Genomic DNA, 40,916 nt, shown 5'->3' on the forward strand with positions numbered 1-40,916 from the left:
CAAGCTCGATGCAATCCGGGCATTGAAACGTTACATCGCTCGGGAAGTCTTCGGCATCATCATGCGTCGCCAGAAGCAGATCAATCAAACCAGGATCGTCGCTTGACAAACAGAAGGGCGTCCAGGGCAGCCAGTTCACATCCTTCGCCTGGACCGACCGGCTAAAGCGTATCGGCACCCGGATCTCGATGGACGGCAAGGGGCGCTGTCTGGACAATATCTTCATCGAGCGCCTCTGGCGGTCCCTGAAGTATGAATGCGTCTACCTGCACGCCTGGGAAACAGGATCGCAGGCCAAGGCTGGCATCGGGCGCTGGATCACCTTCTACAACCATCATCGCCCACACTCTGCCCATGGCGGTCAACCGCCCGCCGTGGTCTACTTCACCGCAACCCAAACCGATCAGCAGGTGCAGGCTGTAGCTTAAAAAAACCGAAAAACTGTCCAAGAGTTGGGGAGTAGCTCACGTGTCATGGCTGAGGATGATGAATTGAAGCCCGCCCGGCAGGCCATTCGGCGCACCGTAGCGCAGCTTGGTCCGGATCGTGTCCATCAGGCTGAACTGATGTCCGGCGTCAAAACTTGAGGTCACATCATCCAGCACCATGAAGCGCGGTACGCCTTGGTGGCGTGTGGCCGCCGCCATGAATTCGTTCAAGGCCGCCGCGCCCCGGTCGGTGGTGAACTCATAGGCGCGAAGCCAGTTCTGGCGGACGATGATGGCGTCGGCCGGAATCGACCGGACCTGCTCGATGAAGCGGCCGAGATGCCATGCGATCTGCGGATCGGTGGGGCGGTAGTCGGCGACGGCCGGTGCGACGGTCTGCGCCTGCCCGAGATTATCGACCTGCACCACCCAGGGCACCACGGTCCCGCGTGCGGACTGCCACACCAGCGCCGAGGCGAAACCCGCCGAAAGAATCAGGGAGCCGAAGGCCATGAGCCTCCAGTTCCTCGCCTGCACGCGGGCCGAGCCGATGCGCTCGTCCCAGACTTGAGCGGCCTTCTGATAGGGCGTCTCGGGTTCCGGCGATTTGCCGTAGTGGGTTGCTGGTCGTTTGAAGATGTTCATGAGCGGTCGCTTTCGGAAAGGTTGATGGAGGAACCGCCGCCATGGCTGTCGCCGGAGCGCACTGCATGGGCGGCCATGGTGGCGCCGTGGTTGAGGGCCTGCCGGCGCTGCATCCGCTGCGCCCAGGCGGGAGGACCGCCGGCCGGGCCGGACGGCGCGGCGGGGAGATCGGCGCTTACGCCGCCCACCGTTCCCATGGACGATGTGCCGCCACCGGCGGCAAAGCCCGCGCGTGCGCCAGCGGTGAAGCTGGATTTGATGCTTTCGCTGGCGCGCGCGGCGGCGCGTTTCAGGGGCGAGATGGCCGCCGATCCTGCGGCGCGCGCAACGCCGCCGAGGCCGGAGGCGGCGCCTGCCGCGCCGGACTGGCCGAGCGAGCCGACGCTGTAGGCTGCGCTCGCCGCGCCTGCGGCGGTCGCGCCGCCCCGAACGGCGGCGGCTCCACCGGACATGGCGGCAGCGCCACTCTTGATGGCGAGACCGGCCGCACCGCCTGCGGCAAGGGCGGCCCCCCCTACGGCAAGCCCGGTACCGACGGCTGATCCCGCGCCGAGTTGCGGACCGCCGCTCACGAGACCGGAGGCGATACCGGGACCGAAGATGCCGAGGCCGAGCAGCGAGAGGGCGGCGAGCACGATCGCCATGGCATCGTCGATGGTTGGGGTCTGCCCGCCGAAGCCGGCCGTGAATTGCGAAAACAGCGTCGAGCCGATGCCGATGATGACGGCAAGGACCATCACCTTGATGCCGGACGAGACGACATTGCCAAGCACGCGCTCGGCTATGAAGGCGGTCTTACCGAACAGGCCGAAGGGGATGAGGACAAAGCCTGCGAGCGTGGTCAGCTTGAACTCGATGAGCGTCACAAAAAGCTGGACCGCGAGGATGAAGAAGGCAAGCAGCACCAGCGCCCAGGCGAACATCAGACAGGCGATCTGGATGAAGTTCTCGAAGAACGACCAGTAGCCCATGAGGTCGGAAATCGACTCGAGCAGCGGCCTGCCGGCGTCGAGGCCGGTCTGCGCGACGCGACCGGGGCGCATGAGATCTGCGGCCGAGAGGCCGGTTCCCGAGGCTTGCAGCCCGAGACCGGCGAAGCTCTCGAAGACGATCCGCGCCAGACTGTTCCAGTTGCCGATGAGATAGGCGAAGACGCCGACGAACAGGGTCTTCTTCACCAGCCGGGCGATGATGTCGTCATCCGCGCCCCATGCCCAAAAGAGCGCGGCAAGCGTCACGTCGATGACGATGAGGGTCGAGGCGATGAACGCCACCTCGCTGCCGAGCAGGCCGAAGCCGGAATCTATGTAGCTGGTGAAGACCCCTAGAAAGGAGTCTATGACGCCGGTTCCGCCCATGGGCTATGGCCCTTCGTCTTGCCGGGAAGCGTCTGGTTCGGGTGTGCGGCCCAGGAAGCGGTCGCGGCTTTCGGCCCATGTTGAAAGGCACGCGGGATCGCTCACGGCCGCCTCGCCGAGTTGCTGGCACCGGCGCAGGCTCTGGCGCAGCGGATCAGCCGGGGGCTGGAGCGCCGGAGCCGGCCGGAATGGCGCGGGATCGTCCCTGCGCGACATCTCGACCACCGTGGTGGTGATTGCGATGGCGACGAATATGACCGCGCCGAGCCGGGCGAGCATCCCGGTGTCCATGAGCGCTCCTCCCGTCGCTCAGTTGTTGCCGTTGTTGAACATCTGCGCGTTGCCGGGCTGGTAGCCGCTGCCCGGCGTCAGGAAGCGCTCGCGCTGGATGCGGCCCTGTTCGGCGGCGGTGGCGCGCTCGGCCTCGATCAGCGCTTCGGCCCTGCCGTTGGCCGACATCAGCGCGATCAGGTCGGAAAGCTGCTGCGACTGGAGAGCGAGAAGCTGGTTGCCGGCCTGCGTGGCTTGCAGCGCGCCGGCAGCATTCTGGCTCTGGCCGATGAGTGCAGCCAGTTCGGCGCGGTTGGTGTCGATGTTGCCGACGACGCCGGCCTGCACGCGCAGGGCGTCCTGCAAGCCGCCCACGGTGTTTTCCCAGCGGGCGCGCGCATCGGCGACGAGTTGCTGGTCGGTGGTCGACAGTGAAACGCTGCCATATTGGCTCTGGAACGCCTGGTCGATGCTCTGCACCTCGAAAGCGATGTTCTGCGCCTGATTGAGAAGCTGCTGCGTACGGCTGACGTTCTGCTGAATCTGCTGAAGAGCGCTGTAGGGCAGGCTCGCCAGGTTCCGGGCCTGATTGATGAGCATCTGCGCCTCGTTCTGAAGGCTGCGGATCTGATTGTTGATCTGCTCCAGAGTCCGTGCGGCTGTGAGAACGTTCTGCGCATAGTTGGACGGGTCATAGACGATGCGGCCGAAGCCAAAGAGCGCCAGCGCTGGACTTGCCAGCATGGGCGACAGGGCTACCGGCATGGCGAGCGCCAGCGCGACCATGGATACGCCGGCGATACGGGGGACGGGAACACGGATCATCGAAGAGGCTCCTTTCCTGCGGTGGTCTCTGGCGCCGCCGGCGCGGCGGTTTCCGGCCGGCCGCCAAGGTTGGTGAGGCTGGGAATGAGGTCGGCCGCCCAGTCGACGCCGCGATGGCGCAGCCAGGCGGCGAGAAAGCCGTCGCGGCCATGCTCGGCGACGATCCGCTCGATGGCGGTCTGATCGGATTTGGAGGACGCGGCGCAGAGCGCGAGGCCGACTTCGCTCAGGCCCAGCTCGAACAGCCGGTTGCCGCGGCGGCTCTGGCAGTAGTAGTCCCGCTTCGGGATTGCCCGCGCCAGAATCTCGATCTGGCGGTCATTGAGGCCGAACCGCCTGTAGATGGCCGTGATCTGCGGCTCGATGGCCCGCTCGTTGGGCAGCATGATCCGCGTTGGGCAGCTCTCGATGATGGCGGGGGCAATGGTGCTCTTTTCGAGCTGGGCGAGCGATTGGGTGGCGAAGATGACGCTGGCGTTCTTCTTTCTGAGCGTAACCAGCCATTCGCCCAATTGCCTTGAGAAGGCCGGATCGCCGAGCGCCAGCCAGCCCTCGTCCACCACGATCATCGTGGGGCGTCCGTCGAGGCGGTCGGCGATCCTGTGGAACAGGTAGGCGAGCACGGCGGGCGCCGCGCCAGTCTCAAGCAAACCTTCGGTCTCGAAGGCGGCAACCGGAGCATCGCCGAGATTTTCGGTCTCCGCGTCGAGCAGCCGCCCGTAGGGGCCGCCGACGCAATAGGGTTGCAGGGTGAGCTTGAGTTCACTGGACTGGAGCAAGACGGACAGGCCGGTCAGGGTGCGTTCCTCGACCGGCGCAGACGCCAGTGACGAAAGCGCGGTCCAGACATGCTCCTTGGCCTCGGGCGTGACCGTCAGCCCCTCGCGCGTGAGGATCGCCGCGATCCAGTCGGCGGCCCAGGCGCGATCCTGCGCGTGCCCGATACGGGCGAGCGGCTGGAGCAGGACCGGAGCGTCCGCGCCTTCGGTCAGGCGTCCGCCGAGGTCGTGCCAGTCGCCGCCCATCGCCAGCGTGGCGGCGCGGATCGAGCCGCCGAAGTCGAAGGCGAAGACCTGCGCTCCGGCATAGCGCCGGAACTGCAGGGCCATGAGGGCGAGCAGCACGGACTTGCCCGCGCCGGTTGGGCCGACGACAAGCGTGTGGCCCACATCCCCGACATAAAGGGAAAACCGGAACGGGGTCGAGCCTTCGGTCTTGGCGTAGAGCAAAGGGGGCGCACCGAAATGCTCGTCCCGTTCCGGCCCTGCCCATACGGCGTTCAGCGGAATCATGTGGGCAAGGTTGAGCGTCGAGACCGGCGGCTGGCGGACATTGGCATAGGCGTGTCCAGGCAGGCTGCCAAGCCATGCGTCAACCGCGTTGACGGTCTCGGCCATGGCGGTGAAGTCACGGCCCTGAACGATCTTCTCGACCAGGCGCAGCTTCTCTTGCGCCACGCGCGGGTCGGCATCCCAAACGGTGACGGTGGCCGTAACATAGGCCATGCCTGCCACATCCGCCCCAAGCTCCTGCAACGCCATGTCGGCGTCGAGCGCCTTGTTGGCGGCGTCGGTGTCAACGAGAGCCGATGCCTCGTTGGTCATGACTTCCTTGAGGATCGCGGCGATGGACTTCCGCTTGGCGAACCATTGCCGCCTGATTTTCGTCAGCAGCCGGGCTGCCTCCGTCTTGTCCATGAGGATGGCGCGGGTGGACCAGCGATAGGGAAAGGCAAGCCGGTTCAGTTCATCCAGAACCCCCGGCGTCGTCGCGGTTGGGAATCCCACGATGGTCAGGATACGCAGATGTGCGTCTCCAAGGCGCGGCTCCAGCCCGCCGGTGAGGGGCTGATCGGCCAGAAGCGCGTCGAGGTACATCGGCACTTCCGGCACGCGGATGCGATGCCGGTTGGTCGATATGGTGGAATGGAGATAGGTCAGCGTGCCGGCATCATCGAGCCAGCGGCACTCCGGCATGAAGCCGTCGAGCAAGGCCAGCACGCGGTCGGTGCGGTCGATGAAGCTGCGCAGCAGCTCCCCTGGATCCACGCCCGCTTTGTCCCTGCCCTCATAGAGCCAGGCCTCCGTTCGGGCCGCTTCCTCGGCAGGCGGCAGCCAGAGAAAGGTCAGGAAATATTCCGACACGAAATGCGCCCCGGCTTCCTCGAACGCTGCCTTCCGTTCGGCATCGACCAGGGCGGACGCTGGATCGGGAAAGACGCTGTCGGGATAGGTCTCAGCTTCATTGCGCTGCGCCTCGACGAAAATCGCCCAGCCGGAGCCGAGACGGCGCAGGGCGTTGTTGATGCGCCCGACTACGGCGACCAGTTCGGCCGCAACGGCTGAATCCAGATCGGGGCCGCGGAATCTCGCGGTACGCTGGAAGCTCCCGTCCTTGTTGAGCACAATGCCCGGAGCAACAAGCGCGGCCCATGGCAGATAATCTGCGAGCCGTGTGGCGGTGCGGCGGTATTCGGCAAGGTTCATCATGACCGCGTCCTCACGCCGCCAAATGACCGGGGATGCGCAGGTGCCTGCGCCCAACCTCGACGAACTGCGGATCGCGCTTCGCCGCCCAAACGGCCGCGAAATGGCCGATGGCCCAGATGGCAAGGCCGACCAGCCAGAGGCGCAGGCCGAGTCCGACTGCCCCGGCCAGCGTCCCGTTCATGATGGCGATCGAGCGCGGTGCGCCGCCGAGCAGGATATGCTCGGTCAGTGCACGGTGGACCGGGATCGAAAAACCCGGCACCGCGTCGAGCTGTTCGAGACCGCCCGCCATCAAACGAGCGCCCCGCCGCCGAAAGAGAAGAACGACAGGAAGAAGCTCGACGCCGCGAATGCGATGCTGAGGCCGAACACGATCTGAATTAGGCGCCTGAACCCTCCGCTCGTATCGCCGAAGGCCAGCGTCAGTCCGGTCACGATGATGATGATAACGGCGATGATCTTGGCGACCGGCCCCTCGATGGACTGAAGGATTTGCTGAAGTGGTTGCTCCCACGGCATCGAGGAGCCGGAGGCATGGGCCGCCGGAGCCATGAACATGGCGAGCGCGGCGATGGTGGCGGCCGTGGTGAGCTGGCGGTGCAGACGGGAGGCGTGATGGATCATTCGGGGTCTCCTTTTGGGCTGGTCGCGGGGGTGATGCGGTAGTCGCCATCCGGCCCCAGCCCGTCGACGCGGGCGAGTTCGGCCAGCCGGCGCGCGGAACCGCGCCCGGAAAGGACGGCAACAAGGTCGATGGTCTCGGCGATCAGCGCGCGCGGGACGGTGACGACAGCTTCCTGGATGAGCTGCTCAAGGCGGCGTAGCGCACCGATGCCGGAACCGGCATGGATGGTGCCGATGCCGCCGGGGTGTCCCGTGCCCCACGCCTTGAGCAGGTCCAGGGCTTCCGATCCGCGCACCTCGCCGATGGGGATGCGGTCGGGGCGCAGGCGCAGCGAGGATCGGACCAGATCGGAAAGCGTCGCCACGCCATCCTTGGTGCGCATGGCCACGAGATTGGGCGCAGCGCATTGCAGCTCGCGCGTGTCCTCGATGATGACGACGCGATCGGCCGTCTTCGCCACCTCGGCGAGCAGCGCATTGGTCAGCGTCGTCTTGCCGGTGCTGGTGCCGCCCGCCACGAGGATGTTGGCGCGGGAAGAAACGGCTGCCCGTAGGGTCGCGGCCTGATCGGCGGTCATGATGCCGGTGGCCACATAATCGTCGAGGCTGAACACCGCGACGGCGGGCTTGCGGATGGCGAAGGCCGGCGCGACGACTACGGGCGGCAACAGCCCCTCGAACCGCTCGCCGGTCTCGGGAAGCTCGGCCGAGACACGCGGGCTGCGGGCATGAACCTCCGCACCGACATGATGGGCGACCAGACGCACGATGCGTTCGCCATCGACAGCCGATAGTAGTTCCCCGGTATCGGCCAGCCCTTCCGACAGCCGGTCCACCCAGATGCGGCCATCCGGGTTCAGCATCACCTCGATGATTGCAGGGTCTTCGAGAAACCGGGCAATGGACGGCCCGAGCGCGGTGCGCAACATGCGCGCGCCGCGCTGGATGGCTTCCGGTCTGTGGTGGTTGGCGGTCATGTCGGCCCCGGTGTCTGGGCGGGGACGCGACAGGCGATCCCCGGATCGGGGTCGATTAAAAGAACCTGATTTTTGTCTGCCTCAACAAGTATTTACGCGCGTGCGGCGGGATACGGTGATCGACGGCAAAAAGGACAGGTTCGGCCCGGAACTATTGAGCGGGTCAAACTGCATAGATATGAGGACAGGAAACGATGACGGGATCGCACCGAATGAACATCAGCCCGAAAATATACATAATGGGGGCGTCCTGTTCGGGCGTCTCGACACTCGGTGCGGTATTGTCAGAGTGGACTGGCACACTGCATATAGATGTCGACGATTTCTACTGGATGCCGACCGATCCGCCGTTCAGTATCAAGCGCCCACCCGGGGAGCGCGTGCGGCTGATCGCCGAACGGCAAAAAGCGTCTGACGGATGGATTTTGACCGGCTCCTTTATGGGATGGGGAGACGCCCTGATCCATGACATCGACCTGATCGTCTTCCTTTACACTCCTGCAGCCATCAGGTTGCAACGGCTCGACCAGCGCGAGGCGGCGCGCCACGGGAATCGCATCCTGCCTGGCGGCGATATGCATGAAGCGCATTTGGCCTTCCGGGAATGGGCATCGGGCTATGATGATCCGCAGTTCTCCGGACGGAACCTTGCCCAGCATGAACGCTGGCTCGGTCAGCAATCGGTTCCGGTTCTCAGGCTGAAAGGCGAGAGGCCGACGGATGAGCTGGCGGCTGCGGTAGTCCGCGAGATCCAGCTCATTGCCAAGAGGGCTGGACGTTAGCCGGGTTCAATTGCGGTTCTGACGCCGGGGCTTTGGGTTCTTCGCCGGGGACATCCCGAGACAATTCCCTGAGGAACCTGTCGCCCGCCGCCAGCCGTCGGCCGAGCGTCTGCATGAAGCCCTCGAACCGCTCGGTACCCTTGGCACGCGCTGACTGTCGCGCGCTTTCCGGCAAAGGCGGTGTAACCGTCATCCAGTAATGGATAAAGAGCGCCAGGGTCTCGCCGAGGATGGCGACATCGATATCGAGCGCGTCGATCTGGCGGCTGATCCTGTCCAGGCGGCGGGACATGGCCGCTTCCAGATGCTCGGCGGTATCACCAGAGAGAAAAGAGGCAACAGCAGCCTCAATGACGGCGGATTGCGACACCCTGCGGCGCAGAGACAGCGCCTTGACCCGCCCGAGCAGTTCCGGGTCGAAATAGACATTCATGCGAGTGCGTTTCGCCATGGCGCTGCCTCAAAGTTCAATTCCGTCATCTGGGTTCATGGCAACCTGCCGCGCCACCATCCGCATGCGCTGGCGCATTGCCCGGGCTTTCGCCGTATCAATATCCGGTTCGTCGTCGAGCAGTTCGAATGCCTGTGCGGGTGCTGCCTGTGGAGGAAGTATTTCCTCATGGTCCGGCAATTCCGGCTCGCGGCGGATGCCCGCATTGGTGGGATCGCCGCCTGCGCTATCCGCGAGTTTCGCGGCGGACTGGTGCACTGGCGCGACAATGCGGCTCGTCCAGTCATCTGTTGGAGTGGAGAGTGCGTCTCTCGACGCCATGGCCATATCAGGCGGCGGCAGGATGCGCTCCATGAACCGCGCATCCTCGAAATACCGCGCCTTCTTCGCGCGGATCGGCGGTGTTCCTGCGACCATGACGATTTCGTCGGTGGGTGGAAGCTGCATGATCTCGCCCGGCGTGAGCAGCGGCCGGGCCGTCTCCTGCCGCGACACCATCAAATGCCCGAGCCATGGGGCCAGTCTGTGCCCGGCATAGTTGGTTGAATCCCGCAGTTCGGTCGCGGTGCCGAGCGCGTCGCTCACCCGCCTGGCGGTACGCTCGTCGTTGGTCGCAAAGCTGACACGGACATGACAATTGTCGAGGATCGCGTTGTTCGGCCCGTAGGCGCGCTCGATCTGGTTGAGGCTCTGGGCGATCAGGAAGGATTTGAGGCCGTAGCCCGCCATGAAGGCGAGCGCCGATTCAAAAAAGTCGAGCCGGCCAAGTGCTGGAAACTCGTCCAGCATCAGCAGCAACCGGTGACGCTTGGCCGAAGTGTTCAAATCCTCGGTCAACCGCCTGCCGATCTGATTGAGGATCAGACGGATAAGCGGCTTGGTGCGGTTGATGTCGGACGGCGGCACGACGAGATAGAGCGTTACAGGCTCCCTGTTCCCGACCAGATCGGCAATGCGCCAGTCGCAGCGCGAGGTGACACGCGCCACAACCGGATCGCGGTAAAGACCCAGGAACGACATGGCTGTGGACAGCACGCCGCTGCGCTCGTTCTCGCTTTTGTTCAGCAACTCGCGGGCCGACGACGCGATGACGGGATGGACGCCAGCCTCGCCGAGATGCGGCGTGTCCATCATCGCGCGAAGCGTCGCTTCGACGGGGCGGCGGGGATCGGACAGGAAGTTGGCGACGCCCGCCAGCGTCTTGTCCTTCTCCGCATAAAGGACATGCAGGATCGCGCCGACCAGCAGGCTGTGGCTGGTCTTTTCCCAGTGATTGCGCTTGTCGAGACTGCCTTCGGGATCGACCAGAATATCCGCGATATTCTGCACGTCCCGAACCTCCCATTCCCCTTGACGGACCTCCAGCAACGGGTTGTAGGCGGACGATCTGGCATTGGTCGGATCGAACAGCAGCACGCGGCCGTGCCTTGCCCGGAAGCCCGCCGTCAGCGTCCAGTTCTCACCCTTTATGTCATGGACGATGCAGCTTTCCGGCCAGGTCAGCAGCGTCGGGACTACCAGTCCGACACCCTTGCCGCTGCGGGTCGGGGCGAAGCAAAGGACGTGCTCCGGGCCGTCATGGCGCAGATAGTCGCGTTCGTGCTTGCCAAGCACCACCCCATCGGGGCCGAGTAGGCCGGCTGCGCGGATTTCCCTGTCCTCCGCCCATCGTGCCGAGCCGTAGGTCGCGACGTTGCGCGCCTCCCGCGCCCGGATGATCGACATGAGGATGGCGGCGGCGATGGCGAGGAAACCGCCCGATACGGCGATGATGCCGCCCTCGACGAAGATCGCAGGCGCATAGGCTTCGAACGAAAACCACCACCAGAAGAAGGCCGGCGGATAATAGACCGGCCAGCCCACCAGCTCGAACCACGGATTACCAAGCTGCGGCTGGAAGCCGAGGCGGAAGGCGACCCATTGCGTCGCTGCCCAGGTCGTCACCAGAACGATGGTGAAGACGACAGCGATCTGACCCCAAAGGATTCGCCCTCCACGCATACAAGCTCCAGTCGGCAAGAGAAATGGAGCCAATCAAAGAATTGCCTTCCCTGCGGAAGGCAACCGCCAATAATTATGCGAGTGGCTACCGGATGCTATGGGCGGCAAAAAGGACGGGTTGCGGTGTCGTCACAGAAAGCAACAGGCTGCAACGCAGCGAATCGGTGGTCTGTGTGAGACCGCCCCAATCTCCTGGCCAGACCGAGCAGTTTCCGAAGCGCCGGATTGCGGTTGTGCGGAGACCAGACCGCAGAGAAGGCTATCGTTCCAGGCTCGTCCAGAATGGAACGAAAGACAACACCTGGCGGTGCAGCTAACTCATTCTCTCTGGCCAGGAGAGAAATGCCAAACCCGTGGGCAATCATCGACAGCAAGGCGTCGCGCCCCACATTGAACTGGCGAATGATCGGAATTTGCCATTCGCCAGCAAAGCGTACCAAGATCAGGTCGCGCACCTGAGGACCGGTGCCTCCATCGCGGACGATGAAGGTTTCGCCTGACAGGTCGCTCCATTCGACGTGCGTCTTTGCAGCCAGGGGATGGGTGTCCGAGAAGACCGCCATAAGCGCATCACGCCAGATCACACCGGAATGGAGATCAGGAGCTCGGCACTCCCCAGCCATGAAGGCCAGGTCAAGTCCTGCTTCGCGTACCATGACCTGCGTGTCGCGTGCGGTGCCCTCGGTTATGTGCAGGCACACGCCCGAATTCCTCTGATGGAACAGTTCCAGCAGTCGGTCGAGGAATCCGCCTGATATGAGGGCATGTACACCAATACGGAGTTCCCCCTCTTCGCCCCGCGCCAGCATCCCGGCCGTCTTTACAGCACGATCAAGGATCTGCAGAGCCTGCTCAACCTCCTCCACAAAGCGACGACCGGCCTCCGTCAGCCGGACCCCACGGGTGTTCCGCTCGAACAGGAGAACACCGAGGGCTTCCTCAAGCGCCTTGATACGGGCGCTGACACTCGATTGCGTTACGCCGAGCGCACTGGCGGCGTGACGGAAACTAAGATACTCGGCGACCACAAGCGCCTGGCGCAGGGAAACGAGAGGAATTTTGGTGTTGATAGTATACTTGGTTTCGCCACTCTGAGACCTCAGATTGGATATCCGCTTCATCGGCTGTACCCGCACTTATAAGACCGTGCAAAACCTGTGAAAGAAGATCAAGCATGGCTTCAGGAAAACAAACGGTGTGGCTCGTTCCGCCATACTGCTATCCTCCTTAGGCTGGTGTTTGGTATAGAGATCCACCATCTACGCAAGTACGGAGATAAAATCTTTTGGATGCAGCGCAATTAAGCGCAATGCCATGGCCGTAAGCTGAGAATGGTGGGGAATAACTTGTTTCATTCATTATCAATACGGGAACGATCAGAAATGACTGATAGCGCCCCTGATTTTCAGCGTAGAAATACCCAGATTTGCTTGCATTCCCTGTTTTCTGCCACCTCTTTTGGAATCATTTTCGCATTGGCTCAGCACCAGCAAAAATAATGGACTGATGAGCGCTCCCAGCTGCTGTGACGCCTGCGGCCGCTGCGAGTGCGGCCTGCGGCATGGCGCTGGCCGCGTCTCCAGCTGCGAAAACACCGGGTACGGACGTCTGACGGCGCTCGTCCGTACTGATGAACGGTCCGGTCGGCCCGTCTTCAAAGATGCATCCCAGCCTCTCTGCCAGATCGCTGGCCGGGACTGTTCGCGGAAGGGTGAAAAGTGCGGACAATTCTATTGTTCTGCCGTCAGCGAGGCGAACCCCGTCAAGCGTTGGTGCATTGCCGACGAGCCCTACAATCGGGGTATGCTCGACCTTCACGCCACGACTGGACAGCGCTACCACTTGCTCTGACGTCGGGCTAAACAGACCCTGAGTGAAAAGGGTCGTTGTTCCCCAATCCTGCACAAGCATTGCCTGATGAAACGCCATTTGATCCCGGGCCAGCACCCCCAAAGGCCGTTGGTTCAACTCATAGCCGTGACAATAGGGGCAGTGGAGAACACTGACGCCCCAACGCTCTTCGACACCCGCCAGATCAGGAAGAATGTCGCGGACACCGATTGCGAGGATTAGACGCTTCGCCCTCTCTTCCCTCCCATCAGCCAACGACACACGAAAGCCCATTTCGGTAATGGCTGCGTCCACAACCTCTCCCTCACGGACTTCCACTGTCGCGTAGGTTGCCAGTTGACGGCGCGCAGTCGAGATGATGACCGATGGCGGCACGCCATCCTGCCCAAGAAAGCCATGGGAAGTGCGTGCGAAACGGTTGCGGGGACTGCCGGCGTCAACGAGCAAGGTACGCAGTCTGGCGCGCCCCAGTTGCAGCGCAGCTGCCTGCCCTGCGAAGCTGCCGCCGACTACGATGACATCAAACTCCATAAGCGCCTCCTTTATGTATCTTTTAGAGATACATGACTTGCCTGTGTTCGTCAACTCTGAAAGATGTTCGCATCCCCTCGGACCGACCGTAGTGAATTCAATGCAGGGCGACAGAGAAGGCCCCAGCAGGTATGGTCAAGTAGGAGATTCTGAAAGGAGATGGAGCACCGTTGAGAACAGACAGTCGATTGTCAAGAATGCTGCATGTGCTCTTGCACATGGCACGGCACGACGCCCCGCTTACCTCTGAGCAGATCGCTAAAATGCTCGATACTAACTCTGTGTTGGTTCGACGGACGATGAGCGGCTTGCGGCGTGCGGGTTATGTGCGTTCGGAAAAAGGGCATGGTGGCGGTTGGTCGCTTGCGCGAGACCTGACTGAAATCACCTTGCTCGACATACACAACGCTATCGGCCGCCCAAAGATCTTCGCCATAGGAAACATGGGCGACAACCCGCACTGTGCGGTCGAAAGGGTCGTCAACGCCGCGATTGATGATGCCCTTCAGAGCGCGGAAGCCCTCCTGCTTAAGCGCTTCGGTTCCGTGCGGCTATCCGACCTCGCAAATGAATTTGAACGCACTTGCTCGGATACCGGATGGGACGAGGACCATTTGCCAACAGGTCTCTAACTGACAAAAGGCGTTGCCCGGCAGCCCTAGTGCATGGAGAATGATCGAGTGCAGCACACACCATGCGAACCAATAAACCCACGCTCATGTAAAGCCGGCAATGTAGCCGTCCGGTCGAACGAGCATGCTTGTCGCATCGCGTACCAGATCGTCGGAAGACTGACAGCGAACCCGCCGCACCGCCGCTTCTGGCAACCACGCCGGCGCCCTGGCCGATTTGCCCTCCGCGAAACTTAACGAGAGCCATTTGCCCTCCTTGAGAAGGGCGTGAACAGTCGTCTCAGTGCCGTCTTCCAGCACAAGGCGGCTGTCGGGCGACCGGCAGCCCGCTGCGGGATCGTCGCTGCCGGGCAGTGCATCGTGCGCATATGTGATGTCGAATCCCGACAACTCGCCAGCGAGGCGCCGGTTAAGCTCGCCGACCTTGAGCAGATCCGACATCAATGCGCGCAGCGCGAGGTGGGCTGGATCGAAGCTGGTCATCATTGCGATCTGCGCCAGCGTGTTGCGGGCGAGCTGAGCGCCAACTGGCCGTCTTTCCGTCTCGTAACTGTCGAGCAGCGCGTCAGGCGCCTCGCCCTTGATGACTGCCGCCAGCTTCCAACCGAGGTTCATTGCATCCTGCAGCCCGACATTCATGCCCTGGCCACCAGCTGGCGCGTGGATATGCGCAGCGTCCCCCGCGACGAAGAGATTGCCGCGGCGGTAGGCGGCAGCCAGCCGTGTTTCATCACCGAAGCGCGTGAGCCAGGAAGGATCGCGCATGCCGAGATCCTCACCAAGAACACGGCGGGCTGACGCGGAGAGTTCCTCCAGCGATAGAGGTTCGCGCGTGTCGACGTGAGAGCGCTCCGGGTCGATGAGGATGATCCTTACCCGCCCGGTGGCGTCGATGGGCGCGAGCATGCCGCCGCCGCGTGCATTGCAGAAGGCACGCACGGGTGGCCCCTCCCTTGCATCGATGCGGACGTCGCCCATCATTACGCTGTGGGAGGTATCACTGCCTTCAAACGCGATGTTGGCCGCCGCACGCACGACGCTCCGACGCCCATCAGCGCCGACAACGGCGCGGCAGTCGAAGCGGAATGCGCCATGGGCGGCCGTGCCTTTTACCGTATAGCCGCGCTCGCTGTCCCCAGCGATGCTTTCCACATGATGGCCGCGATGGATCTCCACGCCGAGATCTGCAGCATGTGCTTCGAGAAGCGCCTCCGTCCGGTTCTGTGGAAGAAACAAGGTGAAGGGGAATCGCGTCTCGAATCCGGAGAAGTCCAAGCGCGTGTCCAGACTCGCGAAATGACCCGTCGCGATGGGCTTGCCTTCGGTCAGAAAGCGCTCCGCTACCCCTCGCATCGCGAACAGTTCGATGGTTCGACTGTGGATAGTAAGGGCGCGGGACTGCTCCATGCGGGCGGTACGGCGCTCGAGAAGAGCGACGTCCACCCCGGCGAGCCTCAACTCACACGCTGTCCACAAGCCTACAGGACCAGCACCGACAACGACTACATCTACCATATTGCTTCCCATCTCTAACGATGTTAGATTAGCCTAACGATGTTAGGGGAGTCAACCATGGCGCTGCAAAAAGAAACGGTCGTTGCGACCGCACTGACACTGCTGGACGAAGTAGGTGTCGAAGGCCTGACGATGCGAGCGCTTGCCAAAGCGCTCAACGTGCAGGCCCCTACGCTCTATTGGCACTTTCCGTCGAAGCAGGATCTGCTGGACCAGATTGCAGACGCGATTATCGCTCCCGCTGTCGCTGCAACGGATACCAGTCAGGATCCTGACGCGGTGTTATCGTCGCTGGCGCGGGCCATGCGGAACGCGTTGCTCGCCCACCGGGACGGTGCCAAGCTCTATGCTGGCACCTATGCCGTCGGCGCGAATGTGCTCAAGCTCGCCGACATCGCGTTGGATGCGCTACTGAAAAAGCAACTCGGCGAGCAAGCGGCGACGGATGCGATGTTCAATCTCGTTTATTTCGTCCTTGGATCCACGATCGAAGAACAGGCGTTTCGTGAACGTTGGAGGTCGGACGAAGATCACGATGGCGGCGAGAAGCAGCTCATGGCGGCCATAGACATCCGCTTTCCTGCGCTGCGGCGGTGCGCAGGAACCATTATCGAAAGCGACTTTGAGACGCGATTCAAAGAGGGAGTGGCCGCGTTCCTTCGCGGCTTGGAGGGAGCGGACGCCCGTGGTGGCTCTCGATCATGAAACGAGTAAAAACTCCGGAGCCCAGTCGCGCTGCGGTCTCCGCCGCGCAAGCGCAGGACCGCCGCTATTCTATCGTCCCATCGGGCCTACCCAATGCTGATCTGCGTTTAGGCCTGCCTGGTAATGGCCCACAGCAGTTCACGAAGCCAGCGATTGCCGGCATCGTTGGCGCGCGGGTGCCATGCAACAGATAGCGATATCTCCGGAAGCGTGATCGGCGGATCGAAGATCGCCAGGTCCGCACTTCGGCGTAATGTCAGGGAATGCGGCATTGTCGCCAGAAGCTCGGTTTCCCGCACCGTTTCAATGGCAGCGAGGTAGCTTTGCGCCGAGACGGCGACGCGCCGGGTTCGTCCGATCTTCGAAAGTTCTTTATCGACAATGCCCTCAAAGCCTCCACCGTCTCCGGACACAATCACATGCGCACTGGAACAGAAGCGATTCAGATCCATCGGCCCCTGCTGGCTCGACGCCTTTCCAATCGTTACCATGCGATCTCGTACCACCTTTCTGCTCATCAGGGTTCCGTGCTTTGCAAACTGGGACGGGGCGCCGACCGCCAGGTCCAGCTTTCCTGTTTCGAGGTCCTCCAGTTTGTGGGGATCAAACTGATGAAACGCTACCCGCATGCAGGCAGCCTCGGCTCGCTGGATAGCCTCGATCAACGGCACGCCGATTATCGTCGTCGCATTGTCGTTGGCCATGATGTGAAACGTGCGCGCGGCCGTTTTCGGATCGAACGTTTCGTCCGCAAGGCGGCTCTCCAGATCCGCCAGGAACCCCGACGCATAGCTAGCAATTCGTGTTCCATGATCGGTGGGGATGAGGCCCCGCCCTTTGCCTGAAGGCACGAGTAGAGGATCACCGAAGAGCGTCCGCAACTCGGCAAGGCGCGCCGACATGCGGGGCTGACTGATCGCCATCCGCCGGGCAGCGCCAGATACGCTGCTCTCTTCGATAATCGCGACGAGCGATGGCAAGAGCCGAAGGAGCGTTTCATCAATCATTCGAATTCCAGATATCAGCTATCCTCTTCATTCGTATATCGGAATTTTATCTGCGGCGGTAGATTGTCTCGCATCATTCTCCATCAGAGGATCCAACAATGAACACCATGACAGCCGAAGAGCTCGCACGCGCATTCCACCGCGCCCTTGTCTCGCGTGATTGGGGGGCCATGCGTCAGCTTTTCCATGAAGATGCAATTTGGACGCTGCCGGGAGACAACGAAATCTCCGGCGTGGCGGTCGGTGTCGACGCTGTGGTTGCCCGCGCTCGGCAGATCGCGGGCTATGGCCTGAGCTTTGAGCTCAAGCACGTGTTGTTGAGCCGCGATAATATGGCGCTTAGCCTCCATAACACGGCCGAGCGCAAAGGGATCGTGCTGGACGAGCATCTTGCGACAGTATGCCGGCTCCGCGAAGGCCGCATCGCCGAGGTCGAGACGTTCCTCTCCGACGTTCCCGGCATGAACCGGTTCTTTTCCAGCCCGGCATAGGCGGATCCGAGCGGTGGCCGCGCTCCAACATGCGCTTGGCGCGTTGGCCGCCGTGTGCACAATTGGAAACTTGATTTTCGGTGGTGCTTATCCCTAAGGTTTCAGCGCAATGTCCCAAGGCGGGGTGCCACCGAGTTGCACACCCAGATGCTCAATAAAGCGTCGGAGCTTCAGAGAGGCGTGCCGCTTCGTAGGATAGACCGCGTTGATTGCCAGATCTGACGTCTTGTGATCCTCTAACAGCGGGAGAAGCGCGCCGCTCGCAATGGACGGTCCGAACACGAAGCTCGGGCCGTAAGCGACCCCGGTGCCTGCCAAGGCTGCGGACAGCAACATCTGCATATTGTTGGATGCAAGCCGGACGGGCCCATCGACTATATGCGTTTGTCCGTCTGGATCGGTCAAAGTCCAGTCTCCGGGAGAGACCGCGTCCGTAAAGGCCAGTCTTGGCGCTCGGCGCAGATCCTCCACCGTCTTCGGCTCGCCCTGTCGGTTCAGGAACGAAGGCGCCGCACAATACACCATCAGGCACGGAGCGAGACGCTTGGCGACGAGATCGGAATCCTGCAGTCGACCGATGCGGATCGCCATATCAACGCCCTCTGCCAGGGGATCAATATAGTGATCGCTCAGCAAGGTCTCGATCGACACCTCAGGATACGCTTCAAGAAACCCTGCTATGACGGGACCGAGATGCATGGTGCCGAATGTCGTTGGAGCGGTAATCCGCAAAAGACCCCGCACATTCGCCTGTGCCTCCCGCACCTGGGCATTTGCTTCTTCCACAGCTTCGAGGATCTGCTTGCAGCGTGTGTAGTAGGTATTTCCCACCTCGGTCAGCTTCAACATTCGGGTGCTTCGCTGGAGCAGCCGCGCCTGCAACTCTTCCTCGAGAGCCGAAACGTGTTTCCCCGCCATTGACGATGACAGTCCGAAGCGCCGCGCGGCGCCCACTAGACTGCCTTCCTCTACTGCCGCGACAAACACTGCCATACTGGTCAACCGATCCAACCGTCACCCCATTCGATAATCCAGGTATCAGGTGATAATAAAATAATGGAAATTATATATCAATGCGATCAGATATAGACCTGCCGGCACCTGCCGCAAATGCTCTGGTGAAGGGAGAATTAAACGTGAACATCACCTCGAACGGAATTTCGTTGTTCGTCGATCAGAAAGGAAAAGGTGAATTAGCTCTAGTCTTCTTGCATTACTGGGGCGGCTCGTCACGAACTTGGAAGTATGTTACGGGGGAGCTTGCAACGAGCTACCAAACCATCGCAATTGATTTTCGTGGCTGGGGTCAATCCGAAGCGCCTAACGTGGGCTATACGTTGGCGAATATGTCCTCAGACATCGAGGGAGTCATTAAGACACTTAATCCGCGCCGCTACGTGTTGGTCGGCCATTCCATGGGAGGGAAGATCGCCCAGTTAATGGCATCACTCCGACCCGCCGGCTTGGCGGGTCTCGTACTGGTGGCACCATCCCCGCCCACGCCGATGAATCTTCCCGCGGCGGTACGAGAGTCGATGGCCAGCGCTTATAGCAGCCGGGAAGCGGTTGAGGCGACTATCGACAATGTGCTTACCGCCAAGCCCCTTTCTGCCGAAATTCGCGAGCAAGTCATAAAGGATAGCCTAAAAGGAGCACCGACCGCAAAATTTGCCTGGCCGCAACACATGAGCCAAGAGGATATTTCCGGGCATATCGCGCGGATTGCTGTCCCCACTGTTGTGATCGCAGGTGAACAGGATAAAGTTGATACACTGGACGTGTTAAGAACCGAACTAATGGTTCGCATGCCAAGGGCCGAGATGCATGTATTGGCCGGCACTGGGCATCTCTTGATGCTGGAATCGCCCCGGGAAGTAGCGGCGCTCATTCGAGACTTCTGTGAAAATCTCACGCGCCGAAATGTGTAATCTGCCTGCATTCTGCAATGGGGCGTTGCCCCCCCCGAATAATTATCTCGCCGCCGGGATATGCTCCTGGCGGTGTTCAGTACGGAGACTGCTACCCGATGCTATCAGACTGCCCCTGCCGGCCGTTCGGAATAGCGAACGAATAGACACGTATTGCACGCCGCGGTCGGAGGGATGAATGAGCCCGCCGCGATGGACCGGCGCCGGTTGTGAAGTGCCTGATCGAGGACATTGAAGATGGTACCGGACCGGCATGGGCGGTCCGGCTCGGCCGCCAGCCGACGATGCGGCGAGCGAAGGCATCGATCACAAAGGCCACGTAGACGAGCCCCCGCCAGGTCGCACATAGGTGAAATCGGATAACCACAGCATGTTCGACGCGGGCGCACGGAACTGCCGGTTGACGCGATCGAGCGGGCATGGCGAGACCTTGTCCGACATCATGGTTTTGACGGACCTGTTTCGAATGACGCCTTGAAGGCCAATCGCCCTCATGAGCCGGGCGACATCAAAGCCTTCCCGCTGCAACTGGCGCCAGAACATGCGCACGCCGTAGACTTGGAAGTTCAGGTTGAACACCTGCGTATCTTGGTCTTCATCGCGATATCGCTTGGCAGACCTGTCCGCTTGCCGGCATCGATCTCGACCTTCTTTACCCAATCCAACAGCGTATGTGCCGAGCTGCCGATCTTGGCCGAGATCGAGTGGCAGGCAGTCCAGTGGGAAGAATGATCCCCCTCGTTGTCAAACACCAATCGAACCGAACGTTCTCGCAGCTCGAGGGAAATTTATTCGTCGTCTTGCTCGTCATGGCTCCATCCTAATTGGAAGTCGGAGTCTTCGGCAAAACCGGCGCGGTTCAGATCACAGAACTATATGGCCTAAAGTTGGGTTGCTCTTTTTGCACTCGCAGGTGTTGCGGGCGCGGTCGCGGCGCCCATTGCCGGTCGGATCGCTGATCGTGGCTGGACACATCTCGCCACCGTTTTTGCGATGCTGTCGGTAGCAGGCTCATTCTTGCTTACCCATATCGCGCCAGTTTGTTCAATACTTTCGCTCGGATTGTTCATCATAGCGGCGATTCTTCTGGACTTCGGCATCTCGGCAAACATGACACTGGGCCAACGGGCCATCTTCGCCCTTGGCGCAGAGTTCCGCAGCCGCCTTAACGGACTTTACATGGCGACTTTCTTTGTTGGCGGTGCTGTTGGCTCGGCAGTTGGAGGGTGGACTTATGCCCAAGGTGGCTGGACATTCACTTCATGGATCGGATTCGCTCTGCCCGTTGTCGCACTACTCTATTCACTATCCGAACGCGCGGCTATCGAGCCCATACAGAAGCAATGAATCGCGCTGACGTTCGCTCGCTCCGAAGAGCGCCAGCAAACGACAACTGTTCCTCCAAAGCTGCGATGAAGGTCATCGCCATCTTCCCGAATCCGCGCGACCTTGGATCTCAGTCGAGGAAACGTCATTGGCCGTAACCATATCGAAGGATGCAACACGGGTCCACCAACTGCGGACCTTATGCGGGAACAGCCGACGGCGCAGGACCACAAACGAAACGAGGCACCATTCCCACCCCGTCGGCCGAGTTAGTAATAAATTTGGTCCCTACCATCTGCAATTGGCGTTCTTGCGGGGCAGAATGACAGCGCGCACCACTATCCACGATGGTATCGTAGCACTAGCGGGCATCGCAAGCACTCGCGGTCACTGAGCCGGAACCCGGTCACACGACGTTCAAATTATAATCTGCCCAAGTCAGTGCGGGCAAGCCCTGCGTCGCGGCCCGAAGATCGGCCGGAAATGGCACGCTCGTCGCGCTCGGACGGGCTGCGAACTGATGGAACCAATCCATGAGACGCGGCGCATCTTCGGGATAGGGTACATCATACAGGTCGTGAGCGAACTGAACCGTCGAGTAGGTGATGCAATCTGCGATAGTAGGAGAATTTCCAACGAGGAATTCACCATCCTTCTCAGACATCAGCATATCGATTTCGCGGAGCCGGCGATAATACCATTCTGCGCCAAGCCGAGCCGCATCGCGATTGAGCTCCTCCCGGCCAGTGAAGAGCGGGCTGGCCTTGCGAACCCAGAAGCTGAACATGGTGGTCGCCTCGTCTGCGAGGGCGACGAATTCCCGCGTGCGTGCCTTTTCGGCCAACGTGCTCCCGATCATGGGAGGCGTCGGATAGCGTTCCTCGAGATACTCGAGGATCGCAATTGATGATCGGATGATGATGTCCTGATCGACCTGCAGGATCGGAACAGTGCCCAGCGGCGACAGTTTCGGCATGTCTTTCGGCGGCCAGCCCTGGCTCAGGTCGAAGGGCGAACGTTCGACATCTGTTATGCCTTTCTCGGCAAGGTAAATGCTGACACGACGTGGATAGACTCCGAATTCCATCTCGTAGAGTTTCATAGAAGCATTCTCCAAGTATCGCGCCTCTTGACAGAGTATCGCGTTTCTCGACAGGTCGCCATCATGTAACTTTATAAGTTTCGAATTTCAAGCCCCAGGCGATCGTTGTTGTTTGAATCAGCCTCAGGGCTGAATGACCCCGTCCCATGATCCTTTAGGTATCATCTTCAAGATCGGTCCTACCGGGGTCGGAGAGCCCTGTGGTTTACCGCAGCGCCATCCCGAACAGCACTTTCATCGTCAGGCAGGTCTGAATGGCCGCGCCGTCGTAGTCCCGCGGCGGCCCGCGCTTGCCGGTAGGTGCGGCTTCCCAGGTCATGACGGGATCGAACCAGATAGTCAGCGAGCCTCGGCGCTTCAGTGCTTCCTTATAGGCTCGCAAGTTCCTGGCCCTGAAGGTGGCGGTATCGCTCTGCTCATGCCACCCAGCTATCACGCTGGATTCACGAGAGGAATTCATCACCTGATTTGTGCAACACAGCCTTGAGGGCTGATCATCAGGCCTGGACCTCACCTCGATGCGATAACGTGACCCCTCCTGCCTGAGCACTCATTGTCGCTGCTCAGAGGTGGCGAAGGATGCGCCCAACAAGAGGAAATTCCACCCATTGCGTAAATTTTTTCTTTCGTGTAAGTTTTTATTGACCCAAAGGAGATCGGCTTGACCGGCAACGAGACCACATTGCTCACACGACTCCAGGCTTTGGCACATCCAGTCCGACTTTGGATTATTTCCAACCTCGCGGACGGTCGTCGCGCCTTCGTCAGCCAGTTGGCAAAAGAAGCAGGCATCAGTCGCCCGCTGATGAAGATGCATCTCCTGAAGCTTGAACGGGCAGGATTGGTACGCAGCGCTTTTGAGGCGGCAGAAAGCGGCAAGCTCGCCAATTTTTATGAGATCAGCCCGTTTTCACTGGCAATCAGTCCTCAGAGCATTGCCGAGGCAGGACCGCACCCAAGGCCGAGCGATTACCACAACTCAGGAGCCAACAATGACTAACGCGCCCGCATTCATCATTCTGTCTGTTCTGACGCTCTTGGTGATCGTCATCGTGTTTGCCATGAAGTATCTGACTGCCGCTCGCCGAGGCCGCGCGCTGGAAATGAAGGAAAAAGAAACAGTAGCGGCCATCGAAGGCTTGCGACAGGAGATCGCGCAACTGACGAACCGGCTTAATGTGGTGGAAAAACTTCTGAAAGACGTCGAATGACCACGGGTAGTTGTCATGGATATCCGACGCTGAAGAGGCTCTGCCACCCCCGGCGCGACTTCCCGTTGCTGGTAGCCTCCAGAGCGGGCCTGTCACAGTCATAATCGTGCGGAATGGCGGTCTGATGCTCTATGAACTGATAAAGTCTGTCCATATCATAGCGATGGTGATCTGGTTCGGTGGGACCATGACGCCAGCGCTCGCCCTTCTATACGCAATGCCTGAGACCATCGCCCGATTCGTGCGGTTCGATCGCAGCGTAACAACGCCTGCCATGGTCGTGATGTGGGCGGCCGGGCTGACGATGGCATTCTGGCACGGATGGTTTGCGAGCATATGGCTCGCAGTCAAGCTCGTAATTGTCATCGCCCTGTCTGGGGTCCACGGCATGGTCTCTAGCAGTTTACGGCGGGTGCAATGTGGGCCACCGAAACAGCCCGACATTATGCGCCTCGTGCTTCCGGTGATGTTTATCTGCATCAGCGCAATCGTGTTGCTGGTGATCATCAAACCATTCTGAGATCAGAGCACCCAGCAACAGAAAGCAACATCCGCAAAAACCACGGTGAAGTCCGGAGTAGCAGCTTCGGCGATGGGGAACTGCTGCCTCGGCGGATGTCAGCCTGAGGCCTGCGCGTCGAGAACATGCGCTTAGCAGCACTAAACGATGACGTTCCCAAAACCATGCGTGGAACAGCAAACAAAGAGAGGTTCTCGCGATGAACAGTATCACAAACGGAGCAGCTTGGATCAGCTATCCCGTACTTTTCCTCCACGTTGCTTCTGGCTTCATCGGCATGTATGGCGGCTTCGTCCCTCTCTTTACCCGGAAAGGTGGGATTTCGCACCGTAGATGGGGCCTCGTATTCGTCTGGGGTATGGCTATTGCCGCAGTTACGGCCTTTCCCTTAGCTTTCTGGAGCCGTGACATTTTTCAGGCCACGATCGGCCTGCTGAGCGGGTATCTCGTACTCATGTCGGTGCGCAGTTTGCATATTAACAAGGCTCCGCGCCCCTCGCTGGACTGGAGCGTCGCATTTGCGGGAACGTTCGCCTTCATGGCCATGATCGGCGCAGGTATTGTGCAATTTAATACTGCACCGTCCCCGCAGGCGCGCGCCTCCATCGTTTTCGGGGCACTCGGTCTTATTGTATGCGCGCGCCAATTCATGGCGCTGACCACCGCCGTCACCACGTTTCGGCAACGGGTGCTTGATCACATGCTTGCAAGCTGTTTGGCTCTGACTTGTGGCGTTGCCTCATTCCTCAACACTCAACTCGGCAACCTCACCGGCCTCGACTGGCCATTGGACTGGCGGATGCTGTTTCCGGTCATCTGCGCTATCCCGATCTTAACCTATTTCCTTATCCGTTGGTCACGAAAGCTACGGGGCGTTGAATCGGTCGCAGGGATCGTTCAGGCGCCGGAAAGCTCTGAAACAACACGGTTTCGCTTCTTTGCGCGAGCCGAAGGCATATCGTTGCTTGTGCTAATGGGGATCGCAGTTCCTCTTAAACATTTTGGAGGGCACCCTGAACTCGTTCGGCTGATGGGTCCGGTCCACGGCGCGCTGTTTGTCTTGTATGTCATAGCTGTAATGCTGGCGCGGCGCCCAAACAGATGGACCACATCAGTTGTGATATGGGCAATTCTCGCGAGTATCGTACCCGGTGGCACGTTTATTTTCGACGCATTGCTTCGTCGGAGAGACAATCGGGAGATCAACCCCGCGTCAGTAGGCCAAACCTTGAGTTAGAGCAGATTCGACTTAATCCGGGTCATATCCTGCGGCTTGGAAGTAGTTCCGACATTCCTCGGCGGTGAAAGTCGACAGGCAATCGGCGACGATCGACCAGAGTTCGTCGACGGTTCTGGCTGCAGCCTTTCTGAGCAGGGCCTTGAGCTTTGAGAAGGCCATCTCGATCGGGTTGAAATCTGGCGAGTATGGCGGCAGGAACAGGAGCCTCGCCCCGACCCTCTCGATGGCCTCGCGCACGCCACTGATCTTGTGAGCCGGCAGATGGTCCATGACCACAACGTCGCCGGGGCGCAGCTCGGGCGCGAGAACCTGTTCGGCATAGGCGAGGAAGGCTGATCCGTTCATCGGACCATCGAGCACCATTGGCGCGGCCATGCCGGAAAGCCGCAGGCCAGCGGTGAAGGTAGTCGTCTTCCAATGGCCGTGAGGTACAGCCGCCCGGCATCGCTCGCCACAAGGCGCACGCCCCCGCAACCGGGCCATCTTCGTGGAGGCTGCGGTCTCGTCGATAAATATCAACCTCTCGGGATCGAGCTCTGGCTGGGCATCGAACCAGGCTATGCGACGGCGCAGGACATCGGGGCGCTGCTGCTCTGAGGCGTGCGCCGTCTTTTTTTGAACGTGATGCCGCGCCGGTCGAGGAACAGCCAGATCGTCGAGGGCGCGGCCCGAACGCCGTGCTCGGCGGCAAGGCGCTCCCCGATCTCGGCGAGCGTGATATCCGGCGCATCCTCGATCAAGCCGAGAATGAAGGCCTCGTGTGCGTCCAGCTTCGAGCGCGACGGTTGGCCCTGCTTGCGCGCCTCCGTCTCGCCGGTCGCGCGATAACGGCGATACCATGCTGCGGCCGTCGAAATCCCGATCCGGAAGCGCCGGGCCGCCTCACGTGTTGTCGAGACCCCGTCCTCAATCGCCGCAATCACCCGGCCGCGAAGGTCTGCGCTCAGGCTCCTCGTCATCATCACCTCCTGGCAAATCACCCGAGGCAGTGAATCAGACAACGTCCATCGCGTGAATCCTCAAAGCGACTCCGCGTTCATCGAAGATGCTCTAGGGCATCACGATCTCCCCTCTCGGCATTCCATTGCGGTAGAGCAGAAAGCGAGGATTTCGCAGTAGCTATCCGTTTCTGAAAGCTAGTGGCCCCATAAATTTGCGATTGGGCAGAAGGCGTGTTTCAAGCTCCCGATTTGGGGAGAAGAGAATGCGCCGGCATGAGTTGACCGACGAGGAATGGGCGATCATCGCGCCGTTGCTGCCGACCAAGGTGCGGGGCGTTGCGCGGGTGGATGATCGTCGTGTGATCAACGGTATTCTGTGGCAGTTTCGCACCGGGGCACCCTGGCGGGATGTGCCGGAGCGCTATGGTCCACGGACAACCCTTTACAACCGTTTCGTGCGCTGGCAGGCCGCCGGGGTTTGGGACCGGCTACTGGAAGCGGTCTCGACGGCCTATGACGGCGACATCGTCATGATCGACAGTTCCTGCGTGCGGGTGCACCAGCATGGTGCCGCGATTAAAAAGGGGGCCAAAGCGGCGACGATGATCGTTGCATGGGACGCTCCCGGGGCGGGCTGACCACCAAGATCCATGCCCTGGTCGACGCCGAAGGTCGGCCGATCCACCTCACGCTGACCGCCGGACAAGCCGGCGATGCTCCCGTGGGGCGCGAGCTTTTGGCCCACGTCCCACCGGGCGGCATCCTTCTCGCCGACAAGGCCTATGACAACGACGTTATCCGCGCCGAGACGGCACAGCGCGGCGCCTTTGCCAATGTGCCGCCGCGCGTCATCCGCAAACGCACCTTCGCCTTCAGCCCCTGGCTCTACCGCCAGAGGAACCAAGTCGAGCGTTTCTTAAATCGCATCAAACAGATGCGCGGCCTCGCCACGCGTTACGACCGACGCCCCGACAACTTCCTGGCAGCCCTCAAGCTCGCAGCCGCTCGCATCTGGATCAATGCCTTATGAGTCCGCTCCCTAGGCGGAGTTGCCTGGCTGCAGTAACCATGTTGACAAGCGCAGGGCGCACTTCTTCCCACATCCGGGTCTTCAGGCCGCAATCCGGATTGACCCAGAGCTGCCCGTCGGCGATGCGCTCCCGCGCAAGAGTAAGCAGGTGTGTTATCTCGACGGTTTCCGGCACGCGCGGCGAGTGGATATCGTAAACGCCAGGGCCAATCTCGTTCGGATATTTGAAAGTCCGGAAGGCATCGAGCAGCTCCATTTTCGAGCGCGAAGTCTCGATCGAGATGACGTCTGCATCCATCGCGGCGATGGCGTCGATGATGTCGTTGAACTCCGAATAGCACATGTGCGTGTGGATCTGCGTCTCGTCCGAAACGCCAGAAGAGGCCAGCCGAAAGCTATCGACCGCCCAATCGAGATAGCCCTTCCAGTCGGCCTTTCGGAGCGGCAGACCCTCGCGCAACGCAGCTTCGTCGATCTGGATAATCCTTGCCCCAGCCGCCTCGAGGTCCTGGACCTCGTCACGGATCGCAAGCGCGATCTGCCGGCAGGCGGCGCTACGTGGAATATCATCGCGCACGAACGACCAGTTGAGGATCGTGACCGGCCCGGTGAGCATGCCCTTCATGGGCTTGTTCGTGAGGGACTGGGCGTAGCGCCACCACTCCACCGTCATCGGCTGCGGCCGCGACACGTCACCGAACAGGATGGGCGGCCGGACATAGCGCGAGCCGTAGCTCTGCACCCAACCGTGTTTTGTGAAGGCGAAACCAGCGAGCTGCTCCCCGAAATACTGCACCATGTCGTTGCGCTCGAATTCGCCATGGACCAGCACATCGAGGCCGATCTCCTCCTGCCAGTGCACAGCCGCCTCGATCTCCTTGCGCAGAAAGGCCTCGTAATCAGCGTCAGTGATTGCGCCCTTTGCATGTGCCGCGCGGGCTTTGCGAACGCCTTCGGTTTGCGGAAAGGAGCCGATCGTCGTCGTCGGGAACGGCGGCAGGTTCAACGCTGCACGCTGTAGGCGGACGCGCTCAATGAAGGAGGTTGCTCGTCTGGCCATTTCCGGCGTGACCGAGGCAATACGGGCCGCGACGGCCGCGTTATGCACCTTCTCCGACGCCTCGCGCCGGCCGGCCGCAACGGCAGAGTCGGTGAGTTGCTGCATCACGGCCTCTTGGCCCTCGACCAGCGCCTTCCCCAGGACGGCGAGCTCACCCATCTTCTGAACAGAGAAGGCGAGCCACTCCTTCAGGTCGGGATCGAGGCCTGTTTCCAGTTCGAGGTCGATCGGAACGTGCAGCAGCGAGCAGGATGGTGCGATCTCGACATGGCCGGAGCCGCGTCTGCCCACGACCGGCTCCAGGCGCTCGAGAATGGCGGGCAGGTTGGCACGCCAGACGTTGCGTCCGTCGATAACACCGAGCGATAGCACGAGCCCTTGGGGCGCTCTCGCGAGCACAGTGTCGAGCTGCTCCGGAGCGCGCACGAGGTCAAGGTGGAGACCAGCGATCGGCAGGCCAAGCGCCAGATCGAGATTGTCACCGAGCCCACCGAAATAGGTCGTCAGCATGATCTTCAGTTTCGGCAGCGCGTGCGCGAAGAGGCTATAGGTTTGGCGGAATGCGTCGCGCGTCGCTTCATCGACGTCGAGTACGAGGCAAGGTTCGTCGATCTGTACCCAATCGGCGCCGTTCGCCGTTAAACGTCGAAGCACCTCAATATAGACTGGAAGCAGGTTGCCGATGAGCGATACGGGGTCGAGCGTTGGATCCTTGCTCTTGCCGAGCTTCAGATAGGTGACGGGACCGAGCAGGACGGGACGTGTCTCGTAGCCGAGCGCCTTTGCCTCGCGATACTCATCCACTGGCTTGTTCGAAGCCAGCGTGAATTGCTGCCCTTTCGTGAACTCCGGCACCATGTAGTGGTAGTTGGTGTCGAACCACTTGGTCATTTCGAGTGCCGGAACGCCGCGAGGCTCGCCGTGACCGCCGTGGGAGCACGCCCCGTCATGGTCATTGCCCTGGCTGCCGCGCGCCATCGCAAAATAGGTGTCGAGCGGAACGGGGCCGCCCGTCCAGCCGTAGATTTCGGGAATGGCGCCAACCATGACGCTCGTATCGAGCACATGGTCGTAGAGCGAGAAGTCATTCGACGGGATGTTGGTCACACCGAGCGCCTTCTGGCGCGCCCAGTGCGCGGCGCGCAATCCGGCAGCGGCGTCTAAGAGCGCAGCGGCATCGGACTTGCCGGACCAGTAGGATTCGAGTGCGAATTTGAGCTCACGGCGCGGACCTATCCGCGGCACGCCGAGAGTGCTTACAGGAAGTGAAAGTAGAGACATCGGCTCAACCCCATGATGTTGGGGGCAAAGGCCGAGCGGACGCGCGTACGTACTCCGGCGAGAATGCCGGTAAGACGTGCGGCCACCGGGACACCCCGCCCGAGGACGTATCATTCTGTCGCGGCAGGTCTCCTGGCTTGCGGGTCACGGCCTTCATCCTGCCTTCCCGAAGCCCGAGGGCTTCAGTGGCGCAATTGGGATGAAGGCTCGCCGCTTACAGTTGCGGGGACAGCTCCGGCATTGCCTTTATTTGGCGCACCGGATTCCCTCTTAGCTCTGGCCAAAGACAGGCGCAGAGAACCACGACGGCACAATAATGACGACTACCAACCCGTTGTCAAGTGGAATATAAAGATATCTTTATATGGTGCTATCGCTTGGCAGTCAGGCAACGGCCGGAAGTACGGTGGCGACGATGGAAGCGTCGAGTCGCTCGTAGTCAGCCAGTCTGATCAGGTCGTACAGTTCTGCGCGGGTCTGCATCTCATTGACCATGGCCTTCGTCGCGCCGTCGCGCTTCAGGGTGGCGTAGAGTTTCTCTTGCGCCTTGTTGGCTACGCGAAGCGAGGATACCGGCCAGATTACCATCCGATAGCCCATCTCCTCGAACTCTTGCTCCGTGAAGAAAGGCGTTCTGCCGAACTCGGTCATATTAGCGAGCAACGGCACGCCCGGCATGCGGCGCGCGAACTCGCGGAACATCTCCGCGTCGGTGAGCGCCTCGGGAAAAATTGCATCGGCGCCCGCTTCGACATAGAGCTTCGCGCGGGCTACCGCGCCGTCGATTCCCTCGCTCGTGGCCGCGTCGGTGCGGGCGATGAGATAGAGGGTGCGGCGCGCCTTTGCAGCGGCGGCCACCTTGGCCGCCATGTCACGGGCGTCGGCGAGCTTCTTGTCGTTGAGATGGCCGCATTTCTTCGGTAGGAGTTGGTCTTCGATATGGACGGCGCCAGCCCCAGCCTCCTCGAAGGTGCGCACCATGTGCATCACATTGAGGGCTTCTCCATAGCCGGTGTCGCCATCGACCAGTACCGGCAGGCCGCTCGCTCGCGCCACCTGGCGGATGAAGAAAGCCACCTCGTCCACGGTGATGATGCCAAGGTCAGGCAGGCCCATGGAAGCCGTCATGGCGGCCCCGGAGAGATAGAGTGCTTCAAAGCCTGCCGCCTTGGCCTGGAGCGCGGCCATGCCGTTATGAGCGCCGGGAATGGGAAGAATGCCGTCTCTTTCCACCAGAGCCCGGAAGCGGGCGCCGGCAGGTTCGGTGGGAAATTCGGATGCAACAAGATATGGCATATCGGTGTCCTTTATGCCGCACGCACGGAAGAGCTGGCCCGGTCACGTGCCTCAATGGGCACGAACGGTTGGTGCTCTGGGCCGACATAGTTCGCGGAGGGGCGGATGATCTTGTTGTCTTGCCGCTGCTCGATGACGTGCGCGCTCCACCCGGCGGTGCGGGCGATAACGAAGAGCGGCGTAAACATCGCGGTCGGCACACCCATCATGTGGTATGAAACAGCGCTGAACCAGTCGAGATTAGCGAACATCTTCTTGGTGTCGCCCATCACCCGCTCGATCCGTTCGGCGATCTCGAACATCCGCATCGAACCTGCTTCGATAGAAAGCCGGCGGGCCACCTCCTTGATGACGATGTTGCGCGGGTCCGACACCGTGTAGACGGGATGGCCGAAGCCGATCACGACCTCTTTGGCAGCCACGCGGCGGCGGATGTCCTCTTCCGCTTCCGCCGGATCGACATAGCGCCTCTGTATATCAAAGGCGACTTCGTTGGCCCCGCCATGCTTCGGCCCGCGCAGTGCGCCGATGGCGCCCGTAATGGCGGAATAAAGGTCGGCGCCCGTGCCTGCGATGGTACGTGCGGTAAAGGTGGAGGCGTTGAATTCGTGCTCCGCATAGAGGATCAGTGAAGTGTGCATCGCCCGCACATGGCTATCGCTGGGCACACGGCCGTGCAGCAGGTGGAGGAAATGCCCGCCGATAGTCATGTCGTCTGTTTCAACCTCGACACGCCGGCCGTTCTGGGTGAAGTGATACCAGTAGAGCAGGATGGAGCCGAGCGAGGCGAGCAGCCGGTCGGCGATGTCGCGTGCGCCGGCATGGTTGTGGTCTGCCGCTTCCGGTAGGACGCAGCCCAGCGCCGAGACGCCCGAACGCAAAACGTCCATCGGGTGGGTGGCGGCTGGAAGCAGTTCCAGCGTGCGCTTCACCGCCTGCGGCAGGCCGCGGAGCGATTTCAGCTTCGCCTTATAGGCGGCCAGCTCGGCCACTGTCGGCAGCGTGCCATGGACGAGCAGATGGGCGATTTCCTCGAACTCACAGGTCTCCGCAACATCGAGAATGTCATAGCCGCGATAGTGCAGATCGTTGCCGGTCCGGCCGACGGTGCAGAGCCCGGTGTTGCCGGCGACGACGCCGGACAGGGCGACGGATTTCTTGGGCTTGGGTGCGGTCATCTCATCCTCCTCAACCGCGCTTCCAGTCGAAAATGCCGGGGGCAGCTGCCGGACCGAGCTTGTTGGCGTCGACAGTGAAGTTCAGTCCTGCAAGCTCCTGCGGCTTCAGGTCCAGCAGGCGCTCGACGGTGGCGATGAAGCGATCCTGCTCGCTCGCCGCAACGATGCCTTCGCAGAGCGTGCGGAATTTCTTCACGTAGTCGGGCCGCGTGAACGGTCGCGCGCCGAGCGGATGCGCGTCGGCCACGGCCAGCTCGTCCTCGATCACAGTCCCGTCCATAAGTGTGACGACGACCCGGCCGCCGAACGCCTTTTCCTTCGGATCATGGCTGTGGTAGCGGCGCGTCCACTCCGGGTCCTCGATGGTGGAGATCTTGTGCCACAAGGCCACCGTTTCAGGCCGGTTGGCGCGCTCCGACGCATAGGAGCGCTCGTGGTGCCAGCCGCCGTCTTCCAGTGCCACGGCGAAGATGTACATGATCGAATGGTCGAGCGTTTCGCGGCTCGCCTTCGGGTCCATCTTCTGCGGATCTTTCGCGCCGGTGCCGATCACGTAGTGGGTGTGATGGCTGGTGTGGATGACGATGTCCTTCACCCTGGTGAGGTCGCCAATCTTCAGCCCCAGCTGCCGGGCGAGATCGATGAGCGCCTGACTCTGGTATTCGGCCGAGTGCTCCTTGGTGTAGGTTTCGAGGATGGCACGCTTGGGCTCGCCCCTTTCGGGCAGCGGCACGATGTATTCCGCCTGGGAGCCGCCCAGCAGCCAGGCGATGAAGCCGTCTTCGCCCTCCCATGCCGGTGACGGCGCGCCTTCGCCACGCATGGCCCGATCCACCGCCTCCACCGCCATCTTGCCGGCAAACGCGGGGGCGTAGGCTTTCCAGCTCGAAATCTCGCCCTTGCGCGACTGGCGTGTCGTGGTGGTTACATGTAGCGCCTGCTGCACCGCCTGATAGATGATTTCCGTGGAGAGCCCGAGCGCTGTGCCGATGCCCGCTGCTGCCGATGGACCGAGATGGGCAATGTGATCGATCTTGTGCTCGTGCAGGCAAATGCCCTTCACGAGATTTACCTGGATCTCGTAGCCGGTCGCTAGCCCCTTGGCGAGCGCGGTGCCCGATAGGCCGCAATGCTGGGCGACCGCAAGGATTGGCGGAATGTTGTCGCCGGGATGAGAGTAATCCGCGGCGAGGAAGGTGTCGTGAAAGTCGAGTTCGCGCACGGCGACGCCATTCGCCCATGCGGCCCATTCGGGCGAGACGCGGGCGGCGGCGGGAAGCCCGAACACCGTCGCGCCCGGCAGGAAAGGATGCGCCTGCGCTTGCGCACGCGCGCTCGCCACCGGACGGCGCGCCAGCGACGCGGCTGCGACGGCGGCATTGTCGATGATGCGGTTGCCGATCATCTCGACGACATCGGCGTCGAGCGCCACGTCGTCTGCCGCGACGGACGCGATCTTCCAGGCAAGCTGGTCCTCGCGTGCGAGTTTCTCGGCGGATTTGTATGTACGGACTTTATGCGGCTTCACGAAACGGCATCCTCGGCTGGCGATTGATCTTCATGGGGTGGAATGGGTATCGGCACGCCATCGGAATCGACAGCGACCATCATGAAGCGGCCGCTGATCGAAGGCGCGCCAGACGGCCCAGCAGGACTATCAGCAACGACTTCGACAATGACGGTCATCGATGACCGTCCCTGAAAGGCGATGCTCGCACGGATATCGATGATCGCGCCGATCCTGATCGGCTTGGTGAACTCGATGCTGTCGGCCTTAGCCATCACGACGGCGCACCGCGCATGGCGCGTAGCGCAGACAAAAGCGGCCTTGCCCATGATCTGCAGCGCATTCGCGCCGTAGAGCGTGCTGTAGTGATTGGCCTGTTCCGGAAGAACGACTTCCAGAAAGCGGGCTTCGGCCTGATCCGTTTTGATCGCCTGCATGTTCAAGCGTCGTTGCTCCAATGGGCTTTTCAACTCCGCACTATCCGCATAGGATGAGAAGAGTAAACCACTGAAAATGCGGAGCTTTGTGAAGGGTATTCTGTGAATCTGCAAAGTTTGCGAAGACATTGGCAGCGAGGCCGCCCATGAAGAAGGTGTTCATGGGCGTGCGGTTGAAGAGGCTTCGGGAGGAGCGCAAGCTGACCCAACAGGCGCTGGCCGACGCGCTCGGCATCTCGCTTTCCTATCTCAACCAGATCGAGAACAATCAACGGCCCTTGACCGTGCCGGTGCTCCTGAAGCTCAACGCCGCGTTCGGCATGGACGTGCAGCTCTTCTCCGAAGACGACGATGCGCGGCTGATCGGCGAGTTGCGCGAGGCGCTGTCCGATCCGGCGCTCGGTGAACCGATCGCCTCAGCCGACCTGCGGGAACTGGCTAGCAACATGCCCGCTCTCGCACGCGCCTTCATTTCCCAGAGCCGGCGACTGAAGCAGGCGAGCGAGCAAGCGGCCGCCTATGCGGCACGGCTCGGCGACGACAGGCAGGGAGAACTGACAGCGCTTCCGTCAACGCCGTTCGAGGAGGTACGCGACTTCTTCTATGCCAACCGCAACTATGTCGATGCGCTCGACCGCGCAGCGGAAATCGTCGCCCAAGAACTAGGCATGCCGCTCGGCCGGATCGTGTCAGCACTCGCCGGCAGGCTGGAGGCCAAACACGGACTTCGGCTGGCCGATCTCAGCCAAGACGCAGGCTCCGGGACGCAGCGGAAATATGATCCCGAGACACGCACCCTCTGGTTGTCACGCAGGCTGCGGCCGGGACAGCAGGCGTTCCAGATGGCGACGCAACTCGCCTTCCTCGAGCAGCGTGGGCTGATGGATGAATTGGTTGGAGGCGGGTCGTTCTCCAACGAGGAGGCCCGATCCCTAGCACGTATCGGCCTCGCCAACTATTTCGCAGGCGCGCTCGTCCTGCCCTACGCACCGTTCCTGCGGCTTGCCGAGCGTCTCCGCTACGACATCGAGCTGCTCGGGCAGCGCTTCGGCGTGGGCTTTGAGACGACCTGCCATCGCCTCAGCACGCTGCAGCGGCCGGGCGCGCATGGCGTTCCCTTCTTCTTCATCCGCGTAGATCGTGCCGGCAACATCTCCAAGCGCCAGTCGGCTACGGATTTCCACTTCTCACGCTTCGGCGGCACCTGTCCATTGTGGAACGTATATGAGGCCTTTGCCCAGCCTGATCACATTCTGACACAAGTGGCCAGCATGCCGGACGGGCGAACCTATTTGTGGATTGCCCGATCTGTCTCACGCGGACAGGGTGGCTATCGCGCACCCCGGAAGACCTTCGCGGTTGCGCTTGGCTGTGACATTCGCCATGCGTCGCGGCTTGTCTACGCGGACGGACTTGATCTCGGCAATCCGGCGGCGGCAACGCCGATTGGCGCAGGCTGCAAAATCTGCGAACGCCAAGCCTGCCCGCAGCGTGCGTTTCCTCCGATCGGCCAGCCGTTGTATGTCGACCAGAACCGCAGTGCTTTTGCCCCTTATACGACCGACATGTAACTGTTTCCGAAAATAGCGCACGGCCACGCATGTGCTATGGATTGACATTATCGGAGCGCGGGATGCTAGATATAGTGGTCACGGTCTCTCGAATCAGATGATCGAGAGCTAGGAGGGAATCCGGTGCGCCAAATAATGGCAATGCCGGAGCTGCCCCCGCAACTGTAGGCGGCGAGCCTTCATCCCAATTGCGCCACTGAAGCCCTCGGGCTTCGGGAAGGCAGGATGCAGGTAGTGACCCGCAAGCCAGGAGACCTGCCGTGACAGCATGAAACGTCCTCGGGCGGGGTGTCCCGGTGGTCGCTGTCGTCTTGCCGGCCCCTCCAGCCGGACTACGCACGCGCCCGCTCGGCCTTTGCCCCAAAACACAAGGGGTCTCAAGCCGATGTCCTTAATCGCCAAAGCCGCATCGCGGATCGAACCAGATGAACCGCCGACCGTGCAGCGACCGCCGCGGCCCGCGACCGAACCAGTCTATCAGGTGATCCGTCGCAATGGCACCGTCACGCCATTCGACGCCTCGAAGATTGCCGTCGCGCTCACCAAGGCATTTCTCGCCGTTGAGGGAAACAGCGCCGCCGCCTCGCGCCGTGTCCACGATATCGTGGCGAAGCTTACCGAACAGATCGTCGCCGGCCTGACCAGGCGAGCGGATGCCGGAAGGACTTTCCACATCGAAGACATCCAGGATCAGGTCGAGCTCGCGCTGATGCGCGGCGAACACCACAAGGTCGCGCGCGCCTACGTGCTCTACCGTGAGGAGCGTGCCCGCGAGCGTGCCGCTGAAAATGTGGCGGTGGCCGAACCAGTTGCGCCGGTATTGCATATCAAGGCCGAGGACGGCTCCCTTATGGCTCTGGACGAGGCACGGCTGGCCCGCATCCTCGAGGAAGCCTGCGACGGGCTCGAAGCAGTTTCGGCCGAGCCGATCCTGACCGAGACCCGGCGTAATCTCTATGATGGCATCACGCAGGATGAGTTATCGCTCGCCCTGATCATGGCGGCGCGCACGCTCGTAGAACAGGAGCCAAACTACACCTTCGTGTCGGCCCGCCTGCTACTCGACCGCCTGCGGTACGAGGCGCTGACCTTCGTGTCAGGTCGCCCGGAACAGGCGACGCAGGCAGAAATGTCGACGCGCTATGCGCGCTATTTCCCGGATTTCATCAGGACCGGCATTGAGGCGGAACTGATCGATCCCGAACTCGGACGTTTCGACCTCAAGCGCCTCGGCGAGGCGCTGAAGCCGGAACGCGACCTCAATTTTCAGTATCTCGGCTTGCAGACACTTTATGATCGTTACTTCCTTCATACGCAGGGCAAGCGGTTCGAACTGCCACAGGCCTTCTTCATGCGGGTGGCAATGGGCCTGGCACTGCACGAGATTGACCGCGAGGGTCGTGCAATCGAGTTCTATAATCTCCTCTCCTCGTTCGATTTCATGGCCTCGACGCCGACGCTGTTCAACTCGGGAACGACGCGGCCGCAGCTTTCATCCTGCTTTCTCACGACGATCGGCGACGACCTTGACGCCATCTTCAAGGGTATCCGGGACAATGCCCTGCTCGCCAAGTACTCCGGCGGATTGGGCAACGACTGGACGCCGGTGCGCGGCCTTGGCGCGCATATCAAGGGCACCAACGGCGAAAGCCAGGGCGTCGTCCCATTTCTGAAGGTCGCCAACGATACCGCCATCGCCGTCAATCAGGGTGGCAAGCGCAAGGGCGCGGTCTGCGCCTATCTCGAGACATGGCACGTCGACATCGAAGAGTTCCTTGACCTGCGCAAGAACACGGGCGACGACCGCCGCCGCACCCACGACATGAACACCGCCAACTGGGTGCCGGACCTGTTCATGGAACGCGTCGAGGCTGACGCCGAATGGACGCTGTTTTCCCCTGACGAGACACCGGACCTGCACGATCTCTATGGGCCGGCGTTCGGCGACGCCTATGAGGCCTATGAGGCGGCCGCGGCGCGAGGCGAGATCAAGGTGTTCCGCAAGGTTCGGGCGGTCGATCTCTGGCGGAAGATGCTCACCATGCTGTTCGAGACGGGCCATCCGTGGATCACGTTCAAGGATCCATGCAACATCCGGTCGCCGCAGCAACACAGGGGCGTGGTGCATTCGTCGAACCTCTGCACTGAGATTACCCTCAATACCTCGCGGGACGAGGTGGCTGTCTGCAACCTGGGCTCGGTCAACCTCGTCAATCACATTCGCGATGGCGGGCTCGACATGGAGCAGCTCGGGCGGACGGTGAAGACCGCCATGCGCATGCTCGACAATGTCGTTGACATCAATTTCTACACCATCCCCGAGGCTCGGGCCTCGAACCTGCGCCACCGGCCGGTGGGCCTCGGCCTCATGGGCTTCCAGGACGCGCTGCAGAAGCTGCGCATCCCCTACGCCTCGGATGCCGCCGTGGAGTTCGCCGACCGCTCGATGGAGGCGATCAGCTATTTCGCCATCTCGGCTTCGGTCGATCTTGCAGCGGAGCGGGGGCGCTATTCGAGTTTTGAGGGTTCGCTCTGGTCGAAGGGCATTCTGCCGATCGACTCGATCCGCCTGCTCAAGGCCGCGCGCCCCGGCGTGGAGATGGACGAGTCCACGACCCTCGACTGGGATGCCTTGCGCGAACGGGTGAAGACCGTCGGCATGCGCAACTCCAACACGATGGCGATCGCGCCGACCGCCACAATTTCGAATATCTGCGGCGTCTCACAGTCGATCGAACCCGCCTACCAGAACCTGTTCGTCAAATCGAACATGTCCGGCGACTTCACGGTCGTGAACGCGCAGCTGGTGCACGACCTCAAGGCAAGGGGGCTATGGGACGAGGTCATGGTCTCGGACCTGAAATACTTTGACGGATCAGTTGGCGAGATCGGCCGTATCCCCGATGACCTCAAGGCGTTGTATGCCACCGCGTTTGAGATCGAACCAAAGTGGCTGATCGAAGCGGCGTCGCGCCGGCAGAAGTGGATCGACCAGGCGCAGTCGCTCAACCTCTATATTGCAAATCCGAGCGGCAAGAAACTCGACGAGCTCTTCCGCCTGGCATGGCACAAGGGCTTGAAAACCACCTATTACCTGCGCTCGCGTTCGGCGACCCATGTCGAGAAATCGACGCTGAAGGGCACCGACGGCAAGCTTAACGCCGTCTCCGCGACGGTCGTTGCGGCGCCTGTCACAGGACCGGTCGTGATCGCCGCGAACGCCGCTTGGGGCAAGACCTGCGCCATCGACGATCCCGAATGTGAAGCCTGCCAGTGAACATCGGGGAAGAAAGAAAGGAGAAATCATGCTCGACTGGTCTGAGCCGAAAACCAATCCCTTGATTGCGGTATCTTCCGAGCCCGCTGCGGTTCCTGTCGCTGATGCGACAGGCCTTGGCGAGATCGAGCGTGGCGCGGCACGCGTGTCGGTTGATGACAAGCGTATGATCAATTGCCGCGCCGACGTGAACCAGCTCTTGCCGCTCAAATATCACTGGGCGTGGGAAAAGTACCTCTCCGGCTGCAATAATCATTGGATGCCGACTGAAGTCTCCATGCAGGCCGATATCGCGCTCTGGAAGTCGCGCGACGGGCTCACCGAAGATGAGCGGCGAATGATCAAGCGCAATCTCGGCTTCTTCGCCGCTTCAGAGAGTCTCGTCGCCAACAACATCGTGCTGGCGATCTACCGGCACCTCACCAATCCGGAGTGTCGGCAATACCTCTTGCGGCAGGCTTTCGAAGAGGCGGTGCATACCCATACCTTCCAGTACATCGTGGAAAGCCTTGGTCTCGACGAGGGTGAGTTGTTCAATATGTACCGGGAGGTACCGTCGATCACCGACAAGGCGGCATGGGCGCTTGAACACACGCAGAGCCTCGATGATCCGTCGTTCACCACCGGCACGCCTGAGGCCGATCAGGCCTTTTTGCGTGATCTGGTGGCCTTCTACGTCGTGTTCGAAGGGATGTGGTTCTACACGGGCTTCGCGCAGATCCTCTCGCTCGGGCGGCGCAACAAGATGGTCGGCATCGCCGAGCAGTACCAGTACATCCTGCGCGACGAGTCCATTCATCTGAACTTCGGCATCGATATCATTAACCAGATCAAGCTTGAGAACCCGCATCTGTGGACGAAGACCTTCCAGGACGAGGTGCGGGGTATGCTGAAAGATGCCGCCGAACTGGAGGCCGCCTATGGCCGCGATACCATGCCGCGCGGCTTCCTCGGCCTCAACGCGTCGCTGTGCGAGCAGTACATGCACTTCATCGCCAACCGCCGCTGCGCCCAGCTCGGCCTCAATCCGGTTTTCGGCGAGGTCGAGAACCCATTTCCCTGGATGAGCGAGGCGATGGACCTTAAGAAAGAGAAGAACTTCTTCGAGACACGCGTCATCGAATATCAGAGCGGCGGTGCGCTTACCTGGGATTGATCGAATGAGATGGGATAGTCGGCATCGAGTTCATCCACCGGAACGGCCGAAGGGGTTGCACTTCCGGTTGATGGTGTAGATCAGTCGCCACGGATGGTGGTGATTGTTAAGTCGTAAACTCATAAGCGGCTCCCATTCGTCGCGAGCCGTGATTCAACGATCCCCTCAGAGACGGAGGGCATTGATGGCGCGGCGGCGATACGAGTTGACGGATCACGAATGGTCAATTGTCGCGCCCCCTGCTTCCGAATAAGCCTCGTGCTGTACCGCGTATCTATGACCGTCGGGTTCTCAACGGCGTTCTCTGGCCCGTGCGGACGGGTTCGCCGTGGGCGGAATCCTTGAGCGTTACGGCCCGCTGACCACCTGCTACAACCGGTTCGTTTGCTGGCGAAAGGGGGGCAAGCAGCACCGAGGCCGGCGGACCGGCGGTGAAAACGCGGCTGATGCGATCGGGAACATCGACGCTGCGGCCGGCCAAGTCGATGATGGTTCGCGCCAGGGCCGGCGTTGCGACGAGGACGAGGAAGGCTGTGACAAGCGTGAGAAGGCAACGCGGCATCAGAAGTCCCCCACATGGGAATCGCCCGGGGTTGGCGGGGCGAGCGGAGTGAGCAGACAGCGGTCGGGCTTGATGTCGAGAAGCGGTGTGCCATCGAGACAGTCGAGGCCGCGGACCAGCAGCGTCGCTCCCACGATCCCGATCAGCTTGACGATCAACGTGCCGATCGGATTGGGTCGCACCGGAGAGCGCAGGGCGAAGGTCCCCCGCGTCGTGCCGTCGTCGCGCGGGCTTTGCAGGACGAGATCGCGCCGCGAACGATGCAGCCAATAGAGCACCTCGATGCGGCAGGTCGGGCCGTCATGGCGGCCTTGGCGCGGGCAGTCCATGCGCGACGTCCATGGCGTGCGGATGTGGCCGATATAGATGAGGCTGGCATCGGTCGCGTCGGGCCATTCGATGGCACGCTCCGCCGCGCGGATCTCGTCCTCCCGTACCATCGGGCTCAGCCCTCGACGGCGACCAGCACGTCAGATGCCTTGATGACGGCAATCGCGGTCTGGCCCTTGGCGAGTCCCAGTTGTTCGACGGCCTCGTTGGTGATCGAGGCCGTGATGACGTTGCCACCGACGTCGATGCGGACATGATCCACCCCCATTGAACGGGTCCACCTTGAAGTATGGTTTTGACCATGAAGGAGGACCACAATGGCAAACAAGCGACACAAGCCCGACGAGATCGTCACGAAGCTTCGGCAGGTTGAGGTTTTGC

The 40,916-nt window shown here is 61.3% G+C and carries 35 protein-coding genes, 7 pseudogenes and 2 riboswitches; of the genes and pseudogenes, 16 read left to right on the forward strand and 26 right to left on the reverse strand.

The genetic code is table 11. From position 1 onward, the window contains the following. Positions 1 to 122: 122 nt before the first annotated feature. Positions 123 to 428, forward strand: a pseudogene (locus tag F9K78_RS20795) (transposase); the annotation flags it as partial. Positions 429 to 584: 156 nt separating this feature from the next. Here the strand turns inward: F9K78_RS20795 and trbF are convergent. The 8 genes and pseudogenes from trbF to trbB form a co-directional block, all read right to left on the reverse strand. Next, positions 585 to 1,073 (reverse strand): annotated as a pseudogene (trbF, locus tag F9K78_RS20800) (conjugal transfer protein TrbF); the annotation flags it as partial. Continuing rightward, positions 1,070 to 2,431, reverse strand: coding sequence for a P-type conjugative transfer protein TrbL (gene trbL / locus F9K78_RS20805; RefSeq protein WP_151682704.1), 1,362 nt, complete (start codon positions 2,429 to 2,431; stop codon positions 1,070 to 1,072). The pseudogene trbF and the gene trbL, both read right to left, overlap by 4 nt. Before the next feature lie 3 nt (positions 2,432 to 2,434). Further along, complete coding sequence (trbK-alt, locus tag F9K78_RS20810) at positions 2,435 to 2,722, reverse strand: putative entry exclusion protein TrbK-alt (protein WP_121983897.1); 288 nt, start codon at positions 2,720 to 2,722, stop codon at positions 2,435 to 2,437. An 18-nt stretch (positions 2,723 to 2,740) separates the two neighbouring features. Then, on the reverse strand, positions 2,741 to 3,526 hold the full coding sequence (gene trbJ / locus F9K78_RS20815; protein ID WP_113501328.1) for a P-type conjugative transfer protein TrbJ: 786 nt from the start codon (positions 3,524 to 3,526) through the stop codon (positions 2,741 to 2,743). Beyond that, positions 3,523 to 6,015 carry a conjugal transfer protein TrbE gene (gene trbE, locus F9K78_RS20820; protein ID WP_151682714.1) on the reverse strand — a complete coding sequence of 831 codons (2,493 nt, stop codon included), beginning with the start codon at positions 6,013 to 6,015 and terminating at the stop codon, positions 3,523 to 3,525. Before trbE ends, trbJ begins: the two co-directional genes overlap by 4 nt. A gap of 10 nt (positions 6,016 to 6,025) precedes the next feature. Beyond that, a complete protein-coding gene (locus F9K78_RS20825; protein WP_113501326.1) occupies positions 6,026 to 6,307 on the reverse strand; it encodes a VirB3 family type IV secretion system protein in 282 nt (93 codons plus the stop codon). Next, the gene (locus F9K78_RS20830; protein WP_113501325.1) at positions 6,307 to 6,639 is read right to left on the reverse strand and encodes a TrbC/VirB2 family type IV secretion system protein; all 333 of its coding nucleotides are present in this window, start codon (positions 6,637 to 6,639) and stop codon (positions 6,307 to 6,309) included. The genes F9K78_RS20825 and F9K78_RS20830 overlap by 1 nt, the downstream gene beginning before the upstream one ends. Then, on the reverse strand, positions 6,636 to 7,616 hold the full coding sequence (gene trbB / locus F9K78_RS20835; protein WP_024849912.1) for a P-type conjugative transfer ATPase TrbB: 981 nt from the start codon (positions 7,614 to 7,616) through the stop codon (positions 6,636 to 6,638). The genes F9K78_RS20830 and trbB overlap by 4 nt, the downstream gene beginning before the upstream one ends. Before the next feature lie 212 nt (positions 7,617 to 7,828). On the opposite strand from trbB, the gene F9K78_RS20840 reads away from it, so the two are divergent. After that, positions 7,829 to 8,398 (forward strand): ATP-binding protein, encoded by a 570-nt coding sequence (locus tag F9K78_RS20840; RefSeq protein ID WP_151682705.1) that lies wholly within the window; start codon positions 7,829 to 7,831, stop codon positions 8,396 to 8,398. On the opposite strand, the gene F9K78_RS20845 is transcribed toward F9K78_RS20840, so the two are convergent. The 4 genes from F9K78_RS20845 to F9K78_RS20860 all read right to left on the reverse strand — a co-directional run bounded on the left by F9K78_RS20845 (position 8,373) and on the right by F9K78_RS20860 (position 13,232). Continuing rightward, positions 8,373 to 8,849, reverse strand: coding sequence for a ribbon-helix-helix domain-containing protein (locus tag F9K78_RS20845; RefSeq protein WP_151682706.1), 477 nt, complete (start codon positions 8,847 to 8,849; stop codon positions 8,373 to 8,375). The genes F9K78_RS20840 and F9K78_RS20845 overlap by 26 nt on opposite strands. 9 nt (positions 8,850 to 8,858) lie before the next feature. Beyond that, complete coding sequence (locus tag F9K78_RS20850; RefSeq protein ID WP_119043057.1) at positions 8,859 to 10,850, reverse strand: conjugal transfer protein TraG; 1,992 nt, start codon at positions 10,848 to 10,850, stop codon at positions 8,859 to 8,861. 95 nt (positions 10,851 to 10,945) lie between these two features. Beyond that, positions 10,946 to 11,971: a LysR family transcriptional regulator gene (locus tag F9K78_RS20855; protein WP_119043059.1), complete on the reverse strand. Its 1,026-nt coding sequence runs from the start codon at positions 11,969 to 11,971 to the stop codon at positions 10,946 to 10,948. 343 nt (positions 11,972 to 12,314) lie between these two features. Continuing rightward, positions 12,315 to 13,232: an NAD(P)/FAD-dependent oxidoreductase gene (locus F9K78_RS20860; protein ID WP_121983902.1), complete on the reverse strand. Its 918-nt coding sequence runs from the start codon at positions 13,230 to 13,232 to the stop codon at positions 12,315 to 12,317. A 170-nt stretch (positions 13,233 to 13,402) separates the two neighbouring features. Between F9K78_RS20860 and F9K78_RS20865 the strand changes: the two genes are divergently transcribed. Further along, complete coding sequence (locus F9K78_RS20865) at positions 13,403 to 13,864, forward strand: RrF2 family transcriptional regulator (protein WP_121983903.1); 462 nt, start codon at positions 13,403 to 13,405, stop codon at positions 13,862 to 13,864. An 84-nt stretch (positions 13,865 to 13,948) separates the two neighbouring features. Here F9K78_RS20865 and F9K78_RS20870 read toward each other — a convergent pair whose 3' ends face one another. Continuing rightward, entirely contained in the window at positions 13,949 to 15,391 is a 1,443-nt protein-coding gene (locus F9K78_RS20870; protein ID WP_328593530.1) for an FAD-dependent oxidoreductase, read from the reverse strand. 45 nt (positions 15,392 to 15,436) lie between these two features. Between F9K78_RS20870 and F9K78_RS20875 the strand changes: the two genes are divergently transcribed. Beyond that, positions 15,437 to 16,084 carry a TetR/AcrR family transcriptional regulator C-terminal domain-containing protein gene (locus F9K78_RS20875; protein ID WP_035211825.1) on the forward strand — a complete coding sequence of 216 codons (648 nt, stop codon included), beginning with the start codon at positions 15,437 to 15,439 and terminating at the stop codon, positions 16,082 to 16,084. A 107-nt stretch (positions 16,085 to 16,191) separates the two neighbouring features. Here F9K78_RS20875 and F9K78_RS20880 read toward each other — a convergent pair whose 3' ends face one another. Continuing rightward, positions 16,192 to 17,091, reverse strand: a complete 900-nt coding sequence (locus F9K78_RS20880) for a LysR family transcriptional regulator (protein WP_035211826.1) — start codon at positions 17,089 to 17,091, stop codon at positions 16,192 to 16,194. A 98-nt stretch (positions 17,092 to 17,189) separates the two neighbouring features. On the opposite strand from F9K78_RS20880, the gene F9K78_RS20885 reads away from it, so the two are divergent. Beyond that, a complete protein-coding gene (locus F9K78_RS20885) occupies positions 17,190 to 17,582 on the forward strand; it encodes a nuclear transport factor 2 family protein (RefSeq protein WP_035211827.1) in 393 nt (130 codons plus the stop codon). A gap of 93 nt (positions 17,583 to 17,675) precedes the next feature. Here F9K78_RS20885 and F9K78_RS20890 read toward each other — a convergent pair whose 3' ends face one another. Then, entirely contained in the window at positions 17,676 to 18,575 is a 900-nt protein-coding gene (locus tag F9K78_RS20890; RefSeq protein WP_235925498.1) for a LysR family transcriptional regulator, read from the reverse strand. Positions 18,576 to 18,718: 143 nt separating this feature from the next. Here F9K78_RS20890 and F9K78_RS20895 point away from each other — a divergent pair, with 143 nt between their 5' ends. After that, positions 18,719 to 19,510, forward strand: a complete 792-nt coding sequence (locus tag F9K78_RS20895) for an alpha/beta fold hydrolase (RefSeq protein ID WP_151682708.1) — start codon at positions 18,719 to 18,721, stop codon at positions 19,508 to 19,510. 90 nt (positions 19,511 to 19,600) lie between these two features. On the opposite strand, the pseudogene F9K78_RS20900 reads toward F9K78_RS20895, so the two are convergent. Continuing rightward, positions 19,601 to 20,321 (reverse strand): annotated as a pseudogene (locus F9K78_RS20900) (DDE-type integrase/transposase/recombinase); the annotation flags it as partial. 80 nt (positions 20,322 to 20,401) lie between these two features. Between F9K78_RS20900 and F9K78_RS20905 the strand changes: the two are divergent. Then, positions 20,402 to 20,857: pseudogene (locus tag F9K78_RS20905) on the forward strand (MFS transporter); the annotation flags it as partial. A gap of 385 nt (positions 20,858 to 21,242) precedes the next feature. Here F9K78_RS20905 and F9K78_RS20910 read toward each other — a convergent pair. Both F9K78_RS20910 and F9K78_RS20915 read right to left on the reverse strand, forming a co-directional pair. Next, entirely contained in the window at positions 21,243 to 21,938 is a 696-nt protein-coding gene (locus F9K78_RS20910; RefSeq protein ID WP_051634522.1) for a glutathione S-transferase family protein, read from the reverse strand. Positions 21,939 to 22,146: 208 nt separating this feature from the next. Then, a pseudogene (locus F9K78_RS20915) lies at positions 22,147 to 22,358 on the reverse strand (transposase); the annotation flags it as partial. A gap of 241 nt (positions 22,359 to 22,599) precedes the next feature. Between F9K78_RS20915 and F9K78_RS20920 the strand changes: the two are divergent. From F9K78_RS20920 to F9K78_RS22035, 4 genes are all read left to right on the forward strand, one after another. Continuing rightward, on the forward strand, positions 22,600 to 22,938 hold the full coding sequence (locus F9K78_RS20920) for an ArsR/SmtB family transcription factor (RefSeq protein WP_174813370.1): 339 nt from the start codon (positions 22,600 to 22,602) through the stop codon (positions 22,936 to 22,938). After that, on the forward strand, positions 22,931 to 23,149 hold the full coding sequence (locus tag F9K78_RS20925; protein ID WP_035211836.1) for a hypothetical protein: 219 nt from the start codon (positions 22,931 to 22,933) through the stop codon (positions 23,147 to 23,149). Before F9K78_RS20920 ends, F9K78_RS20925 begins: the two co-directional genes overlap by 8 nt. Before the next feature lie 124 nt (positions 23,150 to 23,273). Next, positions 23,274 to 23,669 carry a CopD family protein gene (locus F9K78_RS20930; protein WP_151682709.1) on the forward strand — a complete coding sequence of 132 codons (396 nt, stop codon included), beginning with the start codon at positions 23,274 to 23,276 and terminating at the stop codon, positions 23,667 to 23,669. Positions 23,670 to 23,868: 199 nt separating this feature from the next. Continuing rightward, positions 23,869 to 24,906, forward strand: a complete 1,038-nt coding sequence (locus tag F9K78_RS22035) for a DUF3817 domain-containing protein (protein ID WP_208851945.1) — start codon at positions 23,869 to 23,871, stop codon at positions 24,904 to 24,906. 12 nt (positions 24,907 to 24,918) lie between these two features. Here F9K78_RS22035 and F9K78_RS20940 read toward each other — a convergent pair. Beyond that, positions 24,919 to 25,868 (reverse strand): IS630 family transposase gene (locus F9K78_RS20940; protein WP_235925499.1). Its coding sequence is split into 2 segments (ribosomal slippage): positions 24,919 to 25,526 and positions 25,526 to 25,868, totalling 951 coding nucleotides; the frame shifts between segments, so codons are not numbered across the junction. A gap of 245 nt (positions 25,869 to 26,113) precedes the next feature. Here F9K78_RS20940 and F9K78_RS20945 point away from each other — a divergent pair. Beyond that, positions 26,114 to 26,880, forward strand: a protein-coding gene (locus F9K78_RS20945; protein ID WP_412842101.1) for an IS5 family transposase whose coding sequence is annotated in 2 segments (ribosomal slippage) — positions 26,114 to 26,428 and positions 26,431 to 26,880 — 765 coding nt in all. Because the reading frame shifts where the segments join, the coding sequence is not laid out codon by codon here. On the opposite strand, the gene metE is transcribed toward F9K78_RS20945, so the two are convergent. The 5 genes from metE to F9K78_RS20970 form a co-directional block, all read right to left on the reverse strand. Next, a complete protein-coding gene (gene metE, locus F9K78_RS20950; protein WP_151682710.1) occupies positions 26,867 to 29,221 on the reverse strand; it encodes a 5-methyltetrahydropteroyltriglutamate--homocysteine S-methyltransferase in 2,355 nt (784 codons plus the stop codon). The two genes, F9K78_RS20945 and metE, sit on opposite strands and share 14 nt — an antisense overlap. 105 nt (positions 29,222 to 29,326) lie before the next feature. Next, positions 29,327 to 29,541: riboswitch (cobalamin riboswitch) on the reverse strand. Between the two features lie 64 nt (positions 29,542 to 29,605). Further along, entirely contained in the window at positions 29,606 to 30,517 is a 912-nt protein-coding gene (gene prpB, locus F9K78_RS20955; protein ID WP_121983434.1) for a methylisocitrate lyase, read from the reverse strand. Positions 30,518 to 30,528: 11 nt separating this feature from the next. Next, positions 30,529 to 31,695: a bifunctional 2-methylcitrate synthase/citrate synthase gene (gene prpC / locus F9K78_RS20960; RefSeq protein WP_151682711.1), complete on the reverse strand. Its 1,167-nt coding sequence runs from the start codon at positions 31,693 to 31,695 to the stop codon at positions 30,529 to 30,531. Positions 31,696 to 31,705: 10 nt separating this feature from the next. Next, complete coding sequence (locus tag F9K78_RS20965) at positions 31,706 to 33,223, reverse strand: MmgE/PrpD family protein (RefSeq protein ID WP_151682712.1); 1,518 nt, start codon at positions 33,221 to 33,223, stop codon at positions 31,706 to 31,708. After that, positions 33,220 to 33,639 (reverse strand): acyl-CoA thioesterase, encoded by a 420-nt coding sequence (locus tag F9K78_RS20970; protein ID WP_121983432.1) that lies wholly within the window; start codon positions 33,637 to 33,639, stop codon positions 33,220 to 33,222. Before F9K78_RS20970 ends, F9K78_RS20965 begins: the two co-directional genes overlap by 4 nt. Positions 33,640 to 33,785: 146 nt before the next feature. On the opposite strand from F9K78_RS20970, the gene F9K78_RS20975 reads away from it, so the two are divergent. From F9K78_RS20975 to F9K78_RS20990, 4 genes and pseudogenes are all read left to right on the forward strand, one after another. Further along, the gene (locus F9K78_RS20975; protein WP_121983431.1) at positions 33,786 to 35,210 is read left to right on the forward strand and encodes a short-chain fatty acyl-CoA regulator family protein; all 1,425 of its coding nucleotides are present in this window, start codon (positions 33,786 to 33,788) and stop codon (positions 35,208 to 35,210) included. Between the two features lie 64 nt (positions 35,211 to 35,274). Beyond that, positions 35,275 to 35,487, forward strand: a riboswitch (cobalamin riboswitch). A gap of 108 nt (positions 35,488 to 35,595) precedes the next feature. Beyond that, a complete protein-coding gene (locus F9K78_RS20980; protein WP_121983430.1) occupies positions 35,596 to 38,487 on the forward strand; it encodes a ribonucleoside-diphosphate reductase subunit alpha in 2,892 nt (963 codons plus the stop codon). Between the two features lie 28 nt (positions 38,488 to 38,515). Then, positions 38,516 to 39,643: a ribonucleotide-diphosphate reductase subunit beta gene (locus tag F9K78_RS20985; protein ID WP_121983429.1), complete on the forward strand. Its 1,128-nt coding sequence runs from the start codon at positions 38,516 to 38,518 to the stop codon at positions 39,641 to 39,643. Positions 39,644 to 39,827: 184 nt separating this feature from the next. Continuing rightward, positions 39,828 to 40,050 (forward strand): annotated as a pseudogene (locus F9K78_RS20990) (transposase); the annotation flags it as partial. Positions 40,051 to 40,204: 154 nt separating this feature from the next. Here the strand turns inward: F9K78_RS20990 and F9K78_RS20995 are convergent. Both F9K78_RS20995 and F9K78_RS21000 read right to left on the reverse strand, forming a co-directional pair. Beyond that, a complete protein-coding gene (locus tag F9K78_RS20995; RefSeq protein ID WP_121983428.1) occupies positions 40,205 to 40,645 on the reverse strand; it encodes an SAM-dependent methyltransferase in 441 nt (146 codons plus the stop codon). Between the two features lie 5 nt (positions 40,646 to 40,650). Then, a pseudogene (locus F9K78_RS21000) lies at positions 40,651 to 40,791 on the reverse strand (TOBE domain-containing protein); the annotation flags it as partial. Positions 40,792 to 40,916: the final 125 nt, after the last annotated feature.

Source organism: Brucella pseudintermedia (assembly GCF_008932435.1).
GTDB classification, from domain to species: domain Bacteria; phylum Pseudomonadota; class Alphaproteobacteria; order Rhizobiales; family Rhizobiaceae; genus Brucella; species Brucella pseudintermedia.

Bases quoted from the DNA above. Each gene is read 5' to 3' on its own strand.
- trbL (WP_151682704.1), bottom strand. From the start codon at position 2,431: ATGGGCGGAACCGGCGTCATAGACTCCTTTCTAGGGGTCTTCACCAGC.
- trbK-alt (WP_121983897.1), bottom strand. From the start codon at position 2,722: ATGGACACCGGGATGCTCGCCCGGCTCGGCGCGGTCATATTCGTCGCC.
- trbJ (WP_113501328.1), bottom strand. From the start codon at position 3,526: ATGATCCGTGTTCCCGTCCCCCGTATCGCCGGCGTATCCATGGTCGCG.
- trbE (WP_151682714.1), bottom strand. From the start codon at position 6,015: ATGATGAACCTTGCCGAATACCGCCGCACCGCCACACGGCTCGCAGAT.
- F9K78_RS20825 (WP_113501326.1), bottom strand. From the start codon at position 6,307: ATGGCGGGCGGTCTCGAACAGCTCGACGCGGTGCCGGGTTTTTCGATC.
- F9K78_RS20830 (WP_113501325.1), bottom strand. From the start codon at position 6,639: ATGATCCATCACGCCTCCCGTCTGCACCGCCAGCTCACCACGGCCGCC.
- trbB (WP_024849912.1), bottom strand. From the start codon at position 7,616: ATGACCGCCAACCACCACAGACCGGAAGCCATCCAGCGCGGCGCGCGC.
- F9K78_RS20840 (WP_151682705.1), top strand. From the start codon at position 7,829: ATGAACATCAGCCCGAAAATATACATAATGGGGGCGTCCTGTTCGGGC.
- F9K78_RS20845 (WP_151682706.1), bottom strand. From the start codon at position 8,849: ATGGCGAAACGCACTCGCATGAATGTCTATTTCGACCCGGAACTGCTC.
- F9K78_RS20850 (WP_119043057.1), bottom strand. From the start codon at position 10,850: ATGCGTGGAGGGCGAATCCTTTGGGGTCAGATCGCTGTCGTCTTCACC.
- F9K78_RS20855 (WP_119043059.1), bottom strand. From the start codon at position 11,971: ATGAAGCGGATATCCAATCTGAGGTCTCAGAGTGGCGAAACCAAGTAT.
- F9K78_RS20860 (WP_121983902.1), bottom strand. From the start codon at position 13,232: ATGGAGTTTGATGTCATCGTAGTCGGCGGCAGCTTCGCAGGGCAGGCA.
- F9K78_RS20870 (WP_328593530.1), bottom strand. From the start codon at position 15,391: ATGGGAAGCAATATGGTAGATGTAGTCGTTGTCGGTGCTGGTCCTGTA.
- F9K78_RS20875 (WP_035211825.1), top strand. From the start codon at position 15,437: ATGGCGCTGCAAAAAGAAACGGTCGTTGCGACCGCACTGACACTGCTG.
- F9K78_RS20880 (WP_035211826.1), bottom strand. From the start codon at position 17,091: ATGATTGATGAAACGCTCCTTCGGCTCTTGCCATCGCTCGTCGCGATT.
- F9K78_RS20885 (WP_035211827.1), top strand. From the start codon at position 17,190: ATGAACACCATGACAGCCGAAGAGCTCGCACGCGCATTCCACCGCGCC.
- F9K78_RS20890 (WP_235925498.1), bottom strand. From the start codon at position 18,575: ATGGCAGTGTTTGTCGCGGCAGTAGAGGAAGGCAGTCTAGTGGGCGCC.
- F9K78_RS20910 (WP_051634522.1), bottom strand. From the start codon at position 21,938: ATGAAACTCTACGAGATGGAATTCGGAGTCTATCCACGTCGTGTCAGC.
- F9K78_RS20925 (WP_035211836.1), top strand. From the start codon at position 22,931: ATGACTAACGCGCCCGCATTCATCATTCTGTCTGTTCTGACGCTCTTG.
- F9K78_RS20930 (WP_151682709.1), top strand. From the start codon at position 23,274: ATGCTCTATGAACTGATAAAGTCTGTCCATATCATAGCGATGGTGATC.
- F9K78_RS22035 (WP_208851945.1), top strand. From the start codon at position 23,869: ATGAACAGTATCACAAACGGAGCAGCTTGGATCAGCTATCCCGTACTT.
- metE (WP_151682710.1), bottom strand. From the start codon at position 29,221: ATGTCTCTACTTTCACTTCCTGTAAGCACTCTCGGCGTGCCGCGGATA.
- prpB (WP_121983434.1), bottom strand. From the start codon at position 30,517: ATGCCATATCTTGTTGCATCCGAATTTCCCACCGAACCTGCCGGCGCC.
- prpC (WP_151682711.1), bottom strand. From the start codon at position 31,695: ATGACCGCACCCAAGCCCAAGAAATCCGTCGCCCTGTCCGGCGTCGTC.
- F9K78_RS20970 (WP_121983432.1), bottom strand. From the start codon at position 33,639: ATGCAGGCGATCAAAACGGATCAGGCCGAAGCCCGCTTTCTGGAAGTC.
- F9K78_RS20975 (WP_121983431.1), top strand. From the start codon at position 33,786: ATGAAGAAGGTGTTCATGGGCGTGCGGTTGAAGAGGCTTCGGGAGGAG.
- F9K78_RS20980 (WP_121983430.1), top strand. From the start codon at position 35,596: ATGTCCTTAATCGCCAAAGCCGCATCGCGGATCGAACCAGATGAACCG.
- F9K78_RS20985 (WP_121983429.1), top strand. From the start codon at position 38,516: ATGCTCGACTGGTCTGAGCCGAAAACCAATCCCTTGATTGCGGTATCT.
- F9K78_RS20995 (WP_121983428.1), bottom strand. From the start codon at position 40,645: ATGGTACGGGAGGACGAGATCCGCGCGGCGGAGCGTGCCATCGAATGG.